This is a genomic window from Gilliamella sp. LMG 34361 (assembly GCF_984569075.1).
Window position 1 is genome coordinate 1,095,760 of sequence record NZ_OZ474903.1, and the last position, 53,233, is coordinate 1,148,992.

Below are 53,233 nucleotides of genomic sequence, written 5' to 3' on the forward strand. Positions count from 1 at the left end.
ATTTTGATGGATGGGGTGGAGTGGAATGTTACGTATCTTTACCTATTATAGAAAAAGAGACCTCAACCTTCCGAATGCATTTAGAAAATGTTTCGATAAATATGGATGAAGACATATGCCGAGATCAGATATTATCCGTTAACCCAAAAAGTATCATTAATATTGATAAGGATTTAACCATATTAGTTAAAAAAGCCTTACTTACTATTGAAAATATTCGCTGCTACGACTTAAAAATTATGCATAATAATCGTGATTATTATCACTCATCCGGTTTAAAGTTTAATATAAAAGACCGCTTTATGGTATGCGGTGGTAGAGATATAGAACATTTAGATTCAGATATTGTTGGTCGAGCAATTTTTAATGGTAACGTTTTTTTAGAACTGGAAGAAGAGAGTATCCTGCCATTAATGATTGGATGTGATGATTTGGTAGGTGGTTATGAAGGTATAACCGAAATAAATCATCAAAAAAAATCAGAAGTGGCAATGAAGAATAAATCTTTAGAGATTAGTAGGTTTAATAATATTGAGTCACCAATATGGGATTTTGACTTTTTGATAAAGTATTTCCCTAATCATGGTGGCTATAGAGAAGCCATCAAAAGTTATCCTCAAACTAACAATAAGTCAGAAACAAATATAAATGAATAAAAAAGTTATGCCTTGAAAATAGTATGGCAATCTGACAGAGTTGCAAATGAGAATAAAGTTATCATCCTAACTAATTAAAAAAGTCATAAATAATATTATGAAATATAAAATTGATCTAACTGATAGTTATGCGCGTTGTCTTGATTTTGATGGATGGAGTGGCATGGAATGTTACGCGTCTTTACCTATTATAGAAACAGACACATCAACCCTTAGAATGCATTTAGAAAATATACCGATAAACATGTATGATGAAATCTGGCGAGATCAGATATTGTCTGTTAATCCTAAAAGTATCATTAATATTGGTAAGGATTTAATCATATTAGTTAAACAAGCCTTACTTACTATTGAAAATATTCGCTGCTACGACTTAAAAGTTATGCATAATAATCAAGACTACTATTACTCATCCGGCTTAAAGTTTAATATAAAAGATCGCCGTATGGTATGTGGTGGTAAAGATATAGAACATTTAGATTCAAATATTTATGGTAAGGTTATATTTAATGGTAACGTTTTTTTAGAACTGGAAGAAGAGAATATCCTACCGTTTATCATTGGATGTGATGATTTGGTGGGTGGTTAGGAAGGTATAATCAAAATAAATCACCAAAAAGAATCAGAAGTGGCAATGAAGAATAAATCTTTAGAGATTAGTAGGTTTAATAATATAAAGTCACCAAGATGGGATTTTGACTTTTTAATGGAGTATTTTTCTGATTGTGATGGCTATGACGAAGCTATTAAAAGTTATCCTCCGACTAACAATTCATCAGAGATAGAGTTAAATGAATAAAAAAATGGTTGAACCATACAATACGAACCTAATCTAACAGTCTCAGGAATAACAATGTTTGGCGAAAATGAGTTCCTTATTGGTAAGGAAGCATTTAAGCCTCAAGTTGAATTGCAAAAAACAATACTACATGAATTACACCGCTTAAATACATCATCTTCGGCAAGTGGTGTATCCAGCTTTTTAGCTGCAAAGAAGACGAAAGCAGCTTTCGATTTTGCAGAAAAAGCATCTAGTGTTTTGGGGGCGTAAATAATAAATGTGAGTAATAAAACAGTTATGGGATGGATTGAAGCAGTAAAAAGAATTGCTACTGACCCAAGCGTAAAAGTAATTTGTCCTGTTTGTCAAAAAGTTTATTTGAAAGTAAGGGATATTCCAAATGAAAATAATCCTTCTGAAGTTCAGCGCCAGATGTTATGTGATAAATGTGGAGCATTTAACGCACTTCGATTAACTAAATAGCCTTTAGATCGTGACAATCAGGGATCTTTTTATCTCTTCCGCTGCTAAATCTCATGGTTTTAATCACATTATAGATAATTATGCAGGTCAAGCTACAAACTTGAACAATGGGGCAACACTACATCAATTAGAAGGAAGCCTGAATGGTGTTTCTGGTAGATTTGAATGGATAGTAGATCCTAAGTTAGGAGGTGTAAGCCATCGTGTGTTTGTACCAAATGGAACAATTAATGGAATCTCATCTAAGCCATGATAAATAAAATATTTAATGAACTTGAAAAGTTCAAAATAGTTGATTGGGGAGTGCTCTATTTAGGCTGTAAAGGCCTCCCTATAGGCACATTATCACCAAATAATGTTAGTGATTTTGCATGCGAACAGCTAGCTATTATAGAGTTGAATGATGCTTCTTTTATATCCGTTTCTGAATTGTGTTTTTGTACAGAAATGAACGGTGAGGTTATTGATATGATTAGTAACCTCTGTGATTTGAATAGTGTTGATTTAACTCTTTCAAAGAAAAAATGGGTTGTATTTGCCCTAAAAGAATTTATGAATTATTTACCAGAAGATAGTTTGTATGGGTTATTGGAGCTAAACAATTTTTGGAATGAGTGGGGTGAATCCAATAATAGTCCAAATATAATTCAAGGTGTTAATAATATCATGACGCCGAATGAGTACTATTGTGATGAAAACTATCTAAAATTCATATCAAATCATAATTTATGGATAAAAAAAGAATTAAATGAATTAGGAATTTAATTTAGACCCCTTCTAACTAGCGGGGTCTTGTTTTACTTTTTAGATCTGCATAGCAAATAGTAAGATCCTTATCTAAAAACTTTGAGGATCTTATTTTGACATCTATGCCAGTATCTTCTACGAGCTTGAAAAAATAGGGATTGCAGTGAATTCAGTGGCAGCAAAAGAATTACCTAACATGTCGACCCAAACCGGAAAATGGATGGATACTAATACCCGATTTAAGGTTGAAGGTGGACAAATGACAACCCAGCTTGGACAAGGTAAAGGAATCGAGATTTTTAATAAAAATATTGTTCATTTTGAAAAGGTTCAATAAGAGGAAAGAATTATGCTATTAAAGTTAGAAAACACAAAAGTACCCATGAAATTAGTATATCTTCTTTCCGAAGAGTTAAAGGCTGATCCTGAATATGTTTCTCTTACTCAAGCTTTAACACTGGATCGATCAAGGCCTTATGTCGGATTGAATGGGACTTATGGCCTTTTTGGATCACAAGAATGGTGGGATAGTATCAACCGAGGGAAAATGCCCTTGTTATTCTTGTCTGGGATAATAAAAAGAGCTTATGTAACAGGGCAAGATCCTTCGGATTTTAATAATACTATTGATCTATTACTTGATGATGGAACTATCCAATCTATTGGTATTTATACTAATCAAGAAGAAGACTCAGATTTTTTTAAAGAGGGGCATATAACAAGTATCGTCTATGCTCTTGATGAACTTAAACCAGAGGCAATGCTCAATTTTGGTCAAAAATATAATCAAATTGCTTTAGAAATGGCCGTTTCATTAGAACCTGTTAAATAAAAATTAGTAGTTCTTATAAAGTCTGAACAAAATAAGATCCTAGTGCTTTAAACTAGGATCCTCTTTTTATCTGTTCTTAGATCTACTTTGCAAGTTCGATAATTAACTTGCCTTCTTTAGCGATGATTGTAACCACTTGGCCAGTGGTAAAGGCGAGCTGCTCAAGCCAGCGTCCTTTAATGGTGAGTTGAGGTTGGGGTTGGGTTTTATGCCTTGGGGCGTGTAACCAATGGTGTAAAATCGTTCGGTGGGTTGCGGTGCCAGAGCTTTGCAAGTGCCTGATTTTAGCTTAGACTGTGCCTTAGCTGGGAAGGGGACGAGCACTGTAAAAGGTAATGATATTTTGCCTAATTACAAAGTTAGTGATTTATCAAAAATTGATGATAAGGCATTAAATGTTTCCAAAATCAGAGGGCAATTAGGGGCATATGTAAAAGGGAATAAAGTAGATAATATTTCTATCGCCACAGGTTCCATTATTGTAAATGGTAAAACTGAATATGTATTGGCTGTAAGTGGTAAATCCTGGAAAGGGAATGCTCCAACTTCTGTTAATATTAATGGCGTAAATTACAAAGTCATTGTTGAAGACTCGCAAAGCATCCGTAATTATCCGTCATCAGCAACACAAACTAACCTTAACCATGCTGAACATAAATTAATGAGTTATGCTAAAGATAACTATGCAGGGCAAAAAGTGGATATTAAAGTATCAGTTGAAAATACTTCAAAAACAAAACCTGGCATGTGTAATGGTTGTAATGGTTTAGGAGTTAAGTTTGCTGAAGAAATGAGCGAAAATGCCAATATACATATGTATCAAGGAACAACAGGAAAAAGGCCATGATTAATGAAAAACTAATAACCTATTTACATTCAGTGTATCCTGAATTACCTATTGATACTAACTTTATTAAAAGCTATTCAGATGACGAACTAGCTAAGATAGAACGCCTTTATGATATTAAGATTAGAGGACAACTCTACCATTTTTTATCCTGTATGGGGCGTTGTAGTGGTGGATTTTTTGGTGATGATCCCTTGATGTTTTATCGACAAAATAACACTGTACGTTCTCATGTTCTTTTTCAATATTCTTTTTGTGAAGATCTATGTGCATTACAACAATGGGAATTAGTTAAACAAAAACCGTTTGCATTTTCATTTGAATCTGAAACCCAGTATTTCTTTTTGTTAACTGATTCAGATAACCCAAATTTGGTTTATCACTATGATGAAAATGAAGAAACGATAAAACAGACAAATAAAACTTTTTATGAGTATTTAAGACATTCAGTAAATACTGACACTCGACATTATATACAAAATATGACATTTGATTATTCTGGTGAATTAATCAATATCTAAAACCTAAGATCCCAATTTTAAACTGGGATCTTATTTTAACTCCTAAGTCAGCATCTCAAGTTTAATAATCAACAATCCCTGTTGCGCATCGATGATAACTGGCTGACCTAGTAAAGCCGAAAGCTTCCAGCCAGCGTCCTTTAATGGTCAGTTGCGGTCTGGGGTTGGGTTGCCCGCCGTTGGGGCTGTAACCGACCGTTAAGCTGCGCTTTGGACGTGGTTTTATCGTTCTGGTTTTAGTACTGGTAGTTTTTAGCGTAGAATGTGCCTTAGCCATAGTTAACTCCAGATAAAAACGCTGCCGTTAGAAAGCAGATGAAAGCAACATTTGAAGCAGCTAAAGAAACTAACCGCACTGTTTACTATCATTTTGAAGGTCAACCAGCTACATCAGTAATTAATAAACTTAATGAATATAGTAATCGTTACGGAATAAAAGTTGTTATTGATACTAAACCTCTTAACCCAAAAAAATAATAAGGTAATTAAATGGTTGAATATTACGGTTGGATATCTATAAGTGATTCCACATATGAAAGTGATGATAAAGCACTCTCTTTAGTACTCGAAAAATTACATGTATTTATTAATGAATATAAAATAAATGATTCATTAGGGATTTTAAAATTACATCAGGTAAATGGAGTAACTCAGTTATTAGTTAGTGGATGCAGAAATCATTTTTCTCAGGAATTAATTGATATTTTTAGGCTCTATGAGTATGTAGCTAAGATAGCAGTTGGTTCTTATGGACTACTATATATTAGAAATGACGAGTCGGAATATGCTTTTAATGAATTTGAGGTTTTTGTCTTAGCTAGAGGTGAAATTAAAAAAGAAAAAGATCTGTTCTTATCGCCTTGTATACCAGTGATTGAGGATGATGAGGAATAGAATTAATCCCCCCACTTAACCTGTGGGGGATCTTATTTTGACGCCTAAGTCAGCATCTCAAGTTTAATAATCAACAGCCTCTGCTGCGCATCAATGATGACTGGCTGACCGGTAGTAAAGCCGAAGGCTTCCAGCCAGCGCCCCTTTATGGTCAGTTGCGGTCTGGGGTTGGGTTGCCCGCCGTTGGGGCTGTAACCGACCGTTAAGCTGCGCCTTGGCTGTGGTTTTACCGTTCGGGTTTTAGTAATGGTAGTTTTTAGCGTAGAATGTGCCTTAGCCATAGTTAACCCCTTTGAATTTAGTCCGTTGGCACAAATTAATGGTCGGGGACGAGGGGGTGAGATTTACTACTACTTTAATGACCAACTGGGGACACCGCAGGAGTAAGTAACCGCTCAGGGGGAGATTGTATGGAGTGCGGTGTATAAGTCTTATGGTAACTTAGCGATTGATTATCAAACGGTACCCCAACCGCTGCGACTACCGGGACAATATTTTGATGAAGAATCGTGATTACATTATAATCGCCACCGTTACTATGACCCACACTGTGCACGTTACATTAGTCAAGACCCGGTTGGTTTGGTGGGGGGTGAAAATGCCTATAGTTACGTGGCTAATCCAATCTCTCGGATAGATCCTTTAGGGTTGAATGAAGTCTGTCCGGGAACGGAAGCTGGAAAGGGGACGAGTGGGAATAATCTCTCTCATTTAACAGTAGAGCAGCAACAATTAATCAAAAATGCTGAAAATGGATTTATTCTAATCTTTTCTAAAGATTACTTCCCTGATACAGATCTTTGTTTAGAATGGCAAAGATCTGATAATGCTGGCAATTGGTATTACTCTAAAGAATTTGATACGGAAGGTTGGCTTTGTCCTGCTATATTTAAGTATTTTACTGATGCTCCTAAAAACTTGTATATCAAAGTTAAAGATATTTAATTGAAAAAATATGATACTACTAATATTAATCATCATTTTAATATATATTATTCTCTTGATGAAAATTTCATTATTAAATAAATTGGTTAGTTCTTTTATCTCAAACTATCAAAAAGAGCCTATGCAGACGAGTAATAATATTTTCTCTTTCTGTGGTGATAAGAATTATGAGGGCAATAAGTCTATCATTGCGAGCAATAACACAAAACGCTCGGGTATAAATAATCACAATACCAGCCATAAGATAGATTTACTCCGATTCATCGTTCACAAGCAAAGTACTTCAATTATCCAAATATAATCCATGTGAAATTGTTTAACCTTTTTCCAGTAAATGTAATGCTGGGAAGGGGGACGACTAACTTATGAGCCAGCAATGGAAAGATAATAACGGCATTTCCTGACAGTGCACCTGTTCCGCCAAATTACAAACCAATAAGTAAGTAAAAAATAAAAAAGGATCAAATAATTATGTTAGTTAATTATTATATAAAAGAATTAAGTAATTCAATAAAAGATAGGCTAGATCCTGAGTTAGTAGATTATGCTTTAGATTACATTAATCATTCAGAAAATGTTTTAGCTTTTGAAACATTATGTGATCATATTGCAGATTTTGATGTGAAAATTAGTGAAGATGAATATCAAAAAGTACTTCATATTGTTGATTTATTAGGTTTGGATTTAGATAATCGATATTTATATATAAACCCCAATAAATAACTTGTTAAATCCCCGGTCTAACTCTGATCGGGGATCCTATTTTTATAAGTTCCTAGATCTGCATAGCAAGTTCAATAATTAATTTATTGCGCTCAACTTTAATCACCACCGCCTGCCTGACATAAAAGCCTATCTGCTTCAGCCAGCGCTCCTTATATGGTCAGTTGCAGTCTAGGGTTGGGGCTGCCCAGATTAGGCGTGTAACCCACGAGGTAAAACTGCTCAGTAATGGGTTGTGTGGGCGCTTTGCATGTGGTTGATGTTACAGCAGATCCTAATGATGTAATTAATTCAATAAAGGATAAGATTAAATGAAAATAAAAGAGCAAGATGGAACAATTATTGATATTTTTTCAATTTATTGGTTTGATGATGAAACTTATTTTTATGGGCTTCCAAGAGGTTATGGTGGATTGATTGCATATAAGTCAAATGAAATTTCGATTATTGAGTCTGATATAAGTTTTAACTCTATATATTTTGAAAATAATGCAAAAAGTATTCACCACTGGGCTTTGATTAAAGAAGCTTTACTAGATGATCTGATAGAAAGAGACGAGAATGCCTATAACCGTTTCCTTGAAATCATAAAATCAGAAGGTTTAGTCGAGCCCGATTTCTATTAAAAAGATCCCCACCCCAAACCAACGCCCCTTAATGGTCAGCTGCGGTCTGGGGTTGCTGAACACGCCGTTCGGCGTGTAACCCACGGTATAAAACCACTCAGTAATGGGGTGTGTGGGTGCTTTGCGTGTGATTGATTTTAGCTTAGAATGTGTCCTAGCCATAGTTAACTCCTCGATAAGGCGTTTATCCGTTTATATTCCAACGACAATATCGTACAACAGCGGTGGAAGTAAGCTCAGTATTTGGTTATGGGTGGAGTCATTCATTGCAACATCAATTTGTTTTTAATGACAATGACCATACCATTACCTAGTCAGACCATGAAAACCTTGTCACTCAATTACCGATGCCGGATAAGGAAATCGCCGCATAGGTTAATCATATGGACGAAGCCACCGTATGGTTAATCGCAGCTTGGTTGGGCAAGTCGTGATGGTTCACATTTAAACGTATCTTTAGATGGAAAAATAACGCATAAATAGTTGAGATTACGATGATAGATAAAATTGATTTTTATTCAGAAGTTGAAGTTCTTCCTACTACCAAGCATAAACAATATTCTGGGAGGAAAGGTGTAGTTATGGGGGTTAGTGAGGAAGATGATATTTTGTATGGGTATGCAGTGTTATTGCATGATAAAGATATAATAGATTGTTTTGATAAAGAAGATCTTATTCCTACAGGTAAAAAATTCAAACGAGAAGATTTTTACTGAGTTAGCACACGATCCCCGCTTATTCAGAGGGGAACTTATTTATTGCTGGTTACGTGGCTAACCCAATCACTCGGATAGACCCTTTAGGGTTAAATGAAGTCTGTCCGGGAACGGAAGCTGGAAAAGGGACGACTAACCTACAACAGTTAGCCAAAACTGAAATGGATAGTTTAGCGACGCTGTATAACAATAAAAATCTTCACACTAAAGATTTTACCATTTCGGTAAATGGTAAAACATTAGTAACGGATAAAGATAAAAGTGTTAGTGCAGGAGCGCCTGTATTTAAAAGTTCATCTGAAACCGATGTTATGACTTATGTTATGACTTACTTTAAATTTCTTTCTGGTATTGATACTATGCCAACAGCAAAAATTATTTCTGGGAAAGGGACAGTATATTCTGTCAAGGTCACTGAAGGCCCTAATGCTGGTAGCAGCGTAACATTGAGAGACTTTTCAACTTCTGCATCTCATTCTGCATCTCAAAATAAGGCCAGGTGGACAATCGATATTCAACGACCTGATATAAATAAAGGACGCTCTGTGGACATGAAATTTCAATGATAAATTATGAAAAAATATATAATGAAGTATTAAAATACTCTTATGGTTATTCGTTGGGTAATATATGGCAAAGCGTTGATGTTAGCATGAAAGATATGAATGAACCCTACGAAATCAGAAAGGATATTTTTTTTAAAATATTAGAAAAATTAATGAAAGAAGAGCATGTCAAATTAGCATCAAATGGGCATTTTCTTCAAGGAACTATAGGACAACAACTCCAATCAATTAAGGACACATGGCCTCCTTATCCTTCTGAGGATGAACTGGATGATCTTGATGATATCGGTTTATGGTTTCTAGCCAAATGTCCCGCCGGATTAGTATGGTTTCCCCCAGATGGTCAGGAGATCTGGACGTAAATTTTAAAAACTTCCCGGATTATGGTGGGGAGTTTTTTTAATACATTCTAGCGTTGCCCCTCAATTCTGATAATTAACAGCCCCTGTTGCGCATTGATGATGACTGGCTGACCGGTAGTAAAGCCGAAGGCTTCCAGCCAGAATCCTTTAATGGTCAGTTGTGGTCTGGGGTTGGGTTGCCCGCCATTAGTGCTGTAATCGACCGTTAAGCTGCGCTTTGGACGTGGTTTTACTGTTCTGGTTTTAGTAATGGTAATTTTTAGCTTAGGATGTGCCTGAGCCATAGTTAACTCCAGGTAAGTTAGTTATGGATATTTTCGAGCGTTTATCGGAGATTGATGATGGGTAATGGCCTTTGGTGTGGCAATATGATAAATGTGGTCGTATTACGCAGGAGCATCAAGGATTTATAGGTGTTATTAAAGAGCCGAAGATGAGAACAAATAGTCTTCGTCAAGCAAAACAAAACTCAACTGGGTATAAAAGATTATTATGAAAAAAATATATTTATTGAAAACAACATTCAGTGATAGTTGCTTCTTTATTCAAGATTGTCCAGAAGAAGAGGAAGGCATTAAGGGAAGGGCGATGGATCAACGCTGGAAACCATTTGGTGACGACTATCAGCCCATTAAACTTGAATTAGTACGAAATGATTTTGGTAAGAAGAATTATCGGTTTGATTTTAGTAGTGCTTTAAATCCATTTTTAGTGTTTAGTGAATCGGCATTAACGGCACTGGCAGATATTTTAGAGCCGCGCGGGCAACTATTACCGGTTATCACGGAGAGTAAACGTAAAAAATTCTATGGCTATTATCCTACCAACCCGTTATCTGGTTGTTTTGACAAGGAAAAATCAATCTATGATGAATGGCCAAATGGTTTAATAATCAGAAAACTATTTTTAATTGCCCAAAATATTACCGATGCGTATTTATTCTCGATTGAAGAAGATATCGGCTTTGTCTTTGTAACAGATAAATTTAGACAACGCGTTGAAGACGCTAACTTATTGGGGTTTGATTTTTCTATTGAAATATCAATATCATAAATAAAACAATCGAAAATTACCAACACGCTCCCGTTCCCAATGATATTATAATCGATACCATTACTATAACCCACACTGTGCACGGTACATTAGTCAAGACCCTGTTGGTTTAGCGGGGGTGAAAATGCCTATAGTTACGTAGCTAATCCAATTTTTCGGATAGACCCATTGGGGTTGGATGAAGTTTGCCCGGGAACGGAAACTGGAAAGGGGACTACAGGTGCGACACAAGCGGGAAGAGAAGCGATTGGAGTGCCTGCAACTCAATCTAAAAATCCGTTAAATCCAGTACAGCAATATGATGTTCACGGAAATGAGATTGTTTATCGGACTATGTCTCCTGAGCAATTTAAGCAATTTGAAAGAACAGGTATTATGCCAGCAACGACAGAAACCTCAGTTTCGCCAGTTCTAAACTACTCGTCAAAATATGATGGTATAACAGTAAAAATTATAGTTAAACCTGATACATTCTCCGAGCTTGAAAAAATAGGGATTGCAGCGAATGAAGCTGCAGCAAAACAACTGCCGAGTATGTCAACTCAAACAGGAAAATGTATGGATACCAATACCCGTTTTAAAGTTGAAGGTGGCAAATGACGACCCAACTTGGGCAAGGTAAAGGAATGGAAATTTTTAATAAAAATATTGTCCATTTTGAAAAAGTGCAATAAAAGGAAAGAATTATGCTATTAAAGTTAGAAAATACAAAAGTGCCTATGAAATTGGTATATCTTCTTTCTGAAGAGTTACAAGCTAATCCAGAACAGATCACTTTAACTCAAGCTCTCACACTGGATCATTCAAGACCTAATATGGGTCTTAAAGGTACTAATGGTCTTTTTGGCTCCCAAGAATGGTGGAATAGTATTGAGAAAAATAAAATGCCTTTACTATTTATTTCAGGAATTATAACTAGAACCTATATCGCGGGACAAGATCCATCATTGATAGATAACAGCTTCAGTTTATTATTAGATGATGGATCAGTATTTGAAGAAGGTATTTATAATTATATAAAAGAAGATGATAAAAAGCTTTTTAGAGTCGGAGCCAAAGTTAATATTATTTATGCTCGTGATGAGTTGAAAAGAAGTGGGGCTAATGGAGAAAAGATCTATTTAGATATAGTGCTAGAAATGGCAGTTTCATTAGCGCCTGTTGAATAAGCATTAATCCCCGCTTTAACCAACGGGGATCTTTTATTGCTTTTTAGAGCTGCATCGCAAGTTTAATAATTAACTTGTTGCGCTCAATTTTCACCACGACAGCCTGCCCGGCATAAAAGCCGAACTGCTCAAGCCAGCGCCCTTTAATGGTGATCTGTGGTCTTGGGTTGGGGTAGCAAAAGCCACTGGGGACGTAACCGATGGTATAAAAACGCTCGGTAATGGGTGGGGTAGGCTCTTTGCCTGCGGTTGATTTTAGCTTAGAATGTGCCTTAGCCATAGTTTACTCTAGGTAAGTTAGTTATGGATGGTTTCGGGCGTTTATCGGAGATTGATGATGGGCAATCATTATCAAGGTGAGAATGTCAGTCAAATTGACTTAAACGGACAAACACTCTCTAGCCATCAATGGGAGCACGGACAAGAAATCCGTCGCCATATGGGACGTTTTGGTGAGTTGACCTGTCGTCATCAATTTGACGAGCGCGGACGATTACATCAACAAACTCTACAACTTCATCAAACCTTAAGTAAACCGATTGAACGCCGTTATGATTATAATGTTGTTCGGGAAAAGTTACTGGATATAAAAATGTAAAAAGGAAAACAACTTATGACATTAACATATTATCTGAAACAAAAGTTACAAATATGTCAAATAAAGCAGCCCAGCAAGCAGAAAGCTATTTTAAACAGAATCCAAATAATAGGCAGTATTCTGTCAAAGTTGATGGTTACTGGTTCCAAGTAACTCGAGATGCTAAAACAGGTAAAATTAATAATGCATTTCTTACTATGCCACCAAGAGGTACAAAATGAAGGATGAACAATTAAGTTGGTTGATACAAAATCAAGATTACTTATATCAAAATGAAGGAAGAGACTTATATGATATAATTTATTCAACTTTATCGAATGATAAAATGAGTTATATTTCATTCGTAAAAATGGCTAGTGAAGGAGATGGTTTTTCTCCTTCAGAAGGAACAGGCTATTCATTAGATAAAGATTGGGATGATCCTAGCGAATTTGTAGAAGTTATTTTTTTTCTTGGGGAATATGAGAGTTCTACAATTACCCCTCAGCACTTCATCAAACTCATGCAAGTGATTTCAGATAGTTATGTTGAAGCATATCCCAAGGATAAAGCAACAGTAGAACATTATATGTCGAGGCTAAGAGAACGTTATTCGTAAGCAATGAAGCCAACTCCCAGCCTAAAAGTTGGGAGTTCAACTCAATCAGAACGATTCTGAAAACATAAGGAAATCATATGATATTGCTAACATTAGTTACCCTTTTGATAAGCCTTATGTGCGTAACAAAAGCTCCTGTAGTGAATATATTAATAACCTACTACGAATTAAACTATCTGAAAACGCTCATACTGGGGGGCAGTGATATTTTTGCTGCCAATAATGGTGTGCTCCATGAGGGCGGTTCCTTAACCTCGGTGGGTGGCAACATAAAGGGTGTGGGTGCCAGTTGTCATATTGTTTACCGCAGCATAGCTCTATCCCAGTTCATCGACCATAAGCAAAGTAACCACAGTATCACCGCATAGGTAGGCTTAACCGTTTTTCAGCAAATTGAATGTCGGAAAGGGGACGACAAGCCAAGTAATCAAAGCAGATGCTGCGACCCAAGCTGATGCAGCAAAATATTTTGGACAACAACGCCAATATTGGGCTAATGAGCCAGTCCAATTTAGTGGCAAGAAAGTGTATCAACGTAATGATTTATTTGATCCGAAGTATATTAATCCTAAATCAGGAAAAACGAATCTACAGCTTATGGAACAAGGAAGAGCTCCAATTAGTCATGATGGTAAATCGGTTAATTTACATCATATGACTCAAAAACAAAGTGGTCCGATTGCTGAAGTGACTCAGACTTTCCATAAAGATAATCATAGTGTTATACATGTTAATGATAACTCCATTCCATCAGGAATAAACAGAAACCAGTTTAATAAATGGCGCTGATTATTGGAAAGCTAGAGCTAATGACTTTAAATAAGAGAGGATACTAATGAATAAATTGGATAAAGTTATTAATCAGTTAAAAGAGTTATCAAATGGAGAGGTAATAAATGTCCCTCTTCCTGATGATAACTTGCTTGATGATTATGAAAAAAATATTAATTTCAGCTTTTCAACTGAATATAGAAAGCTTCTCAAAGAAGCCAGCAATATTTTCTACGGTACAATAGAATTATTACTAGTAACAAGAGATAAAAAATATCCATCTGAATTATCGACAGTGCTTAATGAAGCTAGGGAGCAAGGTCTACCAGAAGACTGGTTACCAATATGTGAAGATAATGGAAGTTATTATTGTTTAACACCAAATGATACAGTACGATATTGGACGTTAGATGGCTATAGTAATGATACTTGGGAAGATCTTTCAGATTGGGTTGAACAAGTATGGATTAATGAAAATTAAATATCGCAAACAAGCCCAAAATAAATATGAAGTCTGGAATTTTTTATTCTGACAGGTTGATCAATTTTGAAAACCTAAGATCCCAATTTTGAACTGTGATCTTATTTTCACTTTCTAGTCTTGCCCCTCAATCCTGTGATAATCAACAGCCCCTGCTGCGCATCAATGATGATGGGCTGACCGGTAGTAAAGCCAAAGGCTTCCAGCCAGCGGCCTTTAATGGTCAGTTGCGGTCTGGGGTGAATTGCCTCCGTTGGAGCTCTAACCGACCGTTATGCAGTGCTTCAGTGGTGGTTTTACCGTTTGGATTTTAGTAACGGTGATTTTTAGGGTAGAATGTGCCTTAGTCATAGTTAACTCTTATATGCATAATTCTCGCAAACTATGACCAGTTCATTTATATCCTAATTTCAATAAGATGGTATAGACTCCTCAATTATTTTTACAAATAAACCTCAATAAACTAAATTAGTGGACAAAACGTGGGGCACGTTAGACTTTTGATATAAAAGGGAATCCTCAAATGATGAGGCTAGTGAAGGGTCTTAAGAATAGAGAATTAAAATTTAGGTAATATAAAAATTATCTTTATTAACTTTATCATCTAACTTAGGTATAAAACTGAAAAGGAAATAAAAAGTGCTTTTGAAAATTCAAAACCAGATCCTAATAATGAAGAAATGTGGATAGGAAAGTCTTCAAGTGGAGTAACAATGGAAGGATATTACAAAAAACCTAATGGTACTGGCGCAACTGCGTGGCCAATTTATAATAAAGGTAAATAATGTATGAAAAATAGAAAAATATATTTATATTGGATAGATTTTTATGATGGATTCTGTCCATCAGGAATGTTGCCTGAGGAAAATATTCGATATACACCTAAACAAGGTTACGGTGTATGTGAGATTGCATGTTTTCTATTTGATGAAATCCAATACTCAGTTAACTCAGTCAATATCTGGATTAATAATCTAACCGATTTAGCGAATAGTCGAGCACCAGATGGCATGTTTGGTGTTGGTAATGCTCATTGGGTATTAATTACCGGCGATTATGTATTTATTGGTACTGAATATGTTGAAGAGCAACAGGTGATACTTACTAGGGAACAGCTTTTATATATTTTGGAACAATATAAAGCCTTTTTAGAAGGGAACTATGAAGATCCTAATAATCCACCCGCTCCGATAGATGTAGAGTTTATTGCTGAGGGGCAAGAGGCGGTTGATCTCTATAATAGTTTAGAAGGAAGTCATCAAGTTTTCTATCTTGAATAACGAGGATGAGCAGACCAGATAAAACATTGTCACTAGCTTAAAAGAGTTAGGAGAGCAGGTTAAAGAGCTCGAGCGCACTATTCATAAAGATGCCGGTAAAAACTCAAAGGTAGTTATTATAAAGTATCAACTACAACACAAGATACTGTAAAGGTTGTCGATTCAAATACATACAAGCCAAGTGCAGGAGAGAAAGCGACAATTATTAATAAACCAAAGGGGTAGAAAATGAATAAGATTAAATGGATAACTCAGGCGATAGCGCAGCCTTGCGAAGTACAGAAAAGTTTATTTCCTGATTTTGTGAACGTTGCGGACGAGCTGGCTGTTGAGTGGGAAATGGCTTTAGATGAATTAAACGATCCTTTGGTCGCATCTTCTTTCACGTCTAAGCAAAAATTGGCAATTAAACAGTTAGATGATTATATGTTATCTATAAGTGGAGCACCTAACATCCAATACTGGAACAACGATGCGCTTTGTCAATGTACTGAGTGGCAGAATATGAGAGAGATGGCTATGGCAATATTACTCATCATGGAATGGGAAATTACCGTACCGGCAAAACCTGTTGTTCTATATATCAATCACACTTAAATATAATATCCTAGGTATAGCAATCCCCGCCTTAACTCGCGGTGATCTTGTTTTACTTCTTAGCTCAGCTCCTCAATCCTAATAATCAATTCCCCCGGCTGCGCATCAATGATGACGGGCTGACCGATGATAAAGCCAATATTTACCCGTCAGCGACCTTTAACCGACCGTTATGCAGTGCTTCAGCGGTGGTTTTACCGTTCGGATTTTAGTAACGGTAATTTTTAGTGTAGAATGTGCCTTAGTCATAGTTAACTCTTATATGCATAATTCTCGCAAACTATGACCAGTTCATTTATATCCTAATTTCAATAAGATGGTATAGACTCCTCAATTATTTTTACAAATAAACCTCAATAAACTAAATTAGTGGACAAAATGTGGGGCACGTTAGACTTTTGATATAAAAGGGAATCCTCAAATGATGGGGCTAGTGAAGGGTCTTAAGAATAGAGAATTAAAATTTAGGTAATATAAAAATTATCTTTATTAACTTTATCATCTAACTTAGGTATAAAACTGAAATGGAAATAAAAAGTGCGTTACTAGAGAACAGCTTTTATATATTCTGGAACAATATAAAGCCTTTTTAGAAGGGAACTATGGAGATCCTAATAATCCACCTGCTCCGATAGATGTAGAGTTTATTGCCGAGGGGCAAGAGGCGGTTGATCTCTATAATAGTTTAGAAGGAAGTCATCAAGTTTTCTATCTTGAATAACGAGGATGAACAGACCAGATAAAACATTGTTACTAGCTTAAAAGAGTTAGGCGAACAGGTAAAAGAGCTCGAACGTACCATTCATAAAAAGAGAGGATTTTAAACGTTTTCCAGAAGATCTTACTATTTTGGTAACGCCGTAAGGAGATTATATTGCCTTTAGAGATGCAGATAATTGGAGGGCTATGCGATTGCATGTGTGGGGATCCTACCCATTTTTAAATATATCAAAATTGGTGGTAACATAATAAAAGTAGAGACAAAAAGTGGTCTATCATTAATAAAAGAAGCTGAAAACGCTTATAAAGCAGGAGATATAACTAAGGGTAATCAGCTAATGAATCAAGCAGTAAGTCATGACACTGAAGTTGAAACAACCGTAATTAGACAAGCCAATAGTTCGAATGCTTGAAAAGGGACGACGAACTCTGTATCGAAACTGACTTCAGAAATGGAAAGCAAAATTTTAGCAGGGCAAAGAATTGATGGTTCAAATAAAATTATTGGAGGGCATTCTCCAACTATAAATGATGCTAATCTTAAATATGCAGTAGAAACAATAAAGGTAAATCCTGATGGGACTAGAACTGTAAAATATATAACACAATTTGAAGATGGAAATTTGTCAAAAATAAAAACAAGTACTCTATTCCCTGATAATTGGTCAGATAAAAGTATAATCGATTCTATTAATTAAATTGGGAATACTAAACCTATTGGTGTAAGACCTTCAACTGGAGAGACTCTTCATCGAGAAACAGCTAATAGGGTGGAAATCGATGTGATTAAAAGTGGTAATAATATCACGGACGGTTATCCTGTTGAAGGAAAACCAACGCCAGGTTTTAGTTCTATAAAATGAACGAGATAAAATATGTATAACAAATTTGATAGTTGTATATCTGATTTTAGCTATGAAAGTGAACCAGGTGATTATTGGTATGATTGTGCTATTTTAGAGTCCACTGAAATACTTAAACAATTTGATAATAACGACTGGGATTTATTATTAAAACAATTAAATTCTAAGTCTGTTTTTTGGCAAAAGAGACTTGTAGAATGTTTAGATGATTTGCATAACCCTTATGAATTAGAAATAATTTTAGATCTTATTAATACAGATGATGACGATTTATTTATTACTTGTGTTGATTCATTAAGGTTTTTAAATTTATCAAGTTTGGATAATTTAAAGAAAGATTGGTTATTATCAAAAATAGAAAATTTATTAAGAAAAGCCAGCCCACCAGTAAAACGTATTTTAGAAGGGCTCATTGTAAAAATTAATTAAACATGGCTAATTAAAAGATCACCGCGTAAAAACTGGGATCCTTTTTGTTTCACAAAATCCGCAACAGCCAGCTCAATAATCAGTTTATTCTGCTCCACTTTTACGATAACTAGCAGCCCGGTGTAGAAGTCGAGTTGTTTAAGTCAACTGCCTTTAATCGTCAGTTAGGGGTTTGGGGTGGCATTAATGCCCTGCGGTATAATAACGTTCGTAGGATTCACAGCTTTGTGCTTTGCGTGAAGTGGTTTTTAGTTGGTAAGGGGGCGAGTGGTTCTTTGACTTGCCAGACGACTAAACTACCGCCTAATGCTTCAGCTAACAATATACGATCATTAGTCAGAGAGAATGAAAGTGCGAAAATATTGTCTTAGAATAAATAGTATGAAATATATATCCGTTCCAGTAAATAAAAGTGCAATGGAACGCCTAGATTTAGATAATTGTGTGGATGGTGATTTGATTGAGTTAGTTCTTGATGAAGATAATTATACAAATCTGTTAGAGAGTAATGTTATTAATCAACTTAATAATGAATTAGATATAAACATTGATGATTATGAAGATGAAAAGATAATCGATCTTGATAAGCTTATAAAGGCTAAAAGTATTATTCAAAATTCAATAGTATCAAATAATAGCGAAGCGTTGATTCAATTATTAACTCAAGTTGATAATGCAATAAAGTATAAAACAGGTCTATTTTTTTATTTTTAAATTTAAATGTAATAGAATTACACTTATCAAATATAAATATTAAAACCATATCTACTAACGAGGTTCTCCATTGATTATTAATAATAAATTAAAAAAAATAGATCTTTCAAAACCAGGAGCAATTACTGAAGTTGATTTAATTCTCCATTCTATAGAGGACATACCAAATTTGTCCTTGGGGCAAATTTTTACCATATGTCCTGAAAGAGAAGATATTGGCAGCATATTAGTAGGACTATGTGCATCATTTTATTTTTTAAGATGTACAGCGTTTAATTTCACTGAATGGAAAGCATATAAAAATAGAGATTTTTCATCTGAAGAAAAGCAATTAATTATTTCTGGTTTACTTAATGTAATAAAATATTCGCATATTGAAAGTAGTGATGAAATTGATGCAATAGATTATATTTATGCCGCCTGTATTGCTTTATATAAAATTTCCCCTGAAAAAGTAGAGGCAGAACTAGTTAAAGAATTAAAATTAAAACCTACAGAATCTTTAATTGAAGCCTTAGGAATGTTGGTTGGTCATGCGTTCAAGGGTTATATTACCAAGGAAACATTTTTATTACTTAAACATTTTGCAGAGAAAAATTCAGGGGGACTGAGTGATAGAGCAAAAATAGTATTAAAAGAAGATGTGGAAAGAATGAATGCTATAAATCCCTTTTTATAAATGAACTAACTTATTTTCAGCCTTTCCATCAGGAAACTTATCTATAGGATAACAGAAGATGGCTTAGGTTGTATGGGGCAAAATAGCAGAGCCTTATATTATTCAAGATGAACGCTATGAGCACGATTAATCGCAATATGTAAAAATCGCCACCTAACCCGTGGGGATCTTACTTTGGCGTCTATACCAATATCTCACCCCTGATAATCAACAACCCAGCTGCGTATCGATGATGACTGGCTGACCGGTAGTAAAGCCGAAGGCTTCCAGCCAGAATCCTTTAATGGTCAGTTGTGGTCTGGGGTTGACTTGCGCGCCGTTGAAGCTATCCCCCCATTTATGACCTCTCGAATATTACCCACGCGGCAATCAGTGACGGTGAGTTAATCATTCGTGACCAAGATAAACAAACACAAGATATTAATGAACTCAGTCATGATACCGAAAATGCCCATAGCAAACTCAAACCAATCTTTAATAAAGAGGATGAGCAGACCAGATTAAACATTGTCACTAGCTTAAAAGAGTTAGGAGAGCAGGTTAAAGAGCTCGAACGCACTATTCATAAAGATGCCGGGAAAGACTCCCAAGATGGCAAAATGGGCAATGACTTGACTCAACCGTATCAATTATTACCGGCATTATCACCGGCGATATGACCGGCGGCCTAGCTGGTGCCAGTGCACCATGGCTAGCTGAGCAGATAAAACTGCACACCGGGCATATGGGTGAAGATGGTAAATGGAAAACCGATGATATTGCCGGCAACTTAATTGCTCATGCAATACTTGGTGCGGTAGTTGCTGAGCTACAAGGCAACTCAGCATTATCTGGTGGAGCTGGTGGAGTGGTCGGTGAAGTTGCGGCAGATACTGTTCTTGATGGTGTTCTTGCATTGAGTAGCTGCGCGGTGGGAGTTGATTATTGTGATACCGCATTGAACGACTAAAGAAAAGCAGATCAAACCGTGGCAAACGCCGTAAATGCGATCATTAACGGCCAAGCATGGGATGCAATTAAAGATAATTTTGTTAAAGCTGCTAATTTGATCAGATAGCCCTAGAGAATTCAGCGGCATTGTTAATTGGTATAATTACACCGTCTAAAGGATTGGGGAATGTAGGTAAGACAGAAAAACTTATCAATAAATCAGATAAAGTTATTTCAGATGCTAATAAAGCAGGTAAATTGGATGAGGCATTATCTGATGTTAACAAATTAGACAAAGAATATTTTGAAAATCAGTATGGTAAAAATAATGTTGAGCAAGGATTTGGTGATTATAAAGAAACAAAGGATAATATAAATAATAATCAGGCAGTAAATCAACAGGCTAATAAAAACAGTAATTTTGATGAGTATGTAGTAAATGAGAAAGGCTTGGAGAATGCTAGAAAGCAAACAAATAAATTCGAACCTACAACATTAAGTGAATTACACTCTGATCTTATTTCTAAAGGCTTTCAGTTAAAAGGAACTAGTACTGGAGGATATACAACTTATAAGCATCCTGACGGACGTATTGATACAGTAAAACCTACTGGTAAGGTTATCCCTATGAAACCTAAGATTGCGGAAAATGGTAAGAAATATAATGAAAGATCATTATTTAAAATTAGTTGACGTTAATTTATCGTTTTTTTCTGTTAAATTAGATAAAAATGAAGCTAATATAGAAATTTTAAATATGGATAATGGCGACAAGGTTTGCACCATTAATATAAATAACATTATCACATTACAATATCAAAATAATATTGATGAAGAGGATATTTTACCTGCATATATAGGTGAACTTGAGATATTAAAGGACTCAGATGATAATGTATATTATTTAAAGATGCAAGGTTGGGTAGATTTATCCTTAGTTTGTGTAAATTGTTCTATAAGTTATCCATATACAATTTAGTTGTTCACAAAAATAGCAATGCTGCTGGTAAAGGGGACGACAGGTTCACCAACTCAAGGTGGTGCTGGCGGAAACGGGAAAGTGATTGATGAAATAACAGATCCTAATGTGATTAAACAAGTTACTCCAACGTGTTGTGGTGCTGCCCGCGGTCAAATGTTATTAAAGGATAGAAATATCTTTGTTAACCAAACAAAACTAGGAACCTCGTTGAAAAGTCCAGAACAACTGGCAAGAGATCTAAGTAAGCAAGGTGGAAATTGGGACGATGGTTTTGTTGGTGAGCAAGCTTTTGATGCACTAAATAAAACAGGTTGGTGGAGTGCCATGATGTGGGATAAAGGTAATAAAGTTGGTCACTGGGTTGTTGTAAAAGGCACTGATAAGGCTGGTAATGTACTAATTCATGACCCTTGGAAAGATACTAGTTATAAGATGACTCAAAAAGAATTTAAGGGAACTTGGAATGGAGTTGCAGTCTTCAATAGATAATATTTATCTTAATGATATTAAGTATGAAAATGGGATTATTAGTTTATTCTTGCTTATTAATAATATTCATAAAACATTTACGGCAATACCGAAGGATGGTGATATACCTGTAATGACTTCATCAGATGAATTATCAGAATTATTAATGTCACTAATGCCTTATGAACCTGCAATATATAAGAAACTATATAAAGTTGTATGGGATTATATAAAGGGAAATGATGTAATGTTCCCTATTAAGCTACTTTAAATAGTAAAGCTCCCTCCAGTCGGGGAGCTTTTATCTCTTTTTAGATCTGTATAGTAAACTCAATAATTAACTTATCCTGCTCAACCTAAGGAATATTAATATGGGAATGCAAGTCAGCATAGATATAAATTTTGCACAAGAATATTCTCCTAAAGAGATATTAAAGTGCCTAATAAATAATGGCGGGAACATTTATTATCAAAATATGGTTACTTATCTATCGTCAAATGATATCGATGATTATAACTGGTTGAATATCGACATGAATTTGTTCAATTTAGACGAGTTTATAAACTCTCATAATATTATGGATAAAATCGGTATAGTGATGGTTTATGATAATGAATCAGGGGGTAATTTATTAATTTACCCTAACTATTTATCTATGTCATTGTCAATAAATCGTCGGTATTTATCTGGGGAAGATATTCCAGATTTTAATTGGTATCTAAAAAAAATGAGTGTGTTTTTAAGAAATATAAAACTATCTAGCATACAATGTGAAACCATCTACTAATGAATAATCCCCACCTAACCCGTGGGGGATCTTGTTTTACCTTCAACCCCTCAATCCTGATAATCAACAGCCCCTGTTGCGCATCGATGATTTTAGCTTAGAATGTGTCTTAGCCATAGTTAACTCCTCGATAAGGCGTTTATCCGTTTATATTCAAACGACAATATCGTGCAACAGCGGTAGAAGTAAGCTCGGTATTTGGCTACGGTTGGAATCATTCATTGCAACATTAGCTTGTTTTTAATGACAACGACCACACCATTACCTGGTCAGTCCATGAAAACCTTGTTACTCAATTACCGATGCCGGATAAGGAAATCGCCGCATCGGTTAATCATATGGACGAAGCCGCCTTATGGTTAATCGCAGCTTGGTTGGGCAAGTCGTGATGGTTCACATTTAAACGTATCTTTAGATGGAAAAATAACGCATAAATAGTTGAGATTACGATGATAGATAAAATTGATTTTTATTCAGAAGTTGAAGTTCTTCCTACTACCAAGCATAAACAATATTCTGGGAGGAAAGGTGTAGTTATGGGGGTTAGTGAGGAAGATGATATTTTGTATGGGTATGCAGTGTTATTGCATGATAAAGATACAATAGATTGTTTTGATAAAGAAGATCTTATTCCTACAGGTAAAAAATTCAAACGAGAAGATTTTTACTGAGTTAGCACACGATCTCCGATTACTCAGCGGGGAACTTATTTATTGCTGGTTATGTGGCTAATTTAATCACTTGGATAGACCCTTTATGGTTGAATGAAGTCTGTCCGGGAACGGAAGCTGGAAAGGGGACGACGAGGAATAATTCTTTATTGGCTAATGCAAATAAAGAATTAGATCAATACGTAGCATCTTTAGGTAATAGTAAATATAAACCAGCGACAGCAATTGGAGCTGTTGATCCATTAACTGGTAAAGTGGTTACTACATCAAGTGGAACAGTTCCCGCTAAAATAGCGCCAGAAGTACAAGCTTATGCTGATAAATTAGGTGGGTTAGGTGTTAAAACTTCATGTGGTAACGTATTAGGTGCTTGTGCTGAATTTAGAGCAGCTAACGAGTTGTTATTAAATAATCCTAATCTTAAATTAAAAGATATTCAATTTACTCAAGCTGTACGTCCTCGTAATGGAAAACCCGAGCCTCGTTGTGAAAATTGTACAAACGTATTTGGAGTTAAAAAAATAATGAGAATGACTGATGAGTTTATAAGCACTACCGATCTTGACTGGTTTGCTGCATTTTATAATGGCAATCTAGCACACTTTACTTCGGGTGGTACAACCGCGGTACCTGAAAGAGTAGCTGATTCAATTAAGAATTATGAAGAACTATATGATTATTTTTTTAATTTAGAAAAACGATGTGATATTGAAATTATTGAAGATAATTTGCCTGAGTTTCTCGATCAAATTAAAAGAGAACAATATCTAAGGAGTTATATTAATTCGGCTTCAAGGGGGGTATTTAGTTATGATATTAATTATGAAGATAATAGCTATTTTTTAGTTGCAAAACCTCTGAATCCATTATCTTTAAGAGAGCTACCGCAAAGTATAAAAGAAATAGTTTATACATTACCAAAAGAAATAAAAATCGGCTCAGCAAGCATAACTGAATTAGAGTAGTAATAACCTATTGGTGGAGATATTTTTCATAATACGACAGGAGTATTACCTACCCCCCCTTGGTCGTATTTGGTATGAAGCTGATATTGGTCTAAGTAATACAATGTCCAGAAGTAACCAACAAGGCTATTGTATTCAAATGACGGTTTACTGCATATAACGACCACTATAAAACCACAACACAAATTGGACGATGGAAATAATCATGAAACTAATAACATTAAATGGAGAAAATATTCATTCGGAATCTGATTTTCATAAAGAAATAGCTTTTTTATTGAGTTTTAGTAAATATTATGGTGAAAATCTGGATGCTTTATGGGACTGCTTAAGTTATGACGTAGAGCGCCCTATTCTAATTATTTGGAAGAACTCGGATTATTCAAAAAAATATTTAGGTGATACTTTTAATCATATTGTGAAAATTTTTGAATTAGTTCGGGAGCAAGATATAAAATCTGGTCTAGAGGAAAGGTTTAATTTTGATATTCAGTAGAATACCCCTCAGTTGGCGGGGCTCTTGGTCTATCGGTTTTACTGATTAAGATCGCTAAATCCCCACCTAACCCATGGGGATCTTGTTTTACCTCTTAGCTCAGCCCCTTAATCCTGATAATCAACAACCCCTGCTGGAAAGGGGACGACAGCACAAACTACTCAGAAGTGGTCAGTAGATCCAACGACTCAGGCGACAGATAAAGCTGCCGGTGTTCTGGTTAATGGTGCATATAAAATAATCCTACAGCTCAAATATCACTGGATTATTAACCGATACTGGTCGTATTGGTAGTAAAAATATGAATGCTCAATTTATGTATGTTATAGACCAAAAGGGAAATATGATTATTGGAACTCGTAGTGGAGAAAGAATGCCACACCCTACTTTAATTGGTGGCAAAGATCCTCAAGTTCTTGGAGCCGGAATTGTCGAAATTAGAGCTGGTAAAATTTATTCTATACATAATGTTTCAGGTCACTACAAATCAGGAGCAGAGGCTTTGGGTGCTGCAAAAGATGCATTCAAAAAATTGCCAGAAAAATATTTTAGTAAGGATTTTCAAGGGAATAAATCATATGATAAATAGTTTGGATTTTAAAAATTCTTGGGGTCTATATTGTTGGTTTAATGAGGACGATCCTACTTTAATTTATTCTAACGACCTAGAAGATGTAAGAAAATTAGTTTTACATGGGAAAGTTTTCTATTGCTCAGAACAATGTGGTGAGTTTATTAGATTGAACTATGGCAATTATTCTTTCTTGGTTAAACCAGACTTATTTAAACCCGTCAGAGATATTCGTTTTATGGTTGGGGATAGCGTAGAAATTGTATTTTCAACAGATAAAATAGGTACCATATTGAATATAGGATGGCATCATAAAAATAATGAGCCAATTTATTATTATTTATCTTTCAATGGTAAAAAATCATCCCGGCGTTATTCAGAAGATGAGCTTAGCCCTGCTTAATAATAAACCTAATGGGAACAGTTTTAGTTAACCGAATCCCATTATCTGCTAAGTAGAACTTCAATGACCAACTGGGGACACCGCAGCAGTTAGTGACGGCTCAGGGGGAGATTTTATGGAGTGCGGTGTATAAATCTTATGGTAACTTAGCGATTGATTATCAAACGGTAACCCAACCGCTGCGACTACCGGGACAATATTTTGATGAAGAATCGGGGTTACGTTATAATCTACACTGTTACTATGACCCGCACTGTGCACGTTACATTAGTCAAGACCCGGTTGGTTTAGCGGGGGGGGAAATGCCTATAGTTACGTGGCGAATCCAATCACTCGGATAGACCCTTTAGGGTTAAATGAAGTCTGTCCGGGAACGGAAGCTGGAAAGGGGACGAGTGCTACCGTAAATAATGGAACAACAGGTACTGTATGGGATTCGATAAAATCAACCCAACCTAATTATCTTGGTTCAGTTATACCTAAATCATTTGAAATGACTTTACCTAATGGGCAAAAAGTGTGCGTTCATGGAAACGCAACAGAACATATTGCAGAATATGCTAAGTTCAAGGCTAAAAATTACACACCAGAGGCTGTGAGATTATCGTCACAATAACAATTGAATAGTTTACAGAGTGCTCTTAATACAGCTACAAAAAATGGTGTTAAATATAATGAATTAATCACAATTGATGGTTGGGAATTAAAGTTAGCACCACCTAAAAAAACTAGGTGATCTTCCTGCTGTAATTCACGCTCAGCCAGTTAAATAAAAGGGGGATGTTAATGAGTATTAATTTAAATGATCCTATCAAAATATTTTTTGATGAGATAGAGATAGATGATTATTTACCATCAATTAAATTTAAAATTGATATTAATATGAAACAGTTTACTCATCATTTAGCATACAGTGGTGGAATTTGGATTGATTGTAATGTTTGGGATCTCTTCTCTAAAGGACTTAATAAGGGAGAAAGCGCAGTGTTACATGATATGGATAATATTTTCATTATAAAAATAATAAAAAAACAGGATGTTATAGAGTTAACATGGTCAATTAAGAGACAAGATCCAGAGGGAAACGTTATGACGGCTTCCTATAGTAGTAAGATTACTGATGATGTTTATTCATTAATCAGAAATGAATTTACTAATTATCCTAAATGGTGGTAGATAGTCAGATCCCCATCCTGTGGAGATCTGACCTATTATCTTTTAGAGCCGCATTGTAAGTTCAATAATAATTATAGAATATAAACAGAGAAGAATAGCGCACAATCTAATGGAGGGTGTAGAATACTTTAAGATAGAAAAAGATATAGAAGGTGAGTACCTAACGACCGAAGTTGTACTAGAGGATACAAGAACAAAAGTTGAAATAAGATTGCAACCTTATATTTTTACTGAATTTTCAATATTAATAAGATGATTAACTGATCTGTCTTTGATTTAATTATAGGATTGATATTATCAAGAACAGATCTAGATTACTTTATTTTAGATAAGCTCCTCAATCCTGATAATCAATAACCACTATTGCACATCTATGATGACTGGCTTACCTGTGGTAAAGCCGAAAGCTTCCAGCCAGCGGTCTTTAATGGTCAGTTGCGGTCTAAGGTTGGCTTGCTCGCCGTTAGGATTGAAACCAACCGTATTGTTCTAACTCATTGAGCGTCTAGACTGATGCATTAAAAACATAATGCCTAAAACAGTTTTTATTGACTTTTGCCTACATTATGATCTGTCTATTTATGCTTAAAAATAATAAAACGGTATAGACTCCTCAATTATTTTTACAGGCAAATTACACTAAACTAAAATAATCAAACAATTAACATTTTTTCCAGCATATAATATTATGCCGACAATAACACTGACTTAAAAAGTTGTTATTAAAGTGCCGAAGACGAGAACAAATGCTCTTCGTCAAGCAAATTAAAACTCAACTGGGTATACAAGATTATTATGAAAAAAATATATTTATTAAGAACAACACTAAGAGATACTAGCTTTTTTATGCAAGATTGTCCTGAGGATGAGGAAGGCATTCAAGGAAGGGCGATGGATCAACGTTGGAAACCATTTGGTGACAACTACCAACCGATTAAACTTGAATTAGGACGAAGTGATTCGGGTAAGAAGAATTATCAGTTTGATTTCAGCGGTTTTTTAAATCCATTTTTAGTGTTTAGTGAATCGGCATTAACGGCACTGGCTGATATTTTAGAGCCACGCGGGCAGTTGTTACCGGTTATCACGGAGAGTAAACGTAAAAAATTCTATGGTTATTATCCCACCAACCCGTTATCCGGTTGTTTTGACAAGGAGAAATCAGATTATATTGAATATCCAAAAGGTTTAAAGATCGAGAAAACATTTTTGATTGCCCAAAATATTACCGATGACTATTTATTCTCAGTTGAAGAAGGTATGAGCCGTGTCTTTGTGACAGATAAATTTAAACAACGCGTTGAAGACGCTAACTTATTGGGATTTGATTTTTCTACTGAAATACCAACATCATAAATAAAACCGCCTAAAAGCGCCAACAGTTACCCATGATATTATAATCAATACTAAGCGCCTGATGATATGAAATGGCGCTAATTATTCAACAAGAAAAATAGATGTTATTAAAGTGCCGAAGACGAGAACAAATGGTCTTCGTCGAGTAAATTAAAACTCCACTGGGTATACAAGATTATTATGAAAAAAATATATTTATTGAGAACAACATCAAAAAATACTTGCTCATTTATTCAAGATTATCCTGAGGGCGAAGAAAGCATTATGGGAAGGGTTAGAGATCAACGCTGGAAACCATTTGGTAACGACTACCAGCCCATTAAACTTGAATTAAGACGAAATGATTCGGGTAAGAAGAATTATCAGTTTGATTTCAGCGATTTTTTAAATCCATTTTTAGTATTTAGTGAATCGGCATTAACGGCACTGGCAGATATTTTAGAGCCTCGCGGGCAGTTGTTACCGGTTATCACGGAGAGTAAACGTAAAAAATTCTTTGGTTATTATCCCACCAACCCGTTATCCGGTTGTTTTGACAAGGAAAAATCAGTCTATGAAGAATGGCCAAATGGTTTTATGATCAGAAAACTATTTTTGATTGCTCAAAATATTACTGATGACTATTTATTTCCTATTGAAGAAGATATCAGTTGTGTCTTTGTAACAGATGAATTTAAACAACGCGTTGAAGACGCTAACTTATTGGGGTTTGATTTTTCTACTGAAATATCAATATCATAAATACAACCACCGAAAAGCGCCAACAGGTACTCATGATATTATCGCTCCTAAGGGTAACGATTTTTATATTGATTACCATGCGAGGGGTATAAAAAATAGTCTTCACCAAGCAAATAATTCTCAAACGGTACCCCAACCGCCGCAAACTACCGGGACAATATTTTGATGAAGAATCGGGGGTTACATTATAATCGCCACCGTTACTATGCCCCGCATTGTGCACGCTACATTAGTCAATACCCGATTAGTTTAGCGGGGGTTGAAAATGCCTATAGTTACGTGGCTAATCCAATCACTTGGATAGACCTATTGGGGTTGAATGAAGTCTGTTAAGGAACAGAAGGTGTAAAGGAGACACGGGAGCCGTAAACAATGGAACTACGGGTACTGTGTGGGATTCAATTAAAGCTACACAACCTGCATATGAAGGAACATCAATTCCTAAATCATTTAATATTAAAGTTGATAATGTAGAATTATGGATAGCGCCTAATGGCACGAAACATATATGGGAATATCTAACTAGCAAAAATAAACATATTGGCTCAGCAACAACATCTGTAAGTAGTCAAGTTGTATTGAAAGAATTTGAATCAGCATTAAATGTTGCAATAAAAAAATGGTATTGTTACTGATAACATGATCCATGGTGGGAATTTATACTACCAGCGCCAAGAGAAGCAGGGCAAAATATTGTTGTAAAACATGCTCGATATAATCCTAAATAAGAGGCTGAAAATGCTTAAAATTATTAATATTAATCCAATCGTCAACAATACAGTTGAAATTGATTATCATGTTCCTTTTACTGTTAATGTAGATGAAAAAAACGTTTTCAATGAAAAAAAAATCTATTGGCGAACGGGTAATTTTAATAATTCATTATTAGAAATTGGAATTGGAGAAAAATATGGTGAGCTAAAAAGTATTGTGCTAACAATGGTTAACAAAGCGAGTACTGAAAATATAGAATTTGAAGTGTTAGAAATATCAAAAGGGGTTCCTATTTTCGATATATCTATGTTACATAAAAATATTTATGATCAAATATCTGAATATTCTGTATCGCTAACGACGAGTAGTGTTTTAGTCGTTTTTTCTGAAAAACGAGTAGTGAAAACACTTATTAGGATGGAGAGGGTTGAAATGGGATTCGGTTTTGAAAATGAGTTAATTTTTATTAAAGTTAATGAGTTATCACTTATTGAGTATCAAGATCTTAAAGATAGCTTTAGGCTTTAATTTTGTATTATAGATAGTTTTACAGGTGGTTCGTATGTATTTATATACTTGGCTTATTGAGGTGAATAAATGGTATTATTAATATTGATTCTCCTTTTGCTAAGTTTTATTTGCTCAACGAAAAATTTCCAATTGAATAAGTTGGTAATTTACTGCGAACCTAACTATCTAAAGGCGTTCATGCCTTGGAACAGTGATACGTTTAAGCCTGATATGGATAAAGAACTATGTGGGCAATGCTTTGATAATGTGGGATGACAATATAAAATATCAACATATTAATAGTTATAGTGTTTACTACCTACCGAATGTCATGCCGATGATGCAAATTTCCATCCGTCTGTGGTCAATAATGAACGTGATAAGGCGAACAACTATCGGTGTCGAAGTTATAAAGACTAAAATTATTAATGAAGTTAGGGCTATTTTAGACTCAAAAGCAGTGTCTCAAATTTAGTGAGCTCATGTATCAGGTCAACCTGTTACTGTGGTTATTAATGGTCGAACCATACAATACGAACCTAATCTATCAGTCTCAGGAATGACAATGTTTGGCGAAAATGGGTTCCTTATTGGTAAGGGAGCATTTAAGTCTCAAGCTGAATTGCAAAAAACAATACTACATGAATTACACCGCTTAAATACATTATCTTCGGCAAGTGGTGTATCCAGTTTATTAATTGCATAGGAGATGAAAGCAGCTTTCGATTTTGCAGAAAAAGCGTCTAGTGTTTTGGAGAGTAAATAATATGAATAATAAAACAGTTATGGAATGGATTAAAGCAGGAAAAAGTATTGCTACTGACCCAAGCGTAAAAGTACTTTGTCCTGTTTGTCAAAAAGTTTATTTGAAAGTAAGAGATATTCCAAATGAAAATAATCCTTCTGAAGTTGAGCGCCAGATGTTATGTGATAAATGTGGAGCATTTAACGCACTTCGATTAACTAGATAGCCTTTAGATCCCTGACAATCAGGGATTTTTTTATCTCTTCCTATACTAAATCGTCATCTCAATCCTGATAATCAATAGCCCCGGCGGCGCATTAATGATGACTGACCTGTGGTAAAACCGAAAGCTTCCAGCCAGCGGTCTTTAATGATCTGTTGCGGTCTGGGGTTAGGTTGCTCGCCATTGGGATTTTGTAGCCGACCGTTAAGCTGTACTTTGACCGTGGTTTTACCGTTCTGGTTTTAGTAATGGTGGTTTTTAACGTAGAATGTGCCTTAGCCATAGTTAACTCTTGATAAGTTAGTTATGGGTAGTTTCGGGCGTTTATCAGGAATTTATGATGGGCAATTACAGAAAATGTAAAACAGCACCCTCATTTACAGATAGAGCAATAGCTGAAGCTATTACAAGCAAAGCAATTAATGCAAATCAATCTAAGATAAATAACTATTTATTTGGAAACCAAATAGGCTATTTAGAGATTATTATAAGTCATCGTCAGCAATATGAATTAGTATTTCAAAGGGGCAAACAAGCGCAAATCAAGTCTCAAACGCCAGAATTATTATAGCAAAAGCCCATTCTATGCTTACCGGTTATAAAATTATTACGAGGTACCCAACACCATGATTGCAACAGAAAAATATCCTGCATTATCTTATTATTTGATATGCTATTTGAATCAAGATTTTGAAGAAATCTTTGGGGGAGCTGAAGAAGCTTTGTTGTCCTATAAAAAAACAGAAACAGCTCAAGAACAACAAGAAATGATAAAAGAAATTCAATCATTGATTGACTCTTCATATAATGAAAACGAATTACGAAGAATTATATTAGATGATATTGATTGTAATTATTATTATCCGAATGAATGGTCATCAAGCAAAGATTGGCTAGTACATATGCTATTTATTTTACAGAATTCATAATGGTAAATAATTACATCTGGTTATTGGCTAAATAGTAAATTATAAAATTAAGTAATCCTCACCATCCCGTGGGGATCCTCTTTATATCTGTTCTTAGATCTACTTCGCAAGTTCGATAATTGACTGGCCTTCCTTAGCGGTGATTATAACTACCCCGGGAAAAGGTGAATTACTGGCAGAAATTGACCCGTTAGGCAACGTTACCCAATATCATTATGACCGGAACTTAAATTGCAGGAGTATTTGCTATCCCGATGAAAGAAGAGACGCATTATCATTGGACTGAGCAAGGTATATTAAATACCATCAGTTATGCTAATAACACAACCGAGTGCTATACCATTAATGCTCTTGATCAATTATTGGATTTAGATTTAAATAGAAGAACTTGGCTCCAGGTTTCAAGTTATAAGCGGACCAGACAATATTATTGAATAAATGACAAATGCAGGATCGGGGGTCTAGATGTATTGTATTTGGTTCGTGTGTTCCGGGGCGGCCTAGACATGTTTTTAATGTTGTTAACCAAAATGCTACCATCCGTCTTCTAGATGGACAAACCGGTAAGGTTGCAGACATGAGCAAATTTATATCTTTTAAATTATTGAGGACAAACAAATGATTACTTTTGCTGATGCAATTAATAAAGCTAAAAACTATTTATCTGATTGTAGTACCCCAGTAGAACTTACTTTAATAGGTAGATTTTCTGAGGGATGGTTTTTTTGTTTCCAATCTAGAGAATATCTTGAAACTGGCGATTTTTCGACTCAATTAATTGGAAATAGTCCTTTCATAATTGATAAAGATAATGGTGAAATTTATGAGTTAGGTACTGCATATCCAATAGAGATGTACCTTCAAGAATATGAAGACAAAAAAAGCAACTCCAAATGCTAAATTGGGAGTTTCATTTTTTCACTGATTAATCTTAACCATAATATTATAGATGAGTTGCTGGGTCTTCTGTATCTCTTCCAACAGCTTACGGTTATCAGCCTGATGTTTAGGTTCGGTGATGATGACTAAACAGCCATGCATCACATGGATAATCAGCCGGATATCGACCGTAAACCCAGCCTGATTTAGCCACTTCCCTTTAAAATAAATAGCCGGTATGGTTGTCATCACTGCGTGATGGCAGTTAACCTACAGTATAATGCTCCTCAATCTTGCTTATTTGGACAATCATTTTATTCAGCGTAGAATGTACCATAGCTATAGTTAACTCTTTTACGTATAATTTCCCCAAACTATGACCTGTTCATTCATATCCTAATATCAATAAGATGGTATAGACTCCTCAATTATTTTTACAAAAAAATGTAGATCAAAATAAATTCTTAGCTTAAGAAGTATGGTTTGAATTATGTCGCCAAGCGTTCAATGATAATTAGTTGTGCAACCGGATGACGCGTTTAACTTAATCTAGGCAAGTTTATTAAAATTAGGTTAATTTATTTTTTAAGTAGGCTTGGTTTTAGTTTGTTTTGGCGTAATATAAGGATTAAATTTTATTTAATTAATGGCAATAGCTAGCAAATTATTGAGAGAATGATCTAATTTTTGTGATTTGTTGCCATTGATAGTTTACCGGTAAATTATTAAATAACCAAAAGGGGTTAATGATGAAATTAATAGTTGATAATATGAGTTGCCAACATTGTGTTAAAACCATTACTAAAGCAATTAATGATATTGATCCTAAAGCGAAAGTTAGTGTTGATTTGACCAAGCGTGAGGTTGATATTGAAGGTGGTACTATTTCGCAAGAAGCGGCAATTGCCGCAATTGATGAAGCGGGTTTTCAATACGTTGGTATTGCTTATTAATGTTAAATATATTGGTTTAGCGAGGCATTTCAGCAAGCCTCGCAACTATTTAAATTGAATTTAAATTGAATTATTTTCTTTCTAACTTACATTACCACCATTGATAAAAATGATGAGTAGGTCCAATTCCTTTACCAATTTTCAAACTATCCGCATGCTCAATAGCACCTTGTAGGTAGTTTTTGGCTTGTTTAACTGCTTCTTCTAAATTATGTTTTGGTAATAATGCTGCTATTGCCGCAGAGAGAGTACAACCTGTACCATGGGTATTTTTCGTTGCGATCTTTGGTGATGTCACTTTGATGATGTTGTTGTGAGTGATTAAATAATCAGGGCTTTCTTGACTTGGCAAATGTCCGCCCTTCATTAAGACAGCCTGACAGCCTAATTTGAGTAACTCATAACCCTGTTGTTGCATTTCATCTTCGTTTTTAGCCTCCTGACAATCAAGCAAAGCAGCAGCTTCAGGAAGGTTAGGGGTTATGATGGTAGCTAATGGTAATAACCGATCTCGAATAGCAGAAATGGCATCTGCTTTTAATAATGGATGTCCGCCTTTGGCAATCATTACCGTATCAAGCACAATATTGGTAATAGGATTATTGTTTAATAAGTGGGCTACTGAAGTAACAATCTCTTTATTCATCAGCATGCCAATTTTCACGCTATCGATATCAATATCTTGATAAAGGGTATTAAATTGTGCTTCGACAAATTCAGGCGGAACGGCGTGTACGCCATTAACGCCTTGGGTACTTTGCGCGGTTAAAGCGGTAATTACTGACATGCCATAAGCGCCAAGTGCCGAAAATGCTTTTAGATCCGCTTGAATACCGGCGCCACCACTAGGATCACTACCGGCTATGGTTAATGCAACTGTTGTCATACTCCTATTTCCTCTTTTGCTTGTCTTATTTTTTTAATTAGTTCAGATGTAGCCTTAGCAATATCGGCTTGCCCACAAATTGCGGAAACTACCGCAATACCTTCAATACCCGTTTGAATCACTTCGGTTAAATTATTTACTCCTATGCCACCAATAGCTACTGCTGGGCACTGTTTGGTGTTAACCAGTGCTGTCAATTGGTCAATACCCGTTGCTGTTGCGGCATCTTTTTTGGTGGTGGTTGGAAAGATTGGGCCAATGCCCAGATAATCGACCAATTGCCAAGGAACACTCTCCAGTTGTACTAGATTGGAAACCGAAAGTCCTAACCACTTATCATTACCAATTAAGAGGCGGGTCACTTCGACCGGTAGATCACTTTGTCCAACATGAACACCATCGGCATCAATAGCTAAAGCAATATCTACATGATCATTAATCAATAGTGGCACTGAGGTATTATTTAATACCTCTTTTAACGCTAGGGCAGCGTGATACCAATTTTTACCTGAATAGTCTTGTTCTGAGCGTAATTGCACCGCGGTAACACCATTTTCGACGGCAATTTTTGTAGTATTAACCATACCGTTTATGCCACCACAAAGTAGCGGATCAAGCACTAAGTAAAGGGTCAAATCCAGTTGCTTTTTCATCAAATATCCTTATTGGTGATTTTGCTTAAATAGTGAAAGTTGGTCAATAATTGATATGGCAAAAGTGCCTAGTCCTTGTCGCTTGTTAGCGAGTTCACCCGCTTTTTTCATCATAAAGCAGGCTGCGGCGGTAACAGCTAGATGATCTTTAGATGTGGCGATAAACGCTGCCACCATTGCAGATAATGAACAACCAGTGCCGGTTACACTTGTTAGCGCGATATCGCCACCGGTAATACTATAAACTTGCTTGCCATCTGTAACATAATCGACTTTACCCGTTATAGCGACAATAGTTTGATATTTTTCGGCTAATTGTGTTGCTGCATTTAATGCAAAATCACTAGAATCAAGCCCATCCGGCCCTTTAGATGATGATTGTAGGCCACTTAATGCTAAAATTTCGGAAGCATTTGCGCGAATGACAGTTGGTTTAAAGGATAATAGTTGTTTAGCAATGTCGGTGCGATATCTCAAAGCGGAGCCAACAGCGACCGGATCAAGTACCCAAGGGGTTTGCGTTTGATTAGCTTTTGCAGCAGCTAGTAACATACTTTTGGCGCTATGGCTGTCAATCGTACCAATATTAATCAGCAAACCACTAGCAATGACAACAAAGTCCTCAACTTCCTGCTCTGCAACTACCATCGCTGGCGAAGCGCCAATTGCTAGTAGAACATTAGCCGTAAAATTTTGCACCACATCATTAGTAATACAATGGATTAACGGGCGTTGATTTTTAACTTGCTCAATAAAGGCAATGGCATCATGGCTTGGAAATGATTTAATGGCCGACATATTCTTTCCTTATCTAATTAATTAAAGTAAGGGAAGAATGTGTCAAAATGGGTAATTAAGACTAAGACTTCCCTACGTTGGTATGATCCAAATCAGGTTCAACGGGTAAAATCTCAGTTTTTTGCAATAAACACCCCGAGTCCAAGAACGAATTTGTATAAAACTGTTTTATTATGTACCGAGTTTAAAAATTAAACAAGTTATTGTAATAATCTTTCGATATCGCTAATGGCTCGTCTATCAGGTAAGAAAATGATTAAATGATCGCCATCTTCAATCATCAAATCGGTATTTACAATAATCACATCTTCACCACGAACCACCGCACCAATAGTTGCGCCTGAAGGTAATTTTAGACTGTTGATATTTTTACCAACTAATTTTGAATTTTCCGCCTCACCATGGGCTACCACTTCGACAATTTCCGACTCGCCTTGGCGCAGTGAGACAACTTTAACCACACCATTTTGCCTTACATGACTGAGTAACTCTGAAATAGTGGCGTGTTGTGGTGAAATAGCAATATCAATTACGCTATCGTTAATTAGCTCTAAATAAGCTTGTCGTTGAATAAGTACGATGACTTTTTTCGCGCCCATTCTTTTGGCAAGCATTGACGACATAATATTGGCTTCATCATCACTGGTGACAGCCACGAACAGATCGGTGAGTTCCACTTGCTCTTGCGACAATAACTCTTGGTCTGATGATTCACCATGTAATACGGTAGTATTAACTAACTGCTCGGCAATTAATTCTGCTTTTTCGGCATTACGTTCAATCAATTTAACTTGATAATCGTTTTCTAATCGTTTAGCTAAAGCAACAGCAATGCCGCCACCCCCGCTAATAATGATGCGCTTATAAGGTTTTTCTAACCGTTGTAGCTCACTGGTGACCGCTTTAATGTTGAGAGGTGGAGTAATAAAATAGACCATATCCCCTGCTTCAATCAAAGTTGAGCCAATTGGGCGAATAAATCGATTTTTACGATAAATTGCAACAACACGCGCTTCAACGTGCGGTAAGTGCTCTTTTAGTTCAGATAGTTCACTCCCAACTAATGCACCACCATAATAAGCGGTTACCGCAACTAAACAGACACGATTATCATAAAACGAAGCAAACTGTAGTGCGCCTGGATATTGTACTAATTGACTAATATGATTGGTGATTAAATTTTCAGGGGCGATGATATGGTCAATGTTAATGCAATCTTTGTTAAAAAATGGGTATTTTTCATCGTTATATTCTGGTGCACGGATTCGGGCAACTTTTTGTGGGATGTTAAACATTACATGACCGATCTGACAAGCCATCATATTTACTTCATCAGAATTGGTAACGGCAACTAACATATCGGCTGATTCAGCACCAGCGCTCTCTAACACTTGTGGATAAGACGATTTACCACAAATCACTTGTAAATCAAAACGCTCTTGTAAAGATTGCAGTTTATCATGATTTTCATCTACGACCGTAACATCGTTCTGCTTTTCAGTTACTAGATACTCAGCAAGTGCACTACCGGTTTGACCTGCACCAAGAATGATAATTTTCATAACTAACCTATCATAATCAAATAGCTTTAATCGTATTAAAAGCGTTTATATCAATTAAAGCCGTTTGATATTGTTTAGTATAATAGCAATCTTATTTTCGATTATACAAAACCGATTGCATCATAAACCTTCTTCAATGTTGGCTCTGCCTTAGCGCGAGCCTTTTGCGCACCTTCTTGCATAATGGAAAGAAGATAATCTTCATCATCACGATACTGATGATATTTTGTTTGTAAACCGGTTAACATATCAATAACTTGATTTGCTACTTCGGTTTTTAGATGACCATACATTTTGCCTTCAAACGTTTTTTCAAGTTCTGCAATTGGTTTACCGGTGATACCCGTTAGAATATCTAATAGGTTCGAAACACCAGCTTTATTTTTTAAATCATAATGCACAACAGGTGGCTCGTCTGAATCAGTTATTGCGCGTTTAATCTTTTTCTCAACATCTTTTGGATCTTCAAGTAACCCAATAACATTGTTACGGTTCTCATCTGATTTAGACATTTTTTTGGTTGGATCTTGTAACGACATCACACGAGCGCCCACTTTAGCAATAAATGGCTCAGGAACCGTAAAAATATCGCCATAAAGCGCATTAAAACGCATAGCAATATCACGGGACAACTCAAGATGTTGCTTCTGATCATCTCCAACAGGAACTAAATTAGCTTGATATAACAAAATGTCAGCTGCCATCAGCACCGGATAATCAAACAACCCAGCGTTAATATTTTCAGAATGACGAGACGACTTATCTTTAAACTGCGTCATACGGCTTAATTCACCAAAATAGGTATAACAGTTTAATGCCCAACCTAATTCAGCATGCGCCGGAACTTGTGATTGAACAAAAATAGTACTTTTTTGTGGATCGATACCACACGCCAAATAAAGGGCTAACGTATCAAGTGTTGCTTTACGCAACTTGTTCGGATCTTGTCGTACCGTGATAGCATGTTGATTGACGATACAATAAACGCAATCATATTCATTTTGCAAAGACACCCAATTCTTCAAAGCACCTAAATAGTTGCCTAATGTTAGTTCTCCAGATGGCTGAGCGCCACTAAATACAATTGGTTTACTCATAATTTATTCCTAATTTATACTCATTATTTTTCTGCATCAGCTTTTGGCTGAGGTAATAGGGTTAATATCTCTTGAAAATCATCAAATAAAAAGTCAGGCTCGCTAGTTGCAATTGACACTCCATAATTATAACCATAGCTTAACGCCACCGTTGGGCAGTTAGCATTTTTTGCGGCAGTTATATCATTTTTCGAATCCCCAACAAACAGCAACTGATCGCTAAATACCCCAAAGGTTGCCATGACTTGATAAAGTGGGGCAGGGTGTGGTTTTAACTTAATCACATCCCCCCCTCCAAGTACCAATGAAAAATAGGCTTTAATACCTAAAGACGTTAATAAAGCAGGTAAAAACTGCGCAGGTTTATTGGTAACCAAAGCTAATGGATAATGATTTTCATAAAGTGTTTTTAATGTCTCTTTAACATGGGGAAACAGCGTTGTTTGCGCATCCATAACCTTATCATAGTGTTGACTAAACAGCTGTTTAGCTTGACTAAAATCTGCTTTAGACGGATTGACATTAATCGCTTTAAACACGCGTTCAAGCATCACATCAATACCATTACCTACCATGTTTTTCACTTGCTCATTGGTAACAGTTGGTAACTTCAAATCTGCTAACATTTTTTGCGCTGCTAGGGCAAGGCCTGGCACGCTATCTACTAAAGTTCCATCTAAATCAAAAGCGATGGCTTGAATATCATTTAACTTAGCCATGGTTAACTCCTGCTAATTCTTTACGCATTGCGTCAATAACGGTTTTATAATCAGGTTGACTAAATATGGCTGAACCAGCAACAAACATATCAGCACCCGCTCTAGCAATTTCAGCAATATTATCAATTTTAACTCCGCCATCAATTTCCAAGCGAATATTTCTTCCCGAATCAACAATACGCTGTTTAACTTGCTGTAATTTTTTAAGTGTAGTTGGAATGAATGATTGCCCACCAAAACCAGGATTAACGCCCATCAATAAAATAATATCGACTTTGTCCATCACATAATCTAAATGATCTAACGGCGTAGCTGGGTTAAGTACAATCCCTGCCGTACAACCCTGATCTTTAATTAACTGCAAAGAACGATCAAGGTGAATAGTGGCTTCTGGATGAATAGAGATATTAGTGGCGCCAGCTTTGGCAAATGAGGTAATTAAATCTTCAACTGGGGAAACCATTAAATGAACATCAATCGGAGCTGTAATGCCATAATCGCGAAGTGCCTTACAAAACATACTACCCATCGTCAAGTTGGGCACAAAGTGGTTATCCATTACATCAAAATGCACAACATCGGCCCCTGCATCTAACACTTTTTGAGTATCTTCACCAAGTCGAGCAAAATCGGCGGATAATATTGATGGTGCAATAATAAACTCATTCATAACATACCTCTACTAATAAAACCTTATACATAAAATAGGTTATTTTTGGTACAAGGCTAATATTTCATCAATTTTTTTTCGTCCTTCGCCAGCACAGCTAATTGAGCGTCGCATTTCTGCTCGGTAAAGATGGCGAGCTTTATTGTATAACGTTCTGGTATACTCGGTATCGTGATTTGAAACCAGTACAGGAATATTTTTTTTATAAGCGATTTTTTCTGCCAACTGTGACAATCGCATATGCTCGTCATAGCCAAAATTATTAGAATAATAAGCTGTAAAACCGACTGACTCATTTGGCGAAAGATAAGGCGGATCACAATAAATAACAGAATTACGCTTCGCCAATTTCATTGCTTCATGATAGGGCGTACAGATAAACTCAGCATCTTGTGCTTTTTGCGCAAAATAATAGAGTTCCTTTTCAGGAAAATAGATCGTCTTATAACGACCAAAAGGCACATTAAAAAAACCGCTGTTATTATAGCGGCATAAACCGTTATAACAGTGACGATTCAAATAAACAAACAAAAGCGATCGTAGATATTGATCTTTACTGTAATTGAACACATCACGCAGCTGATAAAAAGCCTCAGCTTGATTATTCTGATGGTTAAATAACAGTTTAAGATCACCAATAAATTGATCAGGATTGGATTGTAACAACCTAAACAACGCAATTAGATCGTGATTGATGTCAGCTAAAATATAGCTTTTGAAGTTCGTGTTTAAAAAAACGGAACCTGCGCCTACAAAGGGTTCAATAAGTTGTTCCCCATCTGGTAGATAATGTTTAATTGTGTCCACAAGCTCATATTTTCCTCCAGCCCATTTTAAAAAGGCTCGTCGCTTCTTCAACGGAAACTCCTATTTTGCTGATTTTTCTTTATTAATTGTCTCGCCAGATTTAACCCAAGGCTTGTCTTTTTGTAGTGCACTTGGTAAAGATTTGATTGCTTTTCTGGCCTCGTCAGCAGAATCATATGTACCTTTAACTAAGATGTACCATTTAACATTATTTCGTTTAGTTTCATAAATTTGGTAATTAGTTATATTATATTCTTTAACTAATTTTCTCAAACCTTCAACTGAGCTTGAAGAACTAAGTTGAATCGAAAACTGATCGTTCTTAATTTTGGCAATTGAAGTTGAATTATTCTCTGTTATATTGTCCAAGCCAGCAACGGTAGGATTAACTCTATCTGGATTTATTGGTTTATTTTCATTAGGCTTAGATGACCCACTATCATTTAAGCTAATATCGGTCGGTGGCAAATCTGGTTTAGAGTCTGATATTGATGATACCGCAACGGGTGCAGGTGGTTGTCCAACCGCATTTTCGTGCTCATTAATATTATTAATTAGGTCAGAAGCCACAGGACTTTGACCTTGTGCTAAAGCATCACTTGGTTGACTATTGATCGTTAGATCAGGCGTCTGCGTTGTCGGAAAACCATCAACTTCAGGTGGTGTTAATGGTGTTTTTGATGGACGAAATATTACTAAACTAAGTAACAAGATAATAGCTAAAGCTAATCCCATCATAATCAACCTCTTTTTCGAATAATATTGAAAAAAAGTTGAGATAGAAGGCGTAGATGGTTTACTTGATTGTTCTGACATATAACGATCATCTTTATCTACACGCATATTAACTCCTTTCAAAAGGTTTATTACCTTATGGTCAGACAGTTTAAAGATTGAAATTTTAAATTTGTTCTATTTTTTCAATAATATAACCAGCAACACTTTTTGCACTTTGCTCATCAGTTTTTATCGTAATGTCAGCGATCTCTTCGTAAAGTGGATCACGCTCTTCAGCTAATTCTTCGTAAAGTTCACGGGGAGTGTTGCCGCCTTGTAATAAAGGGCGACGTTTATCTTTTTGGGTTCTTGCCATCTGTTTTTCGATAGTAGTTTCTAAATAAACTACAATACCACGTGCTGATAAACGGTTACGCGTCTCTTTAGATAAAACCGAACCACCACCGGTTGCGAGTACTACTCCCTGTTTATCAGTCAATTCGTTAATAACTTTCTCTTCTCTGGCTCGGAATCCGTCTTCACCTTCTAAGTCAAAAATCCATGCAATATCAGCACCGGTACGTTTTTCAATTTCTTGGTCTGAATCAAAAAACTCCATGCCTAACTGTTGCGCGAGTTGTCGGCCTATTGTGCTTTTTCCTGCCCCCATCGGGCCTATTAGAAAGATATTTCGCTTTTCTGCCATTGTAATTTCATCATCTATTAATTTTGGTTAAAATTTACAACACAATATCAATTAATAATTGACTTAATTAATCAATCATTTTGGTATTGAATTGTGTAACTTACTTGGATCTCCGTCTTACGACAAAAATTTAGGTCGGTAATTATCTCAGTAGATAGCCCCTTTTTGCAACAGGTATTTATTAATCGCTTAACTAATACCAGCTTGGTGCAGATCATGAATATTTAGCGCACCAACCAATTCGCCGCGGTTATTAACTACAGGTGCAGCAGTAATATTATGATCATTAAATGACTTTAAAGCCTCGACTGCTTTCCATGTTTCAGGTATTTGATGTCCAGGACTTGTCATTACATCGACAATATTATCTTGTAGTGTACCATGTTTTAATAACAAACGGCGTAAATCTCCATCAGTAAAAACGCCAGCTATTTTATTATTATCTTGGCATATTGCAACTAATCCCACACCAGTACGACTTAATTCTAACATGGCATCAAGCACGGTTGCGGATTGTGAAACTCTAGGAATTAAATCACCCTTACGCATAATATCTTTTACATGATTTAACAATTTTGCGCCTAAACTGCCCGCAGGATGTGAACGAGCAAAATCTTCTTCTTTAAAGCCGCGAGCTCGCATAACAGCAATTGCCAGTGCATCCCCCATCATCAGTGTATTAGTTGAACTTGACGTTGGCGCTAATCCCATTGGGCAAGCTTCCTTCTCGATCGAAATATCCAGCACAGCTTGTGCTGCTAGCGCAAGTGGCGAATCAAGCCCACCAGTGATAGCAATAACCGGAATATTCATCGCAGCAAGGATCGGTAAAATAAATTGAAACTCCTTAGCACGCCCAGAATAAGAGATCAAAATTACCACATCATTTTCGGTTACCATTCCTAAATCGCCATGTAACGCCTCGGACGGATGCATAAAAAATGCGGGACTACCGGTACTGGCTAATGATGCAGCGATCTTTTTACCAATATGTCCAGATTTACCAATACCTGATACTACAACCTTGCCTTTAGTTGACAAGATTAACTGGCAGGCTCTAACAAAATCCTTACCAAGCCGAGTTGGCAACTTTTGCGCTTCATGAAGCTCAAGTTCTAGTAACTCTCGACCATATTGTAACAATTTATCCATTTTCAATCGCCCGTTGAATTAAAACTAAGAAATACCTAACTTGGTTAATTAAATTATTAATAGTCTAACAATTAACTATTCAATATTCAAAAGTCTTTTAGAATAAAAAACTGTAAAGGTGAAAATGTTTTTGCGTCTTAACATTATCAAGCCCTATAAATAAGAAAAAAGTAATTTAACTGGACACTTTACAAAACTTAACAATTTAATTTACAAAAGAAGTTGCGTCGCTTTTTGGTTATCCCTATACTTTCTTTACTTTTTAAGTGAAACAATCGAATAACTTTTATTCAATTGTTAATAAAATATTCAATAAATCATGAAATTACTTGACAGGAACGTCGAAATGCATTATAATTTTAAACTGCAAACTGCAAACTGCAAACTGCCCAAACCTATAACCTAAATTGGCGTAATTCTAGTAATCAGAGTTTGGTTTTCTGTAATAGCTTATTTTTACATCGCTTTTTAAGCTCTCTATCAAAATCTTTTTTATCTCCACAGTTTATTTTATGTTTAGCGTTTATGTTGTGTTTTGCATTCAGTAGCCAAGCATTAACGTCGCAAACATCAAATACCATTAATGGTAGTGCACCTTATTTAACATTCGATAACGGTCGAACTAGAGTTACTAGTTTGGATGATGAATTATTCAAAATTACCTTATCAAACGGAAGCGAGATAACGCCAGCAACGGACAGTTCATCAACTATCCCTATCGAACTGCCCAATGCTAACGAAACTCTATCAAATATTGATACGCTCATACCAGCTGGTTCTGATTCGATCGCATTAAGTTCTCTTATTGGTGCACCCAACAGTTATTGGCGAGATGATGACGGAGATGATGACTTTGAAATTATCGGTGATTTAAAATTAACCATTACTGATAAAAATAATCAAGTTGTCGCGCGTAATGCTATATTAGATATTTGTAACGCACCTTATAAATTGACATTGAGTAATGAAAATACTACCTTAAAAACCAGATATGGTGTCCCTAATGGAACGAATATTAGTGCTCGAAGTGTAACTTATTATATCAATCCAAAAGCAAATCCATCGGTCTGTTTTGCTAGACCAAATTTAGAACATGCAGGAGGACTTAATCATAATTTTAACGGTCCAGCGGAAATGTGGGATCCTGATAAAGGTTTCAAACCACAAACTAGTTATGGTTCAAACTTCCCGACTACAGGTGCTAATGAGCTGCATTTTTATTTAGATATAGGTGGTGTTCAACCATTGGTATGGGAAGAAGTTAAACATGAGGGTATTACTGTAAAAGCTGAATATGATCGTGATGATGAAGGCAAAATAGTTAATCCTGCAATGGTTCGAGTTACACTAAAAGGTCCTGCTGCTACTGATACACAATGGAAATCAGATACTCCTAATACAATAGGTGAACCAATAGGTAAACCTGATTTACCACAGACATTTGAATTAGTTGGTAGTTACAGTAAAGGAGGTCCCGCAATTGTTAAATATGGTTTTAAGTTAAACCAGTGGTTTGTTAATCGTGGAAATAAGAAGACACCTCAAGATAATCTAGCAAATTGGTGTGAAAAAATAGGTTATGAAGTTCCTAGAGTTAAAGATTTAACAAACGGAATTTGTACAGAGCAGGACTGTATCGGCGGTAAGGGCGCTAATCCATCATCACCTAATAGATATTTTACACGTACAATCGGTGCCGGCTTTTTTTCGGAGTGGGGAAACTTGAGTCTCCCATTCTATAATGCAAAAACAAACTTTGTTGAGTATGGCTACTGGACTGGAGATCTTGGTCAGGAAAACACCTCTGATGACGAAACAGATAAAAGACCTCCATACCTTGATGTGTACATACGTGATGGTAACTTCGGTTGGGATTTCCCTCGTCAAAACGGTGCCTATGGTTTGTGTGTCTGGCCTAAATCAGATCCAAATTAAGAAAAAGATAATTGATAAATACAATCGATTTTACATTAATCGTTATGTATAATCGGTTGGAGTGTTTGAACGATATAAACGTTGCATTATATTAAAAATACTTATTTTACCTAACAATAGAATCCCAAATACTATTCATGGTCGTGCAACGTATTTAATTTAGATGGCAGTCACATTCGTATAAACGTTGTGCTTGAAAAATCAAACAGAACTAAGTTCACTCATTGATTAATAATTCGCGTATATCAAATCCAATTGAATTAATTTCTTTTATTGGAATTTCTTATAATTATTGGGGAGATGATCATGGTATTAATTGAATACATTCATATTGAATAAAAACCGTAAAATAGTTGGTGAAAATATTTTTGCGTTCTAACATTATTGAGTTCATAAATAAGAAAAAAGTAATTTAATTGGACACTTTACAAAACTTAACAATTTAAATTACAAAAGAAGTTGCGTAGCTTTTTTATTATCTCTATACTTTTTTCCACTTTTTAAGTGAAACAATCGAATAACCTTTATTCGATTTTTAGTAAAATGTTCAATAAATCATGAAATTACTTGACAGGAACGTCGAAATGCATTATAATTTTAAACTGCAAACTGCAAACTGCAAACTTGCCGAATCTATAATCTAAATTGGCGTAATTCTAGTAATCAGAGTTTGGTTTTCTGTAATAGCTTATTTTTACATCGCTTTTTAAGCTCGCTGTCAAGATCTTTTTTATCTCCACAGTTTATTTTATGCTTAGCGTTTATGTTGTGTTTTGCATTCAGTAGCCAAGCATTAACGTCGCAAACATCAAATACCATTAATGGTAGTGCACCTTATTTAACATTCGATAACGGTCGAACTAGGGTTACTAGTTTGGATGATGAATTATTCAAAATTACCTTATCAAACGGAAGCGAGATAACGCCATCAACGGACAGTTCATCAACTATCCCTATCGAACTGCCTAATGCTAATGAAACTTTCGCAAATATTGATACGCTCATACCAGCTGGTTCTGATTCGATCGCATTAAGTTCTCTTATTGGTGAACCTAACAGTTATTGGCGAGATGATGACGGAGATGATGACTTTGAAATTATCGGTGATTTAAAATTAATCATTACCGATAAAAATAATCAAGTTGTCGCGCGTAACGCTATATTAGATATTTGTAACGCACCTTATAAATTGACATTGAGTAATGAAAATACTACCTTAAAAACCAGATATGGTATTCCTAATGGAACGGATATTAGTGCTCGAAGTGTAACTTATTATATCAATCCAAAAGCAAGTCCATTGGTCTGCTTTGCTAGACCAAATTTAGTACATAATGGGTTAGTGACCGACCATAATTTTGACGGTCCAGCGGAAATTTGGGATTCTGGTAAAGGTTTCAAACCACAAGCTAGTTATGGTTCAAACTTCCCGACTACGGGTGCTAATGAGCTGTATTTTTACTTAGATATAGGTGGTGTTCAACCATTGGTATGGGAAGAAGTTAAACATGCGGGTATTACTGTAAAAGCTGAATATGATCGTGATGATGAAGGCAAAATAGTTAATCCTGCAATGGTTCGAGTTACACTAAAAGGTCCTGCTGCTACTGATACACAATGGAAATCAGATACTCCTAATACAATAGGTGAACCAATAGGTAAACCTGATTTACCACAGACATTTGAATTAGTTGGTAGTTACAGTAAAGGAGGTCCCGCAATTGTTAAATATGGTTTTAAGTTAAACCAGTGGTTTGTTAATCGTGGAGATGTATTAACATATAAGAAGAGGGATAATACAGTAGATAATACAGTAGATTGGTGTGGACAAATAGGTTATAAAATTCCTAAAGTTCGAGATTTAACAAACTCAACTTGTAGTGGATATGGAAATCTTGATTCCTGTGAAGGCGCTGTCGGTGCTAGTCCAGAATCATCTGATAATTTTTTCACACGTATAATCGGTGCGGGCTTTTTTTCAGAGTGGGGACCTATGGGTAAAGAAGATTTCTACAAAGACGCTGGTTTTATTACTCACGGCTATTGGACTCAAGATATAACTCCTTTTTCTGAAGATCCTCAAAATCCAGATCGATTCGATGTCTACGCGATTGATGGCACCGTAGGTTGGATGTTCCCTGCTGAAAGGGGCGCTTATGAGCTGTGTGTCTATCCAGAATCAAAATCAGACTCAAACTAAACCAACCTCTAATAAAATATAAAAATAGTTTTGAGTAATAAGAAATAGATAATTGACAAATACAACCGATTTTACATTAGTCGTTATGTATAATCGGTTGGAGTGTTTGAGCGATATAAACGTTGCATTATATTAAAAATACCCATTTCACCTAACAATAGGTTTCCAAATACTATTCATGGTCGTTAATTTAGATGGCAGTCACATTCGTATGAACGTTGTGCTTGAAAAATCAAACAGAACTAAGTTCATTTATTGATTAATAATTCGCGTATATCAAATCCAATTGAATTAATTTCTTTTATTGGAATTTCTTGTAATTATTGGGGAGATGATCATGGTATTAATTGAATACATTCATATTGAATAAAAACCGTAAAATAGTTGGTGAAAATATTTTTGCGTTCTAACATTATTGAGTTCATAAATAAGAAAAAAGTAATTTAATTGGACACTTTACAAAACTTAACAATTTAAATTACAAAAGAAGTTGCGTAGCTTTTTTATTGTTTCTATACTTGTTTCACTTTTTAAGTGAAACAATCGAATAACCTTTATTCGATTTTTAGTAAAATGTTCAATAAATCATGAAATTACTTGACAGGAACGTCGAAATGCATTATAATTTTAAACAGCAAACAGCAAACAGCAAACTTGCCGAATCTATAACCTAAATTGGCGTAATTCTAGTAATCAGAGTTTGGTTTTCTGTAATAGCTTATTTTTACATCGCTTTTTAAGCTCTCTATCAAAATCTTTTTTATCTCCACAGTTTATTTTATGTTTAGCGTTTATGTTGTGTTTTGCATTCAGTAGCCAAGCATTAACGTCGCAAACATCAAATACCATTAATGGTAGTGCACCTTATTTAACATTCGATAACGGTCGAACTAGAGTTACTAGTTTGGATGATGAATTATTCAAAATTACCTTATCAAACGGAAGCGAGATAACGCCAGCAACGGACAGTTCATCAACTATCCCTATCGAACTGCCTAATGCTAACGAAACTTTCGCAAATATTGATACGCTCATACCAGCTGGTTCTGATTCGATCGCATTAAGTTCTCTTATTGGTGCACCCAACAGTTATTGGCGAGATGATGACGGAGATGATGACTTTGAAATTATCGGTGATTTAAAATTAACCATTACTGATAAAAATAATCAAGTTGTCGCGCGTAACGCTATATTAGATATCTGTAACGCACCTTATAAATTGACATTGAGTAATGAAAATACTACCTTAAAAACCAGATATGGTATTCCTAATGGAACGGATATTAGTGCTCGAAGTGTAACTTATTATATCAATCCAAAAGCAAATCCATCGGTCTGTTTTGCTAGACCAAATTTAGAACATACAGGAGGAATTAATCATAATTTTAACGGTCCAGCGGAAATGTGGGATCCTGATAAAGGTTTCAAACCACAAACTAGTTATGGTTCAAACTTCCCGACTACAGGTGCTAATGAGCTGCATTTTTATTTAGATATAGGTGGTGTTCAACCATTGGTATGGGAAGAAGTTAAACATGAGGGTATTACTGTTAAAGCTGAATATGATCGTGATCATGAAGGCAAAATAGTTAATCCTGCAATGGTTCGAGTTACACTAAAAGGCCCTGCTGTTACTGATGAATCGCAATGGGAATCAGATACTCCTAATGAAATAGATAAAGCTGATTTATCACAGACATTTGAATTAGTTGGTAGTTATAGTAAAGGAGGTCCCGCAATTGTTAAATATGGTTTTGTGCTAAAGCAGTGGTTTGTTAATCGTGGAAATAAGAAGACACCTCAAGATAATCTAGCAAATTGGTGTGAAAAAATAGGTTATGAAGTTCCTAGAGTTAAAGATTTAACAAACGGAATTTGTACAGAGCAGGACTGTATCGGCGGTAAGGGCGCTAATCCACCATCACCTAATAGATATTTTACACGTACAATCGGTGCCGGCTTTTTTTCGGAGTGGGGAAACTTGAGTCTCCCATTCTATAATGATAATGCAAAAACAAACTTTGTTGAGTATGGCTACTGGACTGGAGATCTTGGTCAGGAAAACACCTCTGATGACGAAACAGATAAAAGACCTCCATACCTTGATGTGTACATACGTGATGGTAACTTCGGTTGGGATTTCCCTCGTCAACACGGTGCCTATGGTTTGTGTGTCTGGCCTAAATCAGATCCAAATTAAGAAAAAGATAATTGATAAATACAACCGATTTTACATTAGTCGTTATGTATAATCGGTTGAAGTGTTTGAACGATATAAACGTTGCGCTTGAAAAATCAAACAGAACTTAGTTCACTCATTGATTAATAATTCGCGTATATCAAATCCAATTGAATTAATTTCTTTTATTGGAATTTCTTATAATTATTGGGGAGATGATCATGGTATTAATCGAATACATTCACATTAAATAAAAACTATAAAATAGTTGGTGAAAATATTTTTGCGTTCTAACATTATTGAGTTCATAAATAAGAAAAAAGTAATTTAACTGGACACTTTACAAAACTTAACAGTTTAAGTTATAAAAGAAGTTGCGCAGTTTTTTTACCGTCTTTATACTTCCTATGTTCACTTTAAGTGAAACAATCAAATAACTTTTATTCGATTTTTAGTAAAATGTTCAATAAATCATGAAATTACTTGACAGGAACGTCGAAATGCATTATAATTTCAAACTGCAAACTGCAAACTGCAAACTGCCCAAACCTATAACCTAAATTGGCGCAATTCTAGTAATCAGAGTTTGGTTTTCTGTGATAGCTTATTTTTACATCGCTTTTTAAGCTCTCTATCAAAATCTTTTTTATCTCCACAGTTTATTTTATGTTTAGCGTTTATGTTGTGTTTTGCATTTAGTAGCCAAGCATTAACGTCGCAAACATTAAATACTATTAATGGTAGTGCACCTTACTTAACATTCGACGGCGGTCATACAAAAGTGATTAATACGGAAGGATTGTTTGAAATCACTTTATCAGACGGAACGAAAATTACTCCAGCAACTAACAACTCATTAACTACACCTATCGAGTTGCCTAAAGCTGGCGAAACGCTTGCAGATATTGATATGTTGGTACCCATTGATTCCGACTCAATCACGTTAAATACACTTATTTCACCACCATACAATTATTGGGGTGATGATGACGGAGATGAAAGCCCAACAGCAACAGGTAGCTTAAATTTAACTATTACCGATAAAGATAACCAAACTGTATCACGTAATACGACATTAGATATTTGTAAAGCCCCCTATAAAATCACATTAACAAGTACTGATGCGATATTAACTACCCATCATGGTATTCCTAACAGTCAGATGTTTAGAGCAGGAAATGCCACTTATTATATTAATCCAAAGGGTGGGCCATTAGTTTGTTTTGCAAGACCAAATTTAGATATTGGTGGTAAAGATAATTATGGTCCAGAGTATCATGATTTTCGTGGTCCAGATACAATGTGGAATCCCGCCAAAGGTTTTATTCCACAATCTACTACATCTTACGATTTAAACTTCCCAACTACTGGTGCAAATGGTTTATATTTTGATTTAGAGATAGGTGCCAGTAGTGGTTCTTTGACTTGGGAATCGGTTTCTCCTAAAAATAATATAACAGCCAAGATGACGTCTAACGCTTCTGGTTCAATTGTTCGGGTTACACTAGAAGGTCCTGCTGTTACTGATCAAATACAATGGGAATCAGATACTCCTAATACAATAGGTAAACCTGATTTACCACAGACATTCGAATTAGTCGGTCGAGATAGTAATAGCAATGAAGTGGTTAAGTATGGTTTTGTATTAAAACAATGGTACGTTAATCGTGGAACTAAAACTTATGACTATACTAATACAAAATCATGGTGTGAAAAACTAAAATATCGATTACCTCAAGTTAAAGATTTAACAAACTCAGCTTGTACGGGAAATGGTTCAAATAAATATTGTAAGGGAGCAGTTGGTGCCGAACCTCGTTCATCTGATAATTATTACCAACGTATAATTGGTGCAGGCTTTTTTTCGGAGTGGGGTTTTATGGGTTATTACACTAACTCTAATTTTGGTAATCATGGTTATTGGACTAGTGACATTTCTGAAGCTCCTGACAATAAGCCATTTGATGCCTACTCCTACGATGGTGCTGTTGGTTGGGAATACGCTGACAGAAACGGTGCTTATGGTTTATGTGTCCTCCCTTTACTACCAGGGACACCTGAGACCAGCCAGTAATTGTTGGTTAAAGATGGTGGTTATAAATAAATATAGGATTTGTTGATAAGGTTGCCATGAGTCCTTATTTCTTGGTTCTCAATCCTTGCTCTATTATTGTATAGATAAGAAAAAAGTTAGCTCGCTAAATGGCAATTGTTTTGTAGAGTCGCAACGTACTGGGTGAGCTAAAGTGATCTTGGGGCATAGTAATGTATGAACTATCTGATCCAATTATTGGACAGGTGACGTAGTTGATGGTAATCAGTTTACAGTCGATGTGAATGGTGGTAATGCATATTACGCTACGAAATCTAACAACCTCGGGCTTTGCGTCTATCCTTAGCACCTATTTCTTAGTCCTTGGGCTGTAGAGATAGGCATATGAAAAATAGCGTTACAACGTTAATATCTAAAAAAATCACTGTTTAGTAACAGTGATTTTTAGCATTATTGTTAAGATGTTTTAGGTTTTGAAGTAAAAAATTTGAGGAAAGGGGTTTTTTTTATCCCCCAATCCTTTGTATAAATAATTTTAATTAATTATTTATTTTTGATTTTCTGCTGGATTACCCGAATAAGGAAATATACTATCTTTTAAACTGAATGAGAAATCCTTCGTGCTGATCTCTCCAATGATATTATCACTATCATAAAGCGCTAATAAAAACTCGGCCATTTGGTCGGCGGAATGATATTTGGCAAAACTCTTATCATAATCATATTCATGAACATCGTTGGCTTTTTTACCAAATTCGGTTTGTGTTGCCGCAGGCGCTAGTACTTTTGCTCTTAATTTTGCGTTAGTTTGTATCAATTCCTGTGCAAGCCCTTCCGTGAAGGCATTAACATAGAACTTGGTGGCACAATAGGTGACTGCATTAGGTACGATGGTATAGCCACCACGCGATGATATGTTAATAAGCTGGGTGTTACTGTGATTATGAT

General features: G+C 35.7%; 80 protein-coding genes, 9 pseudogenes and 1 riboswitch (2 of these 90 running past the window's edge). Of the genes and pseudogenes, 67 read left to right on the forward strand and 22 right to left on the reverse strand.

Translation table 11 applies throughout. From position 1 onward, the window contains the following. The 8 genes from AC5LXI_RS05135 to AC5LXI_RS05170 all read left to right on the forward strand — a co-directional run. Window positions 1–656, forward strand: the 3' portion of a protein-coding gene (locus AC5LXI_RS05135; RefSeq protein ID WP_493443815.1) for a hypothetical protein. 46 nt of this gene lie to the left of the window's left edge; 656 of the gene's 702 nt are visible here — the last part of the coding sequence; its start codon lies beyond the left edge, outside the window; its stop codon occupies window positions 654–656. Between the two features lie 97 nt (window positions 657–753). Continuing rightward, a complete protein-coding gene (locus tag AC5LXI_RS05140) occupies window positions 754–1,245 on the forward strand; it encodes a hypothetical protein (protein WP_493443816.1) in 492 nt (163 codons plus the stop codon). A 45-nt stretch (window positions 1,246–1,290) separates the two neighbouring features. Further along, on the forward strand, window positions 1,291–1,455 hold the full coding sequence (locus tag AC5LXI_RS05145; protein WP_493443817.1) for a hypothetical protein: 165 nt from the start codon (window positions 1,291–1,293) through the stop codon (window positions 1,453–1,455). A 54-nt stretch (window positions 1,456–1,509) separates the two neighbouring features. Continuing rightward, a complete protein-coding gene (locus tag AC5LXI_RS05150; protein WP_493443818.1) occupies window positions 1,510–1,707 on the forward strand; it encodes a hypothetical protein in 198 nt (65 codons plus the stop codon). A gap of 9 nt (window positions 1,708–1,716) precedes the next feature. Further along, entirely contained in the window at window positions 1,717–1,920 is a 204-nt protein-coding gene (locus AC5LXI_RS05155; RefSeq protein ID WP_493443819.1) for a hypothetical protein, read from the forward strand. 249 nt (window positions 1,921–2,169) lie between these two features. Further along, window positions 2,170–2,685: a DUF2247 family protein gene (locus tag AC5LXI_RS05160; protein WP_493443820.1), complete on the forward strand. Its 516-nt coding sequence runs from the start codon at window positions 2,170–2,172 to the stop codon at window positions 2,683–2,685. Window positions 2,686–2,797: 112 nt separating this feature from the next. Next, entirely contained in the window at window positions 2,798–3,004 is a 207-nt protein-coding gene (locus AC5LXI_RS05165) for a hypothetical protein (protein ID WP_493444258.1), read from the forward strand. 12 nt (window positions 3,005–3,016) lie between these two features. Further along, window positions 3,017–3,499 (forward strand): immunity protein RhsI2 family protein, encoded by a 483-nt coding sequence (locus AC5LXI_RS05170; protein ID WP_110432326.1) that lies wholly within the window; start codon window positions 3,017–3,019, stop codon window positions 3,497–3,499. Between the two features lie 82 nt (window positions 3,500–3,581). Here AC5LXI_RS05170 and AC5LXI_RS05175 read toward each other — a convergent pair whose 3' ends face one another. Then, window positions 3,582–3,773 (reverse strand): SymE family type I addiction module toxin, encoded by a 192-nt coding sequence (locus AC5LXI_RS05175; protein ID WP_493443821.1) that lies wholly within the window; start codon window positions 3,771–3,773, stop codon window positions 3,582–3,584. Here AC5LXI_RS05175 and AC5LXI_RS05180 point away from each other — a divergent pair, their 5' ends adjacent. Further along, window positions 3,774–4,346 carry a hypothetical protein gene (locus tag AC5LXI_RS05180; protein WP_493443822.1) on the forward strand — a complete coding sequence of 191 codons (573 nt, stop codon included), beginning with the start codon at window positions 3,774–3,776 and terminating at the stop codon, window positions 4,344–4,346. Beyond that, a complete protein-coding gene (locus tag AC5LXI_RS05185; protein ID WP_493443823.1) occupies window positions 4,343–4,867 on the forward strand; it encodes an SMI1/KNR4 family protein in 525 nt (174 codons plus the stop codon). Before AC5LXI_RS05180 ends, AC5LXI_RS05185 begins: the two co-directional genes overlap by 4 nt. A gap of 61 nt (window positions 4,868–4,928) precedes the next feature. Here AC5LXI_RS05185 and AC5LXI_RS05190 read toward each other — a convergent pair whose 3' ends face one another. Then, the gene (locus AC5LXI_RS05190) at window positions 4,929–5,144 is read right to left on the reverse strand and encodes a SymE family type I addiction module toxin (RefSeq protein ID WP_493443824.1); all 216 of its coding nucleotides are present in this window, start codon (window positions 5,142–5,144) and stop codon (window positions 4,929–4,931) included. 29 nt (window positions 5,145–5,173) lie between these two features. On the opposite strand from AC5LXI_RS05190, the pseudogene AC5LXI_RS05195 reads away from it, so the two are divergent. Together AC5LXI_RS05195 and AC5LXI_RS05200 are read left to right on the forward strand one after the other, a co-directional pair. After that, a pseudogene (locus AC5LXI_RS05195) lies at window positions 5,174–5,344 on the forward strand (restriction endonuclease fold toxin); the annotation flags it as partial. 12 nt (window positions 5,345–5,356) lie between these two features. After that, window positions 5,357–5,761, forward strand: a complete 405-nt coding sequence (locus tag AC5LXI_RS05200; RefSeq protein WP_110444308.1) for an Imm7 family immunity protein — start codon at window positions 5,357–5,359, stop codon at window positions 5,759–5,761. Window positions 5,762–5,805: 44 nt separating this feature from the next. Here AC5LXI_RS05200 and AC5LXI_RS05205 read toward each other — a convergent pair whose 3' ends face one another. Both AC5LXI_RS05205 and AC5LXI_RS05210 read right to left on the reverse strand, forming a co-directional pair. Then, window positions 5,806–6,042, reverse strand: a complete 237-nt coding sequence (locus AC5LXI_RS05205) for a SymE family type I addiction module toxin (protein WP_493443825.1) — start codon at window positions 6,040–6,042, stop codon at window positions 5,806–5,808. Between the two features lie 74 nt (window positions 6,043–6,116). Beyond that, complete coding sequence (locus AC5LXI_RS05210; protein WP_493443826.1) at window positions 6,117–6,308, reverse strand: hypothetical protein; 192 nt, start codon at window positions 6,306–6,308, stop codon at window positions 6,117–6,119. Between the two features lie 14 nt (window positions 6,309–6,322). On the opposite strand from AC5LXI_RS05210, the gene AC5LXI_RS05215 reads away from it, so the two are divergent. From AC5LXI_RS05215 to AC5LXI_RS05250, 8 genes and pseudogenes are all read left to right on the forward strand, one after another. After that, a complete protein-coding gene (locus AC5LXI_RS05215) occupies window positions 6,323–6,706 on the forward strand; it encodes a DUF6717 family protein (protein ID WP_493444259.1) in 384 nt (127 codons plus the stop codon). 471 nt (window positions 6,707–7,177) lie between these two features. After that, entirely contained in the window at window positions 7,178–7,429 is a 252-nt protein-coding gene (locus AC5LXI_RS05220) for a MafI family immunity protein (RefSeq protein WP_493443827.1), read from the forward strand. A 311-nt stretch (window positions 7,430–7,740) separates the two neighbouring features. Then, the gene (locus AC5LXI_RS05225; RefSeq protein WP_493443828.1) at window positions 7,741–8,055 is read left to right on the forward strand and encodes a hypothetical protein; all 315 of its coding nucleotides are present in this window, start codon (window positions 7,741–7,743) and stop codon (window positions 8,053–8,055) included. A gap of 191 nt (window positions 8,056–8,246) precedes the next feature. Beyond that, window positions 8,247–8,369, forward strand: a pseudogene (locus tag AC5LXI_RS05230) (DUF6531 domain-containing protein); the annotation flags it as partial. A gap of 97 nt (window positions 8,370–8,466) precedes the next feature. Further along, window positions 8,467–8,538 (forward strand): annotated as a pseudogene (locus AC5LXI_RS05235) (polymorphic toxin type 17 domain-containing protein); the annotation flags it as partial. Between the two features lie 11 nt (window positions 8,539–8,549). Further along, on the forward strand, window positions 8,550–8,771 hold the full coding sequence (locus tag AC5LXI_RS05240) for an Imm31 family immunity protein (protein WP_493443829.1): 222 nt from the start codon (window positions 8,550–8,552) through the stop codon (window positions 8,769–8,771). A gap of 53 nt (window positions 8,772–8,824) precedes the next feature. Beyond that, a complete protein-coding gene (locus AC5LXI_RS05245) occupies window positions 8,825–9,337 on the forward strand; it encodes a hypothetical protein (protein WP_493443830.1) in 513 nt (170 codons plus the stop codon). Between the two features lie 53 nt (window positions 9,338–9,390). Further along, window positions 9,391–9,699 carry a DUF596 domain-containing protein gene (locus tag AC5LXI_RS05250; RefSeq protein ID WP_493443831.1) on the forward strand — a complete coding sequence of 103 codons (309 nt, stop codon included), beginning with the start codon at window positions 9,391–9,393 and terminating at the stop codon, window positions 9,697–9,699. Window positions 9,700–9,746: 47 nt separating this feature from the next. On the opposite strand, the gene AC5LXI_RS05255 is transcribed toward AC5LXI_RS05250, so the two are convergent. Beyond that, window positions 9,747–9,983, reverse strand: coding sequence for a SymE family type I addiction module toxin (locus AC5LXI_RS05255; RefSeq protein ID WP_493443832.1), 237 nt, complete (start codon window positions 9,981–9,983; stop codon window positions 9,747–9,749). Between the two features lie 208 nt (window positions 9,984–10,191). Here AC5LXI_RS05255 and AC5LXI_RS05260 point away from each other — a divergent pair, with 208 nt between their 5' ends. The 3 genes and pseudogenes from AC5LXI_RS05260 (at window position 10,192) to AC5LXI_RS05270 (ending at window position 11,921) form a co-directional block, all read left to right on the forward strand. Then, entirely contained in the window at window positions 10,192–10,752 is a 561-nt protein-coding gene (locus AC5LXI_RS05260) for a hypothetical protein (protein WP_493443833.1), read from the forward strand. Between the two features lie 333 nt (window positions 10,753–11,085). Further along, a pseudogene (locus AC5LXI_RS05265) lies at window positions 11,086–11,426 on the forward strand (hypothetical protein). A 12-nt stretch (window positions 11,427–11,438) separates the two neighbouring features. After that, window positions 11,439–11,921: an immunity protein RhsI2 family protein gene (locus tag AC5LXI_RS05270; RefSeq protein WP_493443834.1), complete on the forward strand. Its 483-nt coding sequence runs from the start codon at window positions 11,439–11,441 to the stop codon at window positions 11,919–11,921. Window positions 11,922–11,964: 43 nt separating this feature from the next. Here AC5LXI_RS05270 and AC5LXI_RS05275 read toward each other — a convergent pair whose 3' ends face one another. Next, window positions 11,965–12,201: a SymE family type I addiction module toxin gene (locus AC5LXI_RS05275; RefSeq protein ID WP_493443835.1), complete on the reverse strand. Its 237-nt coding sequence runs from the start codon at window positions 12,199–12,201 to the stop codon at window positions 11,965–11,967. Between the two features lie 54 nt (window positions 12,202–12,255). Between AC5LXI_RS05275 and AC5LXI_RS05280 the strand changes: the two genes are divergently transcribed. The 5 genes from AC5LXI_RS05280 to AC5LXI_RS05300 all read left to right on the forward strand — a co-directional run bounded on the left by AC5LXI_RS05280 (window position 12,256) and on the right by AC5LXI_RS05300 (window position 14,369). Further along, window positions 12,256–12,519, forward strand: a complete 264-nt coding sequence (locus AC5LXI_RS05280) for a hypothetical protein (RefSeq protein ID WP_493443836.1) — start codon at window positions 12,256–12,258, stop codon at window positions 12,517–12,519. Window positions 12,520–12,572: 53 nt separating this feature from the next. Next, window positions 12,573–12,740 carry a hypothetical protein gene (locus tag AC5LXI_RS05285; RefSeq protein WP_493443837.1) on the forward strand — a complete coding sequence of 56 codons (168 nt, stop codon included), beginning with the start codon at window positions 12,573–12,575 and terminating at the stop codon, window positions 12,738–12,740. After that, on the forward strand, window positions 12,737–13,117 hold the full coding sequence (gene cdiI, locus AC5LXI_RS05290; protein ID WP_493443838.1) for a ribonuclease toxin immunity protein CdiI: 381 nt from the start codon (window positions 12,737–12,739) through the stop codon (window positions 13,115–13,117). Before AC5LXI_RS05285 ends, cdiI begins: the two co-directional genes overlap by 4 nt. Window positions 13,118–13,510: 393 nt before the next feature. Further along, complete coding sequence (locus tag AC5LXI_RS05295) at window positions 13,511–13,906, forward strand: HNH/ENDO VII family nuclease (RefSeq protein WP_493443839.1); 396 nt, start codon at window positions 13,511–13,513, stop codon at window positions 13,904–13,906. 46 nt (window positions 13,907–13,952) lie between these two features. Then, on the forward strand, window positions 13,953–14,369 hold the full coding sequence (locus AC5LXI_RS05300) for an SMI1/KNR4 family protein (RefSeq protein ID WP_078474261.1): 417 nt from the start codon (window positions 13,953–13,955) through the stop codon (window positions 14,367–14,369). Between the two features lie 107 nt (window positions 14,370–14,476). On the opposite strand, the pseudogene AC5LXI_RS05305 reads toward AC5LXI_RS05300, so the two are convergent. Continuing rightward, window positions 14,477–14,611 (reverse strand): annotated as a pseudogene (locus AC5LXI_RS05305) (SymE family type I addiction module toxin); the annotation flags it as partial. Window positions 14,612–15,157: 546 nt separating this feature from the next. Here AC5LXI_RS05305 and AC5LXI_RS05310 point away from each other — a divergent pair. The 8 genes from AC5LXI_RS05310 to AC5LXI_RS05345 all read left to right on the forward strand — a co-directional run bounded on the left by AC5LXI_RS05310 (window position 15,158) and on the right by AC5LXI_RS05345 (window position 19,651). After that, window positions 15,158–15,649 (forward strand): hypothetical protein, encoded by a 492-nt coding sequence (locus tag AC5LXI_RS05310; protein WP_493443840.1) that lies wholly within the window; start codon window positions 15,158–15,160, stop codon window positions 15,647–15,649. Between the two features lie 228 nt (window positions 15,650–15,877). Next, a complete protein-coding gene (locus tag AC5LXI_RS05315) occupies window positions 15,878–16,246 on the forward strand; it encodes a hypothetical protein (protein ID WP_493443841.1) in 369 nt (122 codons plus the stop codon). Window positions 16,247–17,142: 896 nt separating this feature from the next. Next, the gene (locus AC5LXI_RS05320; RefSeq protein WP_493443842.1) at window positions 17,143–17,379 is read left to right on the forward strand and encodes a hypothetical protein; all 237 of its coding nucleotides are present in this window, start codon (window positions 17,143–17,145) and stop codon (window positions 17,377–17,379) included. Between the two features lie 39 nt (window positions 17,380–17,418). Next, complete coding sequence (locus AC5LXI_RS05325) at window positions 17,419–17,664, forward strand: EndoU domain-containing protein (protein WP_493443843.1); 246 nt, start codon at window positions 17,419–17,421, stop codon at window positions 17,662–17,664. Between the two features lie 177 nt (window positions 17,665–17,841). After that, window positions 17,842–18,258: a hypothetical protein gene (locus tag AC5LXI_RS05330; protein ID WP_493443844.1), complete on the forward strand. Its 417-nt coding sequence runs from the start codon at window positions 17,842–17,844 to the stop codon at window positions 18,256–18,258. A gap of 134 nt (window positions 18,259–18,392) precedes the next feature. Further along, window positions 18,393–18,629: a hypothetical protein gene (locus AC5LXI_RS05335; protein ID WP_493443845.1), complete on the forward strand. Its 237-nt coding sequence runs from the start codon at window positions 18,393–18,395 to the stop codon at window positions 18,627–18,629. Between the two features lie 10 nt (window positions 18,630–18,639). Beyond that, window positions 18,640–18,972 (forward strand): hypothetical protein, encoded by a 333-nt coding sequence (locus tag AC5LXI_RS05340; RefSeq protein ID WP_493443846.1) that lies wholly within the window; start codon window positions 18,640–18,642, stop codon window positions 18,970–18,972. 70 nt (window positions 18,973–19,042) lie between these two features. Further along, on the forward strand, window positions 19,043–19,651 hold the full coding sequence (locus AC5LXI_RS05345; protein ID WP_493443847.1) for a hypothetical protein: 609 nt from the start codon (window positions 19,043–19,045) through the stop codon (window positions 19,649–19,651). Window positions 19,652–19,858: 207 nt separating this feature from the next. On the opposite strand, the pseudogene AC5LXI_RS05350 reads toward AC5LXI_RS05345, so the two are convergent. Then, window positions 19,859–19,963, reverse strand: a pseudogene (locus AC5LXI_RS05350) (SymE family type I addiction module toxin); the annotation flags it as partial. Between the two features lie 343 nt (window positions 19,964–20,306). Between AC5LXI_RS05350 and AC5LXI_RS05355 the strand changes: the two are divergent. The 16 genes and pseudogenes from AC5LXI_RS05355 (at window position 20,307) to AC5LXI_RS05430 (ending at window position 27,101) form a co-directional block, all read left to right on the forward strand. Then, window positions 20,307–20,600 carry a hypothetical protein gene (locus AC5LXI_RS05355; protein ID WP_493443848.1) on the forward strand — a complete coding sequence of 98 codons (294 nt, stop codon included), beginning with the start codon at window positions 20,307–20,309 and terminating at the stop codon, window positions 20,598–20,600. A 128-nt stretch (window positions 20,601–20,728) separates the two neighbouring features. After that, window positions 20,729–21,274, forward strand: a complete 546-nt coding sequence (locus AC5LXI_RS05360; protein WP_493443849.1) for a hypothetical protein — start codon at window positions 20,729–20,731, stop codon at window positions 21,272–21,274. Next, window positions 21,246–21,560 (forward strand): hypothetical protein, encoded by a 315-nt coding sequence (locus AC5LXI_RS05365; RefSeq protein WP_493443850.1) that lies wholly within the window; start codon window positions 21,246–21,248, stop codon window positions 21,558–21,560. The genes AC5LXI_RS05360 and AC5LXI_RS05365 overlap by 29 nt, the downstream gene beginning before the upstream one ends. A gap of 18 nt (window positions 21,561–21,578) precedes the next feature. Further along, window positions 21,579–22,052, forward strand: a complete 474-nt coding sequence (locus tag AC5LXI_RS05370) for a cysteine peptidase family C39 domain-containing protein (protein WP_493443851.1) — start codon at window positions 21,579–21,581, stop codon at window positions 22,050–22,052. Further along, window positions 22,027–22,302, forward strand: a complete 276-nt coding sequence (locus AC5LXI_RS05375) for a hypothetical protein (protein WP_493443852.1) — start codon at window positions 22,027–22,029, stop codon at window positions 22,300–22,302. Before AC5LXI_RS05370 ends, AC5LXI_RS05375 begins: the two co-directional genes overlap by 26 nt. Window positions 22,303–22,402: 100 nt before the next feature. Then, window positions 22,403–22,819 (forward strand): hypothetical protein, encoded by a 417-nt coding sequence (locus AC5LXI_RS05380; protein WP_493443853.1) that lies wholly within the window; start codon window positions 22,403–22,405, stop codon window positions 22,817–22,819. 146 nt (window positions 22,820–22,965) lie between these two features. Then, window positions 22,966–23,052: pseudogene (locus AC5LXI_RS05385) on the forward strand (hypothetical protein); the annotation flags it as partial. Between the two features lie 133 nt (window positions 23,053–23,185). Next, a pseudogene (locus tag AC5LXI_RS05390) lies at window positions 23,186–23,257 on the forward strand (polymorphic toxin type 17 domain-containing protein); the annotation flags it as partial. A gap of 11 nt (window positions 23,258–23,268) precedes the next feature. Next, window positions 23,269–23,490: an Imm31 family immunity protein gene (locus AC5LXI_RS05395; RefSeq protein ID WP_219997409.1), complete on the forward strand. Its 222-nt coding sequence runs from the start codon at window positions 23,269–23,271 to the stop codon at window positions 23,488–23,490. Window positions 23,491–23,543: 53 nt separating this feature from the next. Beyond that, complete coding sequence (locus AC5LXI_RS05400) at window positions 23,544–24,455, forward strand: hypothetical protein (protein WP_493443854.1); 912 nt, start codon at window positions 23,544–23,546, stop codon at window positions 24,453–24,455. A gap of 205 nt (window positions 24,456–24,660) precedes the next feature. Beyond that, window positions 24,661–24,951: a barstar family protein gene (locus tag AC5LXI_RS05405; RefSeq protein ID WP_493443855.1), complete on the forward strand. Its 291-nt coding sequence runs from the start codon at window positions 24,661–24,663 to the stop codon at window positions 24,949–24,951. Between the two features lie 301 nt (window positions 24,952–25,252). Beyond that, the gene (locus tag AC5LXI_RS05410; protein WP_493443856.1) at window positions 25,253–25,540 is read left to right on the forward strand and encodes a hypothetical protein; all 288 of its coding nucleotides are present in this window, start codon (window positions 25,253–25,255) and stop codon (window positions 25,538–25,540) included. Further along, window positions 25,530–25,925 carry a DUF6960 family protein gene (locus AC5LXI_RS05415; RefSeq protein WP_493443857.1) on the forward strand — a complete coding sequence of 132 codons (396 nt, stop codon included), beginning with the start codon at window positions 25,530–25,532 and terminating at the stop codon, window positions 25,923–25,925. The genes AC5LXI_RS05410 and AC5LXI_RS05415 overlap by 11 nt, the downstream gene beginning before the upstream one ends. 125 nt (window positions 25,926–26,050) lie before the next feature. Then, window positions 26,051–26,266 carry an RHS repeat-associated core domain-containing protein gene (locus AC5LXI_RS05420; protein ID WP_493444260.1) on the forward strand — a complete coding sequence of 72 codons (216 nt, stop codon included), beginning with the start codon at window positions 26,051–26,053 and terminating at the stop codon, window positions 26,264–26,266. After that, entirely contained in the window at window positions 26,242–26,541 is a 300-nt protein-coding gene (locus AC5LXI_RS05425; RefSeq protein WP_493443858.1) for a hypothetical protein, read from the forward strand. Before AC5LXI_RS05420 ends, AC5LXI_RS05425 begins: the two co-directional genes overlap by 25 nt. Window positions 26,542–26,711: 170 nt before the next feature. After that, window positions 26,712–27,101, forward strand: coding sequence for a hypothetical protein (locus AC5LXI_RS05430; RefSeq protein ID WP_493443859.1), 390 nt, complete (start codon window positions 26,712–26,714; stop codon window positions 27,099–27,101). A gap of 360 nt (window positions 27,102–27,461) precedes the next feature. On the opposite strand, the pseudogene AC5LXI_RS05435 reads toward AC5LXI_RS05430, so the two are convergent. Next, a pseudogene (locus AC5LXI_RS05435) lies at window positions 27,462–27,575 on the reverse strand (SymE family type I addiction module toxin); the annotation flags it as partial. Window positions 27,576–27,896: 321 nt separating this feature from the next. On the opposite strand from AC5LXI_RS05435, the gene AC5LXI_RS05440 reads away from it, so the two are divergent. From AC5LXI_RS05440 to AC5LXI_RS05485, 10 genes are all read left to right on the forward strand, one after another. Next, window positions 27,897–28,457, forward strand: a complete 561-nt coding sequence (locus AC5LXI_RS05440) for a hypothetical protein (RefSeq protein ID WP_493443860.1) — start codon at window positions 27,897–27,899, stop codon at window positions 28,455–28,457. Window positions 28,458–28,637: 180 nt separating this feature from the next. Next, a complete protein-coding gene (locus tag AC5LXI_RS05445) occupies window positions 28,638–29,198 on the forward strand; it encodes a hypothetical protein (protein ID WP_493443861.1) in 561 nt (186 codons plus the stop codon). Between the two features lie 165 nt (window positions 29,199–29,363). Continuing rightward, complete coding sequence (locus tag AC5LXI_RS05450; RefSeq protein WP_493443862.1) at window positions 29,364–29,531, forward strand: RHS repeat-associated core domain-containing protein; 168 nt, start codon at window positions 29,364–29,366, stop codon at window positions 29,529–29,531. 56 nt (window positions 29,532–29,587) lie between these two features. After that, on the forward strand, window positions 29,588–29,833 hold the full coding sequence (locus AC5LXI_RS05455) for a hypothetical protein (protein ID WP_493443863.1): 246 nt from the start codon (window positions 29,588–29,590) through the stop codon (window positions 29,831–29,833). Between the two features lie 103 nt (window positions 29,834–29,936). Next, entirely contained in the window at window positions 29,937–30,440 is a 504-nt protein-coding gene (locus AC5LXI_RS05460) for a hypothetical protein (protein WP_493443864.1), read from the forward strand. A 547-nt stretch (window positions 30,441–30,987) separates the two neighbouring features. Then, window positions 30,988–31,128, forward strand: coding sequence for a hypothetical protein (locus AC5LXI_RS05465; RefSeq protein WP_493443865.1), 141 nt, complete (start codon window positions 30,988–30,990; stop codon window positions 31,126–31,128). A gap of 61 nt (window positions 31,129–31,189) precedes the next feature. Further along, complete coding sequence (locus AC5LXI_RS05470; protein WP_493443866.1) at window positions 31,190–31,393, forward strand: hypothetical protein; 204 nt, start codon at window positions 31,190–31,192, stop codon at window positions 31,391–31,393. A 334-nt stretch (window positions 31,394–31,727) separates the two neighbouring features. Beyond that, on the forward strand, window positions 31,728–31,961 hold the full coding sequence (locus AC5LXI_RS05475) for a hypothetical protein (RefSeq protein ID WP_493443867.1): 234 nt from the start codon (window positions 31,728–31,730) through the stop codon (window positions 31,959–31,961). A 55-nt stretch (window positions 31,962–32,016) separates the two neighbouring features. Beyond that, the gene (locus tag AC5LXI_RS05480; RefSeq protein WP_493443868.1) at window positions 32,017–32,319 is read left to right on the forward strand and encodes a contact-dependent growth inhibition system immunity protein; all 303 of its coding nucleotides are present in this window, start codon (window positions 32,017–32,019) and stop codon (window positions 32,317–32,319) included. 618 nt (window positions 32,320–32,937) lie between these two features. Beyond that, on the forward strand, window positions 32,938–33,219 hold the full coding sequence (locus tag AC5LXI_RS05485) for a YrhB domain-containing protein (RefSeq protein WP_493443869.1): 282 nt from the start codon (window positions 32,938–32,940) through the stop codon (window positions 33,217–33,219). 18 nt (window positions 33,220–33,237) lie between these two features. Here the strand turns inward: AC5LXI_RS05485 and AC5LXI_RS05490 are convergent, their stop codons facing one another. Then, entirely contained in the window at window positions 33,238–33,447 is a 210-nt protein-coding gene (locus AC5LXI_RS05490; protein ID WP_493443870.1) for a SymE family type I addiction module toxin, read from the reverse strand. A gap of 500 nt (window positions 33,448–33,947) precedes the next feature. On the opposite strand from AC5LXI_RS05490, the gene AC5LXI_RS05495 reads away from it, so the two are divergent. Beyond that, entirely contained in the window at window positions 33,948–34,151 is a 204-nt protein-coding gene (locus AC5LXI_RS05495; protein ID WP_493443871.1) for a heavy-metal-associated domain-containing protein, read from the forward strand. Between the two features lie 91 nt (window positions 34,152–34,242). Here the strand turns inward: AC5LXI_RS05495 and thiD are convergent, their stop codons facing one another. The 11 genes from thiD to gutQ form a co-directional block, all read right to left on the reverse strand. After that, the gene (gene thiD, locus AC5LXI_RS05500) at window positions 34,243–35,037 is read right to left on the reverse strand and encodes a bifunctional hydroxymethylpyrimidine kinase/phosphomethylpyrimidine kinase (RefSeq protein ID WP_493443872.1); all 795 of its coding nucleotides are present in this window, start codon (window positions 35,035–35,037) and stop codon (window positions 34,243–34,245) included. Next, window positions 35,034–35,690, reverse strand: a complete 657-nt coding sequence (gene thiE / locus AC5LXI_RS05505) for a thiamine phosphate synthase (protein WP_493443873.1) — start codon at window positions 35,688–35,690, stop codon at window positions 35,034–35,036. Before thiE ends, thiD begins: the two co-directional genes overlap by 4 nt. Before the next feature lie 9 nt (window positions 35,691–35,699). Beyond that, window positions 35,700–36,488, reverse strand: coding sequence for a hydroxyethylthiazole kinase (thiM, locus tag AC5LXI_RS05510; protein WP_493443874.1), 789 nt, complete (start codon window positions 36,486–36,488; stop codon window positions 35,700–35,702). Window positions 36,489–36,540: 52 nt separating this feature from the next. After that, window positions 36,541–36,636, reverse strand: a riboswitch (TPP riboswitch). A gap of 52 nt (window positions 36,637–36,688) precedes the next feature. After that, a complete protein-coding gene (gene trkA / locus AC5LXI_RS05515; protein WP_493443875.1) occupies window positions 36,689–38,050 on the reverse strand; it encodes a Trk system potassium transporter TrkA in 1,362 nt (453 codons plus the stop codon). 101 nt (window positions 38,051–38,151) lie between these two features. Beyond that, window positions 38,152–39,147 (reverse strand): tryptophan--tRNA ligase, encoded by a 996-nt coding sequence (gene trpS, locus AC5LXI_RS05520; protein ID WP_493443876.1) that lies wholly within the window; start codon window positions 39,145–39,147, stop codon window positions 38,152–38,154. A gap of 23 nt (window positions 39,148–39,170) precedes the next feature. Further along, a complete protein-coding gene (locus AC5LXI_RS05525; RefSeq protein ID WP_493443877.1) occupies window positions 39,171–39,866 on the reverse strand; it encodes a phosphoglycolate phosphatase in 696 nt (231 codons plus the stop codon). After that, window positions 39,859–40,536: a ribulose-phosphate 3-epimerase gene (rpe, locus tag AC5LXI_RS05530; protein WP_493443878.1), complete on the reverse strand. Its 678-nt coding sequence runs from the start codon at window positions 40,534–40,536 to the stop codon at window positions 39,859–39,861. Before rpe ends, AC5LXI_RS05525 begins: the two co-directional genes overlap by 8 nt. A 39-nt stretch (window positions 40,537–40,575) precedes the next feature. Next, window positions 40,576–41,394, reverse strand: a complete 819-nt coding sequence (locus AC5LXI_RS05535; RefSeq protein ID WP_493443879.1) for a Dam family site-specific DNA-(adenine-N6)-methyltransferase — start codon at window positions 41,392–41,394, stop codon at window positions 40,576–40,578. 9 nt (window positions 41,395–41,403) lie between these two features. Then, window positions 41,404–42,186, reverse strand: coding sequence for an SPOR domain-containing protein (locus tag AC5LXI_RS05540; protein WP_493443880.1), 783 nt, complete (start codon window positions 42,184–42,186; stop codon window positions 41,404–41,406). Between the two features lie 58 nt (window positions 42,187–42,244). Then, a complete protein-coding gene (gene aroK, locus AC5LXI_RS05545) occupies window positions 42,245–42,766 on the reverse strand; it encodes a shikimate kinase AroK (protein ID WP_493443881.1) in 522 nt (173 codons plus the stop codon). Between the two features lie 189 nt (window positions 42,767–42,955). Then, entirely contained in the window at window positions 42,956–43,918 is a 963-nt protein-coding gene (gene gutQ / locus AC5LXI_RS05550; protein ID WP_493443882.1) for an arabinose-5-phosphate isomerase GutQ, read from the reverse strand. A 525-nt stretch (window positions 43,919–44,443) separates the two neighbouring features. Here gutQ and AC5LXI_RS05555 point away from each other — a divergent pair. The 4 genes from AC5LXI_RS05555 to AC5LXI_RS05570 all read left to right on the forward strand — a co-directional run bounded on the left by AC5LXI_RS05555 (window position 44,444) and on the right by AC5LXI_RS05570 (window position 52,306). Continuing rightward, window positions 44,444–45,853 (forward strand): hypothetical protein, encoded by a 1,410-nt coding sequence (locus AC5LXI_RS05555; RefSeq protein ID WP_493443883.1) that lies wholly within the window; start codon window positions 44,444–44,446, stop codon window positions 45,851–45,853. A gap of 763 nt (window positions 45,854–46,616) precedes the next feature. Then, the gene (locus AC5LXI_RS05560; RefSeq protein ID WP_493443884.1) at window positions 46,617–48,053 is read left to right on the forward strand and encodes a hypothetical protein; all 1,437 of its coding nucleotides are present in this window, start codon (window positions 46,617–46,619) and stop codon (window positions 48,051–48,053) included. 793 nt (window positions 48,054–48,846) lie between these two features. After that, window positions 48,847–50,253, forward strand: coding sequence for a hypothetical protein (locus AC5LXI_RS05565; RefSeq protein ID WP_493443885.1), 1,407 nt, complete (start codon window positions 48,847–48,849; stop codon window positions 50,251–50,253). 658 nt (window positions 50,254–50,911) lie between these two features. Continuing rightward, window positions 50,912–52,306, forward strand: a complete 1,395-nt coding sequence (locus AC5LXI_RS05570) for a hypothetical protein (RefSeq protein WP_493443886.1) — start codon at window positions 50,912–50,914, stop codon at window positions 52,304–52,306. 526 nt (window positions 52,307–52,832) lie between these two features. Here the strand turns inward: AC5LXI_RS05570 and AC5LXI_RS05575 are convergent. Continuing rightward, on the reverse strand, window positions 52,833–53,233 hold the end of the coding sequence (locus AC5LXI_RS05575; RefSeq protein ID WP_493443887.1) for an SDR family NAD(P)-dependent oxidoreductase. 433 nt of this gene lie beyond the right edge of the window; 401 of the gene's 834 nt are visible here — the last part of the coding sequence; the start codon falls outside the window, past its right edge; the stop codon is at window positions 52,833–52,835.

Coding starts and splice junctions, on each gene's coding strand:
- AC5LXI_RS05555 (WP_493443883.1), top strand. CDS start 44,444: ATGTTGTGTTTTGCATTCAGTAGCCAAGCATTAACGTCGCAAACATCA.
- AC5LXI_RS05315 (WP_493443841.1), top strand. CDS start 15,878: ATGAATAAGATTAAATGGATAACTCAGGCGATAGCGCAGCCTTGCGAA.
- AC5LXI_RS05570 (WP_493443886.1), top strand. CDS start 50,912: ATGTTGTGTTTTGCATTTAGTAGCCAAGCATTAACGTCGCAAACATTA.
- AC5LXI_RS05405 (WP_493443855.1), top strand. CDS start 24,661: ATGAAACTAATAACATTAAATGGAGAAAATATTCATTCGGAATCTGAT.
- AC5LXI_RS05205 (WP_493443825.1), bottom strand. CDS start 6,042: ATGGCTAAGGCACATTCTACGCTAAAAACTACCATTACTAAAACCCGA.
- AC5LXI_RS05450 (WP_493443862.1), top strand. CDS start 29,364: ATGAAGAATCGGGGGTTACATTATAATCGCCACCGTTACTATGCCCCG.
- AC5LXI_RS05275 (WP_493443835.1), bottom strand. CDS start 12,201: ATGGCTAAGGCACATTCTAAGCTAAAATCAACCGCAGGCAAAGAGCCT.
- AC5LXI_RS05280 (WP_493443836.1), top strand. CDS start 12,256: ATGATGGGCAATCATTATCAAGGTGAGAATGTCAGTCAAATTGACTTA.
- AC5LXI_RS05340 (WP_493443846.1), top strand. CDS start 18,640: ATGAAATATATATCCGTTCCAGTAAATAAAAGTGCAATGGAACGCCTA.
- AC5LXI_RS05540 (WP_493443880.1), bottom strand. CDS start 42,186: ATGCGTGTAGATAAAGATGATCGTTATATGTCAGAACAATCAAGTAAA.
- AC5LXI_RS05470 (WP_493443866.1), top strand. CDS start 31,190: ATGAATAATAAAACAGTTATGGAATGGATTAAAGCAGGAAAAAGTATT.
- AC5LXI_RS05365 (WP_493443850.1), top strand. CDS start 21,246: ATGAAAGATCATTATTTAAAATTAGTTGACGTTAATTTATCGTTTTTT.
- AC5LXI_RS05440 (WP_493443860.1), top strand. CDS start 27,897: ATGAAAAAAATATATTTATTAAGAACAACACTAAGAGATACTAGCTTT.
- AC5LXI_RS05325 (WP_493443843.1), top strand. CDS start 17,419: ATGGAAAGCAAAATTTTAGCAGGGCAAAGAATTGATGGTTCAAATAAA.
- AC5LXI_RS05485 (WP_493443869.1), top strand. CDS start 32,938: ATGATTACTTTTGCTGATGCAATTAATAAAGCTAAAAACTATTTATCT.
- AC5LXI_RS05380 (WP_493443853.1), top strand. CDS start 22,403: ATGGGAATGCAAGTCAGCATAGATATAAATTTTGCACAAGAATATTCT.
- AC5LXI_RS05395 (WP_219997409.1), top strand. CDS start 23,269: ATGATAGATAAAATTGATTTTTATTCAGAAGTTGAAGTTCTTCCTACT.
- AC5LXI_RS05200 (WP_110444308.1), top strand. CDS start 5,357: ATGGTTGAATATTACGGTTGGATATCTATAAGTGATTCCACATATGAA.
- AC5LXI_RS05285 (WP_493443837.1), top strand. CDS start 12,573: ATGTCAAATAAAGCAGCCCAGCAAGCAGAAAGCTATTTTAAACAGAAT.
- AC5LXI_RS05170 (WP_110432326.1), top strand. CDS start 3,017: ATGCTATTAAAGTTAGAAAACACAAAAGTACCCATGAAATTAGTATAT.
- AC5LXI_RS05460 (WP_493443864.1), top strand. CDS start 29,937: ATGCTTAAAATTATTAATATTAATCCAATCGTCAACAATACAGTTGAA.
- AC5LXI_RS05255 (WP_493443832.1), bottom strand. CDS start 9,983: ATGGCTCAGGCACATCCTAAGCTAAAAATTACCATTACTAAAACCAGA.
- AC5LXI_RS05185 (WP_493443823.1), top strand. CDS start 4,343: ATGATTAATGAAAAACTAATAACCTATTTACATTCAGTGTATCCTGAA.
- AC5LXI_RS05490 (WP_493443870.1), bottom strand. CDS start 33,447: ATGACAACCATACCGGCTATTTATTTTAAAGGGAAGTGGCTAAATCAG.
- AC5LXI_RS05410 (WP_493443856.1), top strand. CDS start 25,253: ATGAATGCTCAATTTATGTATGTTATAGACCAAAAGGGAAATATGATT.
- AC5LXI_RS05140 (WP_493443816.1), top strand. CDS start 754: ATGAAATATAAAATTGATCTAACTGATAGTTATGCGCGTTGTCTTGAT.
- AC5LXI_RS05220 (WP_493443827.1), top strand. CDS start 7,178: ATGTTAGTTAATTATTATATAAAAGAATTAAGTAATTCAATAAAAGAT.
- AC5LXI_RS05430 (WP_493443859.1), top strand. CDS start 26,712: ATGAGTATTAATTTAAATGATCCTATCAAAATATTTTTTGATGAGATA.
- AC5LXI_RS05330 (WP_493443844.1), top strand. CDS start 17,842: ATGTATAACAAATTTGATAGTTGTATATCTGATTTTAGCTATGAAAGT.
- aroK (WP_493443881.1), bottom strand. CDS start 42,766: ATGGCAGAAAAGCGAAATATCTTTCTAATAGGCCCGATGGGGGCAGGA.
- AC5LXI_RS05525 (WP_493443877.1), bottom strand. CDS start 39,866: ATGGCTAAGTTAAATGATATTCAAGCCATCGCTTTTGATTTAGATGGA.
- AC5LXI_RS05445 (WP_493443861.1), top strand. CDS start 28,638: ATGAAAAAAATATATTTATTGAGAACAACATCAAAAAATACTTGCTCA.
- AC5LXI_RS05465 (WP_493443865.1), top strand. CDS start 30,988: ATGTTTGGCGAAAATGGGTTCCTTATTGGTAAGGGAGCATTTAAGTCT.
- AC5LXI_RS05565 (WP_493443885.1), top strand. CDS start 48,847: ATGTTGTGTTTTGCATTCAGTAGCCAAGCATTAACGTCGCAAACATCA.
- AC5LXI_RS05270 (WP_493443834.1), top strand. CDS start 11,439: ATGCTATTAAAGTTAGAAAATACAAAAGTGCCTATGAAATTGGTATAT.
- AC5LXI_RS05300 (WP_078474261.1), top strand. CDS start 13,953: ATGAATAAATTGGATAAAGTTATTAATCAGTTAAAAGAGTTATCAAAT.
- thiE (WP_493443873.1), bottom strand. CDS start 35,690: ATGAAAAAGCAACTGGATTTGACCCTTTACTTAGTGCTTGATCCGCTA.
- cdiI (WP_493443838.1), top strand. CDS start 12,737: ATGAAGGATGAACAATTAAGTTGGTTGATACAAAATCAAGATTACTTA.
- thiD (WP_493443872.1), bottom strand. CDS start 35,037: ATGACAACAGTTGCATTAACCATAGCCGGTAGTGATCCTAGTGGTGGC.
- AC5LXI_RS05160 (WP_493443820.1), top strand. CDS start 2,170: ATGATAAATAAAATATTTAATGAACTTGAAAAGTTCAAAATAGTTGAT.
- AC5LXI_RS05225 (WP_493443828.1), top strand. CDS start 7,741: ATGAAAATAAAAGAGCAAGATGGAACAATTATTGATATTTTTTCAATT.
- AC5LXI_RS05415 (WP_493443857.1), top strand. CDS start 25,530: ATGATAAATAGTTTGGATTTTAAAAATTCTTGGGGTCTATATTGTTGG.
- AC5LXI_RS05355 (WP_493443848.1), top strand. CDS start 20,307: ATGACCGGCGGCCTAGCTGGTGCCAGTGCACCATGGCTAGCTGAGCAG.
- AC5LXI_RS05495 (WP_493443871.1), top strand. CDS start 33,948: ATGAAATTAATAGTTGATAATATGAGTTGCCAACATTGTGTTAAAACC.
- AC5LXI_RS05145 (WP_493443817.1), top strand. CDS start 1,291: ATGAAGAATAAATCTTTAGAGATTAGTAGGTTTAATAATATAAAGTCA.
- rpe (WP_493443878.1), bottom strand. CDS start 40,536: ATGAATGAGTTTATTATTGCACCATCAATATTATCCGCCGATTTTGCT.
- AC5LXI_RS05260 (WP_493443833.1), top strand. CDS start 10,192: ATGAAAAAAATATATTTATTGAAAACAACATTCAGTGATAGTTGCTTC.
- AC5LXI_RS05150 (WP_493443818.1), top strand. CDS start 1,510: ATGTTTGGCGAAAATGAGTTCCTTATTGGTAAGGAAGCATTTAAGCCT.
- AC5LXI_RS05310 (WP_493443840.1), top strand. CDS start 15,158: ATGAAAAATAGAAAAATATATTTATATTGGATAGATTTTTATGATGGA.
- trkA (WP_493443875.1), bottom strand. CDS start 38,050: ATGAAAATTATCATTCTTGGTGCAGGTCAAACCGGTAGTGCACTTGCT.
- thiM (WP_493443874.1), bottom strand. CDS start 36,488: ATGTCGGCCATTAAATCATTTCCAAGCCATGATGCCATTGCCTTTATT.
- AC5LXI_RS05475 (WP_493443867.1), top strand. CDS start 31,728: ATGATGGGCAATTACAGAAAATGTAAAACAGCACCCTCATTTACAGAT.
- AC5LXI_RS05370 (WP_493443851.1), top strand. CDS start 21,579: ATGCTGCTGGTAAAGGGGACGACAGGTTCACCAACTCAAGGTGGTGCT.
- AC5LXI_RS05560 (WP_493443884.1), top strand. CDS start 46,617: ATGTTGTGTTTTGCATTCAGTAGCCAAGCATTAACGTCGCAAACATCA.
- AC5LXI_RS05375 (WP_493443852.1), top strand. CDS start 22,027: ATGGAGTTGCAGTCTTCAATAGATAATATTTATCTTAATGATATTAAG.
- AC5LXI_RS05240 (WP_493443829.1), top strand. CDS start 8,550: ATGATAGATAAAATTGATTTTTATTCAGAAGTTGAAGTTCTTCCTACT.
- trpS (WP_493443876.1), bottom strand. CDS start 39,147: ATGAGTAAACCAATTGTATTTAGTGGCGCTCAGCCATCTGGAGAACTA.
- AC5LXI_RS05190 (WP_493443824.1), bottom strand. CDS start 5,144: ATGGCTAAGGCACATTCTACGCTAAAAACTACCAGTACTAAAACCAGA.
- AC5LXI_RS05480 (WP_493443868.1), top strand. CDS start 32,017: ATGATTGCAACAGAAAAATATCCTGCATTATCTTATTATTTGATATGC.
- gutQ (WP_493443882.1), bottom strand. CDS start 43,918: ATGGATAAATTGTTACAATATGGTCGAGAGTTACTAGAACTTGAGCTT.